Origin of the sequence: Streptococcus tangpeifui, assembly GCF_011038795.1 — a bacterium.
GTDB lineage: Bacteria > Bacillota > Bacilli > Lactobacillales > Streptococcaceae > Streptococcus > Streptococcus tangpeifui.
The window spans coordinates 1-57,671 of the sequence record NZ_JAAKDU010000002.1 but is presented as its reverse complement, the minus strand read 5'-3'; the positions used below and the strand labels follow the sequence as shown (position 1 = coordinate 57,671).

Sequence of the window (57,671 nt, the reverse complement as noted above, 5' to 3'; positions counted from 1 at the left end):
TCTCTTTGAAACTTTCCCGAATGGCCTCGAAGGTCGTCTTAAAACGCGATTTGACCTCATCATCCATATCGTTAATAGTTTCAAGCAAGAGGTTCTTGGCCTCTACCAAGTCGGAACGTTGGCTGTTGAGAAATTCCAGACGGCTATTGACCTCATCATACTGCTCAATAGCGTCCAGATTGATTGGACCCAAGGCCTTAATCTGTCGATTAAGCTGAGTCAAGTTCTGGCGAGCAGCCGGTAAATCTTCTACCGCTTGAGCCTGCTCCTTAGCTTGTTCAAAGCTCATCTGATAATCTTCGGTTAACTGGCGGGCAAATCCACGCAGCTTATCTGACAGGTTTCCAATTTCAGCTTCCAGATGAGCTTGCCGACGAATTAATTCTTCATTGCGTTTACCAGCCGCCTGAACTTGTTCTTCAATATCTTCCAGCTGGCCATCACAGTCCTCTATTTCAAAACGAAGGCGAATGAGGCTAGTTTCCAAGTCAGACTTCTTGGCTTCTGCTTCTTCCAGCTGCTGAGCCAACTTAGGCAGTTCCTCTTGTGAGAGATCGCCAGTTTGGCTGGAGAGCAGCTGAGTCAGATTAGAAATTTCCCTTTCCAAGTCAGCCAATTCCAAATTGAGACGATTGCACTCATTTTTGGTAAAGCGTTCTTCACCAGACAGGTCACGCTCGCTCAAGCGGGCTTGAGATAGATCTTCATTAAGCTTAGCCACTTGAGCCGTGATAGTATCTTTATCATCCTTGATTTGGTCCAGCTGTTCTTGAATATGAGTCTTTTGATTTTGAATATCAAGAAGGCCAGACTCAACCTTAGCCTTCTCTTCCAACAAGGATGTGTCGGTATCCTCTGTATCGGTTGCTGAAAAACCAGCAAGCAATTGATTCAAATCGGCCAGATGACTGGCTTGACTTTGGTAGGCCAGTTCTGCCTTCTGCTCAGCCAAACGGGCCGTTTCACCCGCTTCCTTAAGACCGGTCAGTTCTTCTTCCCCGTGGGTCTTAGCTCTTTTGAGATTGGCTACAGCAGCTTCTTGTTGAGTCAGCTTTTCCTTCAAGTCTGAAATTTCAGCCGTTAAGCTATCCAATTCCGGCTTAATAAAAGTCGTGTTACGGCTACGATTAGCTCCACCTGAAAAGGAACCGCCCGGACGCAATTCTGTGCCGTCCAAGGTCACCATGCGGACCTGATAGCGGACTTCGCGAGCTGCTTGATTGGCATGATCAATGCTATCAAAAATGGCTGTCACACCCAGTAGGTTTTGAAAAATATTAACCAACTTAGGATCGTAGCTTACCAAATCGCTGGCTAGACCTAGGAAACCAGGAGCCGCTTCAATCTTAGTCAGATTGTGGGCGGCTATCTGACGCGGTTTAATCGTTGTTAAGGGTAGGAAAGTCGCTCTACCTGAACGATTCTGCCGCAGGAAGGCAATCCCTCGCTTGGCTGCCGCTTCATCTTCTACGATAATATTTTGACTGCTGCCGCCTAAGGCAATTTCCAGAGCCGTCTGGTAATCCTGCTCAAAGGTCAGATGCTCAGAGACTGCTCCAATTATCCCACCCAAACGAGCAGCTTCTTGGAGGACGGCCTTGACCCCAGCAAAGAAATTAGAGTGGTTCTTCTGAATAGCTTCTAGGCTACGCTGGCGGGCCTCCTTTTCCTTGATCTGATCCAAAAGAGCGAACATTTGGGTCTGTTCCTGACGATAGCTACTGTCAGTTTGACTCAATGCCTTAGCCTGGGCTTGATAGGCTTCCAAAAGCTCCTTGACCCTGTCCTTCGCTGTTTGGAATTCTGCTAGGGCTGTCTGAGCCACCTCCTTAGCCTGCGCTAAGTCTTTCTCAGCCTGTTGGCGTTCTGCAGACTGTTCGGCTTGAGCTGCTTTTTCTTGCTCAATATCAGCTTGAAGAACCGTCAAACGGTTAGAGAGGTCGGCTTCTTTTTGCATGAGACCGACAAATTCTTCTCGCAAGTCCTCAATAATTTGATCAGGATTGGTCGAAAAGCGGGACTGCTCCTTTTCCAACTTAGCAATTTCTTGTCTTAAATCCGCTAACTTTTCAGCGAGCTGAGTCTGCTGGGCCTGCTTATCTGCCAGAGTCTGTTCCAGAGCCTGTTTTTGGCTTTCCAAATCCGCTAATCGTCCTTGGGCATCAGCTTTCTTCTCAGCTTTCTGACTGGATTCAAGAGAAATGACTTCGATTTTCCGCTGGTGATCTGCAATCAAACGAGTCACTTCTAGCAATTCTGACTGCTGAGCATCCATGGTTTGCGATAGATTTTGGCGGCGTTCCTTAAGCCTTTGATTCTCCATCTCCAAGCGATTACGCTGGCTATAGTAATCCTTTAAATCATTCTTAGCCGCTGCAATCTGCTGATTGCGCTCATCCAAGTCAGACCGATAAGTCTTAATATCTTCAATCAGGATGTTAAGATTGAGGGACTTGCGCTCTTCGTCCAAAACCAAGAATTGCTTGGCTGTTGCCGCTTGTTTTTCCAGAGGCTTAATTTGGCTTTCCAATTCGTAGATAATGTCTTCCAAACGATCGAGGTTATCCTGAGTCTTATCCAGTTTACTCTGGGTCTCTTTCTTACGCGTCTTATACTTGAGGACACCGGCAGCCTCTTCAAAAATCGCCCGTCTGTCCTCAGGTCTGCTATTAAAGATAGCTTCAACACGCCCTTGGGAAATAATGGAGAAAGAATCCCGCCCCAAGCCAGTATCCATAAAGAGGTCGTGGATATCCCGCAGACGGACCTTCTTACCATCAATCAGATAGTCGCTGTCTCCATTGCGGTAGATATGCCGTTCAACACGAATCTCATCGCCGCTGTCCTTGATAAAATGATCAGCATTGTCCAGAACCACAGTCACCTGAGCAAAATTTAAGGGACTGCGATCCTGAGTTCCAGCAAAGATAACATCGGGCATCTTGCCGCCGCGCAAACTCTTCGCTGAGGACTCCCCCAAAGCCCAGCGTAAACTCTCAGTAATATTCGATTTTCCTGAACCGTTGGGACCAACAACTGCTGTTACGCCAGAGTCAAATTCGATCCGCGTCTTATCCGCAAATGACTTGAATCCCTGCATTTCAATTTCTTTTAGAAACATATTAACCTCGTCTTAGCTGGTCAAGAGCGGTCTTAGCAGCTGCTTGCTCGGCCAACTTTTTGGACTTTCCTTGCCCTTGACTGAGGTCCTGACCATCAGCAGATACAACCACTTCAAATTTCTTATTGTGGGCCGGTCCCGTTTCATTGATGACCCTGTAACTAATTTGGACAGGGCCATTAACCTGCAACTTCTCTTGGAGAGCTGTCTTATAGTCCTTAACTCGCTCATAGTCGCCAGCTTCCACCTTAGGAATCATAACTTGGTTGAGAAATTTTTCAACAGCGCTAATCCCTTGGTCTAAATCCAAGGCTCCCAAAAAGGCTTCAAAAAGATCACCTAGAATGGTTTCACGGTCACGACCGCCAGATTTTTCCTCACCCTTGCCTAATTTGATAAAGGATTCAAAACCGCAGTCCTTAGAAAAGCCAGCTAAACTTTCCTCACGCACAATCATCGAACGCATCTTGGACAGGTCGCCTTCTGGCTTCTTAGGAAATTTCGCAAATAGGTAGCGCGAAATCAAAAGTTGCAGAACGGCGTCTCCTAAAAACTCCAGACGTTCATTATGTGAAATGTTTAGGAGGCGATGCTCATTGGCATAAGAGGTGTGGGTAAAGGCAGTTTCCAAGAGGGAACTATCTTTAAAAACAATCCCAAAGTCTGCCTGTAATTTTTTTTCTAACGCTTGCATTATTCAATCATCAGCCTTTCGTAACATATTAAGTTCTTTTCCGCAGGACTGGGCATAAACGAATCTGGAGATTGGCCATGTCCACCTAAACTTTGAAACTGAGAAAGGAAATCATTTTGAATGAGTGTCCCCATCTCCATCTCTCATCGGAAAATTATTCATTGCATTTTGCCTGTTGACACAGACCTTTTTATTATATCAAAAAGGGAGTGGGAAAGGACCAAAAAATTGAAAATTTTGGCTCTCACCACGTCCTGATTTTAAGGTAGTGATCTGAAACGATCGCTCCCCAGACCATTTTGACACTTGCTTTGCAAGCTTCATTTCCCGACTAACAAGGTTTCCCAGACCTTGTCAACTCACTTCCGGACAGCTCAAAGGGGCTGGGGACCTTTGAAAGTTGAAAATAAGATGAACGATGGTCATCACATTCGTTTAGGTTTTTTGCTTTGGCCTTGTGGCAAAGGGAAGACCAGCCAGCAGTGGCTTATTGAGGCTGGGAGAAAAGTATTCCAGCCTTCCATCTTTTGCCGTAATAACAGTTTGACCCAGTGTTGATTGGAGGTCCTTATCTTGGGGTGCAGTCCCATTTTCAGGCATCCCCTTAAACAGTCCACTGGACTGTTTAACTGTCACGCAAGTGATAGCTCCAACAGTTTGGGGAACTGTTGGAGGATATTCAATTCTATGAACGTTAGTTCATGTCAATCCCCAATCAACTTGTGCGGAGGTGGAACGACGAAGTCAATTGACTTCTGTCCCACTCTCTAATGAACTGTGAGGGGTAAGACTTCTTGCTCCCAACCACTGCGCCAAGAACTTATTCCAAAACAAGAAATCTGGACAGATTTTGCCCAGACTCTTAGATATTTTTCTATTTTTCTTCTACTCTCAGACTCTTTTAAGCCTGTACACGCTTGGTTCGTTTAATATAATCCCGATAAGTCTCGGTATGCATGAGTTCCTTAGCATTTTGTACCCTCTCCTTGGTTGGTGGTTTAACCCCTTCCAAAGTATAAGGAATACCCAATTCGTGCCATTTAAATTCACCCAAAGTATGATAAGGTAGGATTTCAAATTTATCTACGTTATCCAAGGTTTCAACGAATTTTCCTAAGTCAATCAAATCCTGATCAAAATCAGTCAGACCAGGTACCAAGACATGGCGAATCCAAACGGGTACCTGTTTATCAGACAAGTATTGGGCAAAGAGCAGGATATTCTTATTGGGCTGGCGGGTTACAACAATGTGCTGCTTAGGGTCAATCTCTTTAATATCGAGAAGCACTAAGTCCGTCACGGCCAAAAGCTTATCCACGATTTTATGATACTCAGGCGTTGGCCGATAGGCAAAACCACAGGTATCAAGGGTACAGTGGATACCTAATTTTTGAGCTTCGGTGAAAAGGGCCGTCACAAAGTCAATCTGCAACATGGCTTCACCGCCAGATACTGTAATACCGCCGTTGTTACCCCAATAGCCTTTATAACGGAGAGCCTCATTAAGGACATCATCCACTGTCCGTACGGTAGAGCGATTGGTCTCCATCTCCCAAGTATCAGGATTGTGACAGTATTGACAACGCATCTTACAGCCCTGCATAAAAACAACAAAACGCACGCCGGGACCATCAACGGTCCCAAAACTCTCAGTCGAGTGAATCATGCCGGTCACTTGCCGGTAATCTATTTCATCTGCCATAATAAGCTCTTTTCTATCAGAAAGGACCAGAGAAAGTCCTTTAATGAAAACATTTGTAACCGTTTTTACGGTAATTTTATTATAGCGTTTTTCCCTTTAAAAATCTAGCATTGTGTCCATAAAAGCACCCCAATCCAACAGGACTAAGGTGCTTGAGAAAAAGTTCAGAGCAGGTTTAATTTTTTCAATTCCTGATCAACCATATCGAAGACAGTCTGCAAATCTTCTGGATTTTTGACAAAGTCCAGCTTGTCACCATCGATGCGAATCTTGGGAGAAACGCTGTAATTTTCATACCAGTCTGGGTATTCTCCATGGACCTGCTGATAGTATTCATAGAGTTCAGGATTGTCAGCAATCTGTTCGAAGCTGCGCCCCCGTTTGCTAATCCGTTCCAACATCTTGTCAAAGGAAACATCAATGTAGACCAGTAAATCAGGACTCTTCTTAGGCATGCCTTCCAATTCTTCCAGCATATTAGCCAAGAGCTCTTTGTAAATATCCAGCTCGGTCTTAGTGACATTACCGTTTTTGTAATTGAGGGTCAAGAAAAGTTCATCCTCAAAAATCGAGCGGTCGAGGATATTATTATCAGCCTTGTAGGCTTCCTTGATCGACTGGAAACGTTTATTCAAAAAGAATATTTGCAATAAAAAAGCGTACTTCTTAGGGTCTTGATAATAGAGATCCAAAACAGGATTATTATCAACTGCTTCATAGAACACCTGTGTCCCCAAGTGTTCCCCCAAAGATGCCGCCAACGAACTCTTACCAGCACCAATTGTGCCCGCTAAAACTATCAACATTATGCTCCTAAAAATAAAATACAAAGGGCGTTATAAAAGCCGTATGAAAATAGGGAAGGGACAGAAAATCCTGATTTTAAGACCTTCATCTTTTTCACTAGGCTTTTAGCCCGTGTTCAATTACAAAAATACTAAACCGTTAAACACTGCACAGAAAATTAGAATCCTGACCAAGGTGACTAAACATTTGAGAAGGATTGCCTAATTTTAAAGGGGTGTAGGCGTTGTTCAATTAAACAGTTTCACTAAGCATTAAAAATGCTTGTTCAACTACGAACTTTTCCTTGGAAAATTCTAATTCACTGGCTAGTTTATGGAGGTGGGTATCATCGACCAACCTACATAAGCATCACAACTACAAGGATGTGATAGAGCAAAGCCACCTAGTTACTAATGTAACTGGGGCCTAACAGTAATTACTTAGCCCTCTCACTCATTCAAACTAGCTAGTAAAATCGACTGTCTAGTTTCCAGTCGCCAAGGATAAAGTCACTCTATGGCTTTCTATTAGAGCGACTGCAAGGCTGATCCGTCGCAAGGCAAGGCCCCTTCCTCACCCATAAATATAGTAATCTCTCAAGATTAGCTGTAAAAGGAGCCTAGTCACTCACTAACTCCGCTAAAGCACTGTCAGTAACCATCCTGTCTTCACGCCCTACCAGCTAATACTCAAAAATAGACAAGGCAGCAAAGTCCAGACAACTCTTTTTGGCTATTTTATTCTATCTGATTTGCGGAGGTAATTCAAGCACCAAAACCATGAAAATGATTTTCATTAGTTGAGAGTGAGACTCAATCAGTAAATCGTGATCAAATCACAATTTTGATTTACCTTGTTTTTCTATTTTAGCGTTCTGATATCTGCCACTTTCCTGTTTTCAGGTGGCAGGCTATTCCCAAACTGTCAAAGTTCACGGAGTATTTCAATCCCACCTCCGTACAGTTCAAAAAAGCTAGGAGATCTTTTGAAGTTGGAAATAGGATGAACGCCGTTCATCACATTCGTTTAGATTTTCCGATTGGTCTTGTGACAAACGGCGAACCAGCCAGCAGTGGAGCTCTGGTGCTAAAGCACCTAATAAGACTTGTTGGCTAAGCCAACAAGTCTTGCTCTCATCACCTGCGCCAAGCGTTTATTTCAAAACAGGAAGCTGGATGAGTTTTTGCCAACCTCATCTTATTATTTCTAAAAAACTCGCAGCCAGTAGCTACGAGTCTTACTTTATTCTTTCACGTCATCTGCTTCTTCAAGCGGACTGACCAGCACCTTAACCTTGGTGACTCGGCCTTCCTTGACCTTATCATTGATGATTTCTAGGTGACGTTGACCGCTGTCCACATGGAAGCTTTCTTTTTCTTCTTGTGATGGAATATTGCCGACACCAGTCAGATAGTAGCCGGCAATAGTATCCACATCATCACTTTCCAATTCGGTTTCAAAGTATTCGTTGAAATCATTGAGAGTCATGGTACCGAGGACAATATAGGTATCAGGGGCAATCTCACGAACCTCAACCTCAGCTTGGTCGGTTTCATCATCAATTTCTCCGACAATCTCTTCCAAGAGATCTTCCAATGTCACCAGACCAGCTACACCGCCGTATTCATCCAGCAGAATCGCCATCTGATTTTGCGTCCGACGCAATTCTTTAAGCAGATCGTCCACAAAGATAGTCTCCGGTACAAAGAGGGGTTCCTGTAAAATACGGCGCAGATTAATGGTCTCAAATCCGTTATTAAAGCCCACTTCCAGCAGTTTCTTGGTATGAATCAAACCGAGAACCTTATCCTTGTCATCATCATAAACAGGAATTCGTGAATAGCTTTTCTTTAGGATTTCCTTGATAATTTCCTGAGGATCATCGTTGATATCAACCATGAAGGCATCGGTCCGGTGAACCATAACCTCACGCGCCATCAGTTCATCCAGCGAGAAGACCCCTTGCAGCATTTCGATTTCTTCCTGATCAAGAGTCTCCTCACTATTGGTCAGCATGTACTCAATCTCGTCACGCGTCATCTTCTCATCCGCATCATCAAAAGTCATCGGTGTGATTCGACTGAGCAGATTAGTCGAAGCTGACAAGAACCAGACGAAAGGACTGACAACCTTCCCCAAACCTACAATAACAGGGGCAGAATAGATGGCCAGATTATCCTTAAGATTCATGGCAATACGCTTGGGATAGAGCTCCCCTAAAACGATCGCGATATAGGTCAAGAAAATCAGCGAAATAATACTGCCAGCTGTCTGGGCAGCTGCAGAATTGCCAAACCAGCCTGCAATCACCTTACCCAGAGCAGCTGATAAACTAGCCCCTTGCAAGAGTGAGATAAAGGTGATACCTACCTGAATGGTTGATAGAAAATTATTGGGTTTGTCCAGTACCTTGACCAGACGGATATATTTTTTATCGCCCTCTTCTGCCTTTTGTTCCACACGCGCCCGATTGAGTGATACCATGGACATTTCGGATGCTGCAAAAAAGGCATTCAACGATGTGAGGACAACAAGTAAAAGCAATTGAAAAAGCAAATGCTGACTGCTCGGGTCTTCCATTAAATTCTTTCTCCTAAAATGTAGATTGCCTTCATTATAGCATAATTTCAAAAAGCATGTTGAAAAGTCGCCCAAGCCCTTAATTTTTCAGACAAAGCATGCTATAATGTAGCTAATTTTTATAGGCGGAGGTAACGTATGGCTATCATTTCCATGAAAAATGTCAGCTTACGTAAGCAAGGGAAAAATCTTCTGACAGGTATCAACTGGACTGTCGAGAAAGGTCAGACGTGGGCTATTCTGGGACTTAATGGGGCTGGTAAAACAACCCTGCTCAAGCTGATTATGGCTGAGCATTACCCTACCGATGGCCAAACGGAGATCTTAGACGTTCCATTTGGCCAAGGAGACATCTCTGAAATCCGCAAGCGCATTGGTATTGTCTCGGGCTTTATCAGCGACCGCCTCTCCCTGCAGATGGTGGCTGAACAGGCCGTTTTAACCGGTAAGTACAAGTCTTCCATACTCTACAAGGAATATGGAGAGAAAGAGCTAGGGGAAGCTAGAGACATGCTGACACGTTTAGATGGCGAAAAGCTCATCGGACGCCGACTTCACACCTTATCCCAGGGGGAGCGCCAACTCATCATGATTGCCCGCTGTCTCATGGAAGAGCCGGATATCATCATCCTTGATGAAGCTACTGTAGGGCTGGATCTCTTTGCCAGAGAGAAACTACTCAAGCAAATCGATCGGATCACCGACCTGCCGCAGGCACCGACGGTTCTCTACGTCACCCATCACGCCGAAGAAATCACCCAAAAGATGGACCATGTCCTGCTGCTGAAACAAGGGAGAATCATTGCTCAAGGCAAGAAAGAAGACATCATTACTGTACCAACTCTGACCCAATTCTTCGATAATCAGGTTTCTATCATTCCCATTGATGACCATCGCTTTTTTATCAAGCCGGAGTTATAAAAATAGCCATTGCTTATTTGCAATGGTTATTTTAGTCAGCAGTAATATTATAACTAGATTTTTTCCCATTTAATTTTTATTGTCCAAACAAATCGTTCCCGAAGAATTCACTCATGGGTTTCCAATACTCTCTATTATTGGTATCTTCCTCCCAAGTAGTATTATTGAACAATAAACCAGTAACATCACCTAAATTATTTTTAATAGGACGAACAAAGGCAAACTTAGCTCCATTTGGATTGGTCTTCTTATTTTCTGCCCATTCTCGAATAGCCTTGAATTTTGCTTCTGAGTAAGCATCAATATTTTGACCATTGCCACCTTTGGTTTCGACGATATAAGTGATACCATCCGTTCCTAGGAAAATATAGTCTGGGAAGAACCCCTCTTTTTTCTGACCATAGGCAACAGAAAAATATTTATCTCCTCGATCTTTGCTGCGATACCACCATTTCACTTGCTCAGTATTTTCAAGCCATTTCTCAAAAGCTTTTTCTGGTTTTTTGGTACTTACCCAGTTATGTTCTCCATAACCTTTATAGATATTTTTAGTAAAGATTTGACCTTGCGTATCTTTCAACTTTTGATACATTTCATTTCGGGGAATATCAAAAGGAACCAAATCTAATTCGTCGTGACTCAAACCATAGTCTAAAGATAGCTGTTTATCAAATAATCCTTGTGCATCTGCATTCTTAGCTGTATCTCGGAGTAATCGGTAATTATTGATAACAAAAGCCATGAATTCTGAAGGCTTGAGACTCAAAAAGCGCTTATTAGGTTCTTCACTGCGATTTGAAAATAATTCCAACAGAATATGATTCACATCACTGGGATTATCACGATAGAGATATTTTTGTATAGCCTGCTCCGCATTCAACAAGTCTAAACGATTGTCACGAGGATTAACTGGCATTTTAACATCATACGATATGAGCTGATTACTGATAATATCTCGCTCTAATTTATCAGACTTGGCTAACTTTTGCAGGATTGTCGTTCCAAAGATAAACCCTTGACTCTCCAATTTTTCCTTATTTTGACTACCGTTTTGCTCGATAAGCCCATAGTCATTCTTAAATTGTTTTCTGAGAGCAGCAACAACTTCGCTGTTCGTTAGCCCTGCTCGGGCATTGGGTTTTACAGAAATAAGCTGAAAATCTGGGGCATTCTCTTTTAACTCATAGGTAGCAATATAGGAGCCTTCTCCTTGTTGGAGAACTTCTGCAATGTACTTTTGGTCATTAGAATAGATGAAGGCATTGTCCAGTAAAGGATTATCATAGTGCTTTTGTTCTGGCATTCTGCGAATCCGACCAACCGTTTGCAGGGTGAAATTTGGCTCAGTATTAAGACGGAGCTTGACTAAAATTTTAGCACGAGGAGCATCCCAACCCGTTGATACAGCCTGTTTCATCAAGAGATAATTGACAGGACTGTCTGCCTTTTCAATATCTGCAACATTGATTTTCTCATTGGCCAACCAAGTGGCTACTTGACTATCTTCCTGACCAATTTCAGAAAGGTAGGTTCTGACTTGCTTGATTAGGCTATTACGCTCTTCTTTATTCGCTTTCTTTTCATCAGGAAATTGAACGAGTACCAAAGGATTGATAGACAGACCCAACTTTTCGTATTCCGACTTGATTTGGCGCCGTTTATCATCCGCAGAATCTAGGAAATACTGCACCATATTATCCACGACATCACCATCAACACCATCTGGGTTGAGCTCAACATTTCGTACAATCAGTCCCTGTGCAATCACGTCTTCATCATTCACCTGCACATTGTCATAGCTAGGAGAAGATGATTTCGGCGTTGCTGAGGCACGGATAATCTTATCCGCCTCAAACTTATCAATAATTTTCTGAGCTTTCTCAGTCTGATCCCGATGTTCTTCATCAATTATCAAGACGAAATGAAGTCCCTTGTTCCTAGCATCTTTGATAATATCATCAAGGTTCTTGGTTTCTCCTTCACGCAAAGCGATAGCCTTATCGTTTTTGACACGTTCCCAATTTAAAAAGGTCGCCATGCCAGACCGAAATCCAGCAGTCAAAGCCTCGTCAAGATTGATAGATTTGACAAATTTTCCATAATTTTTGGACTTATTCCAAGACTGTTCTTCTAGTTCTCCATTTCCTGGTGTCAGCCAAATAAAGACATAGTCATAAGGATTGGAATTATACTCCAAAATTCTGTCCATCAGACTAATGAGCATGATTGTTTTCCCTGCACCAGTCGGAGCATAGAAAACCGTCGTTTGTTTTTGAGAATAGAAAAATTTATCCTGCAGAGTCTGAACAGCCTGCTCTTGAAAAGGGAATAATTTCATTATAATCCTGCCTCTCTCATTTCTTTAGCAAAGTAATATTCTGGGACATCAACCAAATTAATATCTTGATAACGCATACGGTCTTCTTTTTCCATTAGGACATGGGAATGCTGACGGACATAGACTGTTTTTATACCTGTCAAGTCAAGATTTCTGATTTCTGACAGACTAAAGGCTACCGCCTTATCACTCTCTTCTAGGTCAATGCCATGTTCCAATTCGATTAAAGTTTTAACGTTGTTCAAAAGGGTATATTCTAAATCGTCATCATCTTTTTCAATAAATTGTGTTTTAAAATATTTGAGATTATGGGGTAGCTCCTTTTGGATATTGGCCAAACGCTTGTAGGTTACTTCCTCGCAGATATTATTCTCATTATTGGTGCAAAGAATGTATTTACGATTACCACCGTCTTCTTTATTAAGCTGAGCCACTGCATGACCTGTTGTACCTGAGCCAGCGAAAAAGTCAAGGATGGTGGAATTATTAGTAAACAAAGATATAATTTGTTTAATTAATAGGATAGGTTTTGAATAATCAAATTTTCTTCCTAATTTTAATGCATCAATATTCTTTTTTGCATTATCATTTGAATAAGAATTATCTACATAATCTAATGTTGTAGGAGGAATTGTTCTGTCAATATTCTTTATAGTGTACCTCCCGTTATCCCTTATAATACTTACTTTAAAATATGTTTTCGTATATAAGCGAATACCATTACGTGATTTCTTCGCGACAACAAAGTCATTTTTTAACCCATATTCCAATTTTTCAGAACTCCATCTCCATCGATATCCGTCTTGAGGATTATTAGCCTTTCTATCTAGGTATTCCTGCTTTGATACTGAACCAGGATAATAAGTATTTTCACCAATAGTGATGGGATAGTCTAAGCTTCTAACATAGCCCAGAGTAGCGTAATCAAGGGTTTGATTAAGCTTGTACCCTCCTCTTTCATCAAAATGTTTATCTTTTAAAGGGTAGTTATCCCCACCTACTTCCTTTTTAATAAATTTTACCTTAGATTTATTCTTTGCATAACAAATAATATAGTCATGATTCCCTGCATATGTCGCTTGTTGATTTTTCCCAGCTTTTTTAGTAAGCCTTGGTAATGTTGCAATGAAATTATCTTTCCCAAATATCTGATCACACAACAACTTCAACTGCGCCTGTTCATTATCATCAATGGAGATAAAAATAACACCTGTTTCGCTTAATAGTTTTTGGGCAATCTCAAGACGCTTGCTCATAAAACTCAGCCATTTGGAATGTGAGTAACCATCAGTCTTATCCACAATTTTATCATTGTAGACAAAATCCTTATTTCCTGTATTGTAAGGCGGATCAATGTAAATCACATCAATCATTCCTTTATGCGTTTTTTCAAGGAGGTGAAGACTGTGCAGGTTATCTCCCTCAAGCAAAAAATTATAATCAGTTGAATCGGGATTTCCATGAATTTTTCTGGTCTCGTCCTCAATGAAAACAGGAAACTTTGTTTCCATTTCTTCCTCAACCAGCTCAGCATGCTCTTCCCAGACCAAACCATAGCGCTTTGAATCAATGAGTTCTACTAGTTTTTCTAGTTTTGGTAGATCTTCATGATTAGATTCTTTTCTCGCTTGCTCCATCAAATGTCTGACATAGGCAAGCGCCTCTGCCTTTTCATTCTGATGAGGGCGTTCATTGAAATCTGAAGGCATTAGAAAACACCCCCAATCTCAGTGATTGAAAGTGTTTTGGTGTATACTGAAAGAGAGCAGTACTTAACTACTGCTTGCTTGCTTGCTTGCTTGCTTGCTTGCTTGCTTGCTTGCTTGCTTGCTTGCTTGCTTGCTTGCTTGCTTGCTTGCTTGCTTGCTTGCTTGCTTGCTAATGGATTGTAGCATTTTTCATTTCCTCGTCAACAGTTTTTCTTCTAGTTTATCTCAATTTTCCTATGATTTCAACTTCTCTACCATAATCTGAATATGAGTATCTATACCTCAATACATACAGATGGCTCATTTATAAACTAATAAATTGAAAAAGCATACTAAAAGATATTGAGTTAACTATTTAGGTCTATAGCCTTAAACACTGCTACTAGTATAGCAGATAAGCATTTATTAAATTATTGAATGGCCTGTCGCAATAGTTTTTCTTCATAAGTTATCATATTATTACTTATTCTTATAATATTATTTTTCAAATACTGCATAATTTGTGAGTCTTCAACCAATCCATCTGGTAGGTTTCTGATTTTCTTAACTGCTGAACTTGGTACACCATAATCAATTAAAAATTGTAGTCTTTCATCAACTTGTTCATTCTCTAAAAGGGAAGCAAATGTTGTGTAATCCCCAGTTTTCATATTAGCTTTATTGAAAACATACTCTTGTATAGAATCTACAACAGCCAATATTTTAGGAATTTCAAAATTAGCTTCATTTCTTTGGAACTTTAGTACCCAATCAATTGCTTTGTTTAAAGAGTCCTTCTTACCTTGACTTTCAAAGAAATTGAATTGCTCGATAATAGTCTTTTTTAGTGGCTGATTTACAAATTTTAATGCTGTGACTGCCTTGTTCTGGGCAAAACCCTCTTTTTCGTTTCCTTTCAAAAATTTATAGCCCAAATATAATGTTTTCCAAAGTTCATCATAAGAAGGCACCCCATCCCATTTTAAGTAAGTAAGATTTTCCCTATTCTCTTCGATATATTTATATAGCGACTTCTGGCCTTTAATAGAAATTAGATTATCCCTAATAATATCTTGAATTTCACTATCTAAATCTTCTTCTAGTTCACGCTTTCTTTTAATTTCCTTCGCTTCATCATCTGGAATATTGATTAAAATCTCATCAGATACCGGAGTTTGATCAACACTCGGAACATCTATTATAAATTCCTCCCCTTCTATTTTATCTATAAATAGATACACATTTCCCGTGAAATGCTGGTTCATTCGTCCTGCACGTCCACGAATGTTTGCAAAATCAAAAAAATCGATTTTATTATTTCCTTTGTTTTGACTATAAATAAACATATTCTTAGCTACAGTATTTACTCCCTCAATTAATGAAACTGTAGCAAAAAGGACTTTCAATTTTCTTTCATTGAAAAGTTCAATTTCTGAAGTGACCACATGTCTCGGTAATGCTCCATTATGTGCACCAATTCCGTACTTTAATAACTTTTTTAACTGCCACTCTGGAGATATGTTAGTATCAATCCATTCAAATATTTCTAAATTATCGTTCTTAACTTCATAATTCAATTCGTCCAAATAATCTATATATTCTCCAGCTAATTTGTAAGCTTCATTAGGGGATTTGACATACACAATACTAGAATCATCTTGTTCAGATAACATCTTAAATAATTTATTCTTTTTAGAATTTCCCGTTAAAGGATTGTTATTTCTGTTTCTTACTTCAGCAACATTTGTATTTACCAATGCATAGTCCGTTTTAAAAAAGTTAATTTGATATTTTTCCCTAAATGCTTCAGATAATGAGTCAACCGTTGGAGTTAGAAACATAGCTTGAGGTTGATGATTCATAATTTTAAGCAAAACAACGTTCAAAGCATCAATTCTACTGTCATTTAAACGATTGCTAATCTTATAAAATTCATCAATTACAAAAAAGTCAATATGAGGTAAATCTGGAAATTCCAATACACGTTCAGCTGTAAGGATAAAAATATTTTTCGTGTCTACTTTTTGTCGTGTATTAATGATTAAATTATAGAAATCTTTATACTTTGATAACTTCTTTCTTGTTTCATCAATTAAAGCAAGAGTTGGTTGAATAATTAAAATATTGTCAAATTGTCGTCTAGCAACAATCTCTTCAATCAATAAGCTTTTTCCAAAACTTGTTGGGGCACTGACAGCAACATTCTCACCATTTGATAGTGCCTGTTCAATTTCTTTTTGCTGCTCATGAAAATAAACATTCGGAAGATAATCAGATTTAAAAAATTCTGTTTTTATTCGTGTTTGAGTAGATAAACTAATCATTTCCTGAGAATTGACCTTATCCATAAAATAAGGATAGAAGCCAGCTCGACCAATTAAATCAATCCAAATTTCTTTTGCATCTTTGTTTACATTATCCCAAATATCTAAGACATGAATAATAATTTTTCGAGCTTCTGGCTCATCAATTTTACTGGAAACATACTTGATTAAAGAAAAATTTTCATCAAAATTTCTTAACTCAGAACATTTTAAAAAATCATCAATATCTATCATCCTTGCTGAGCTCCTTTCAGTTTCAAGTGTAAATCTTTCACAAATTCACGTTTACTCTCAAGAGGGAATAAAAATAAGAAAATATTTAAGTAGTTATTCCACGAATGATTCTCAACTTTTTTATTTGCTCTTTCTCTTAATAAGTTAATTTCATTTTCTAAATTTTCTTTGAAGATGTGATCATCACTATAATTTTGAAGTGACTTACTATCAAAACCTGCGAAAAGAGCAATATTAATATTGGCTAACCTATTCAATACTTTTGTTTGTGGATCTATCAATGTTTTCATGAAATCATCAAGCTCAATACCACTATCATGGACTCGATTATCAATAATAGCAAATTCAGAATCAAAAAAGTTTGAATTAAAATGTTCCTCTAAATCTTTCATCAAAGCATCAATCGCTGAATTAGCTGCTGTATATAATTTTGATTCCCCTATCCACAAAATACGATTTTCGGAATCAACATGAACGGCATCAAAACCGTGAGCAGGTAACCCCATACTATCTTTAAAATAAATCTTTGAAATCAAGGCATCAGCATTAAAATATTCATGCAACAGATGGTATAAGAGGAGTTCTCCAAATTCGCCACGTTTCAAATATTTATCCTCTATATCGTCAGACTCAAGATAGTATTTACTTGCCTCTTGGAGTTCTGGAATGTTATACATCTTTCTAAGTGCTTCTCTTTGTACCTTGGAGATGTCTTGAGTTGTTCTTATTTTTGACATCACATTTTTTGTTCCAAATGCAAAGGCAGTAATATCATCAAATAACTCATCATAGAATTTGGATTTTACTTGTGATATATTTCCAGAATCATCCAAATCAAATCCTATATAAAACGTATGGACATTTTCCTTATTTTTTATATGCTCTGAGTGGTTATGGCTCATTGACTATCCCCTTACTGTTTCTTCAATCTCCCTAATTATACCCCAATCAGAAAAAAAAGACATCAAATTGGACGCTCTTATACTTTGAGTTGTTATGAGGATGTATACTAAATATTAATAATCCGTCGTACTAATGATATCTGAGTTTTATAGATCTAAATAGTCTAAATAGGTGTTTATAAACTAATTTAAACTAACACTACAAATAATGCTTCTGCTTTAACATCACTCCCTCGTCCACCCCTACGAAAACCATTGGACTTTGTAACCTCGACCTTTGACTACAGAGCTCGTGATATTCAGAAAATCGGGCAGCTAGCTGGATACTTGGGCTTTTCAAAAGGTAGTGCCATTCTGCACCTATATTTTTGAAGAGAGATAATTCCTCTTAACGCTGCATCATAAAAGCTGCCAGAGTCATTGCTCTGGCAGCTTTTGGGGCTATCAAATCTAATAAAACGGAGAATCATTTATCTCCGACTTCAATGCCTTGATGCCATCATTGGAGGATGGCTTTCCCTGCTCCAAAGCATCTAAGGTGGCTATAATCTCATCGAGAAATTCGTCAACTTCTTCCTTATTGTAGCCTCTAAATTCTGTAGAGAACTTTTTATCCAAGATTTCCTGCTTGGTGATCATTTGGGCTCCTCCTTAATAATGCCTTTGTTTATCTTCTGATAGGCTTCCTTTAAAGCTCTATTAACCTAGCTAGGAAACACTTTTTCACTAGGACAGAGCAGGCCTGTCGTTAATGGCAAGAGTAAACATACCCGCTAATAAATATCTCTATGATGACCAACCGCAAACACTTCTATAATGATTTCATCTTCAAGAATATTGGCTAGTATTCGATAATCACCTACACGATAACGCCACTCCCCAGATCGATTGGCAGTCAGTCCTTTCCCATGTTGCCTTGGACTATGCGTTCCTTGAAGATTTTTATCTACCCAAAGCAGGATAGATGAACGTGTAAAAACGTCTAATTTTTTAGCTGTTTCAAAACCTTTTTAGTGTAGGTAACTTTATAGCTCATAATCCAAATTCTTTCATGATGTCTTCATGAGATAGTCGCTTTCCATCATCTTCTGCTATTGCTTGACGTAAAACCTGTAAATCGTAGTCATCTTCTATTCTTTCTAGCATAGCTTGCCTTGCAAATTCAGAAATAGTGAGACCGTGCAGGTGAATATAATTTTTGATCAAATCACTATCTTGTTCATTGATCCTTAAAGTCATTGTAGCCATCAATATCGCCTCCTTGGATACATTGTATTTCAATTATAAATGAGCTTACGCTAAATTTCCAAGCTTCAATAGCCTGACAAAAGAAAATCAAGAATAGATAAGGCATCACAGTGCTTTGGTAAGCTGAAGCCAACGGCCTATCGTTTTGCTTTTCAAAGAGGGATTGCTTTATTTCAACTTCTCCACCATGACTAAAAAAGGCGGGGTATTGACCTGATTAAGAGGCTGATAGAGCATGGCTGTGAAGCGGTGCTGATCCAGCTGACGGACATAGTCTAAGACAGCGTCCTTTTCCTGATCGCCGCCATCGTGACCATAGTAAATCATGATGGATAAGCGGCCGCCAACTTCTAGGCGCTCTAAAATCTTTCCAATAGCACTCAAGGTTGTATCAGGTTTGGTGATAACTGATTTGTCCGCACTAGGCAGATATCCCAGATTGAAAATAGCTGCGCGGATAGGCTCAGATACATAAGTATCCACTTTTTCATGGCCATCTAGGATCAGCTGGGCATTGGTCAGGTTTTGGTGCGCCAAGCGTTCCCGCGTCTTCTCAAGGGCCTGTTCCTGAATATCAAAAGCGTAAACCTTTTTAGACAGATTAGCCAAAAAGGCGGTGTCATTACCATTTCCCATGGTCGCATCGACCGCGATACTGTCCTTGTCTAACACCTCTAGCAAAAAATCATGGGAGAGCTGAATAGGGCGTTTGATCATAAAAGTTTCCTTACCTGTTCGTTCTTGGTATGTTTTTCTAAAAATTATCCTTCAAGTTTCTCAATCTTGTAAATTCTTGGACATCCTTGGCCATGAGAAAAAGATTGATCTGTTTTTCTACTCCTATAGTAGATGGCAGGCTTGGAAGGCCTTGCTCGACAAGAGCTTTCGTCTTGTCATAATAGTTTTTGACAAAAGCGTCTGTCGTTTGTGTCAGGGCAAATTGTAAATTGGTCAGGGTGTATTCATGGCCTGCATAAACCTTAACATCATCCGCTAAATTTCTGAAGAAGACCATGGACTTGTACTGAGCCTCATAGTCTCCTGTAAAGACTCTGCCGCATCCCGCTGAGAAAAGCGCGTCACCAGACAGGAGGTGCTGCTTATCTACAAGATAAGAAATGTGGTCTTCCGTATGGCCTCCCGTTAAAAAGACCTCTATTTGAGACCCATAGAGTTCAATGGTGTCGCCGTCTTTCAGGACAGTGTCTACCAAATGACTGACTTCTTTGGGCCCATAAGTTTTGGCGTTAGGATATTGGGCTACAATCTCACCCATGCCATCGACATGGTCAGCATGAACATGAGTGATTAAGATAGCACCTGCTTTGAGATTGTTTTCTTCTAAATAATCCAAGACTGGCTTGGCCTCTCCGGGGTCAACGATAATAGCTTCGTCCCCCTGAGACCATACCCAAATGTAATTATCGGCTAAGGCTGGTATTGCATTGAGTTTCATAAATTTCTCCTAATTTGTTCTTACTTTTGGCATAGTTTATGGTTCACATTCTGCGGTTAACCTCATAAGCACGGTTCCTTATCAGGTGCAAAAGGGGAATAGACAAACCATTTCCCTTATTTAAGATTTAACGATAGTATAATTGCACTAAGGCACTCACGAAATAAATAACAAAGTAGAAATAATGAAGGGGTAAATTCCATTTGAGATAATTCTGTCTCATATCAGTTGATATTGGCTTACCGCTATTGATGGCCTCTTCACTTTTTGCAAAGCCTGTCACATGATGGCAAACCAGTAATACCATTAGAGGAATAATCCCCAATACACGAACGGTTACTAAAGGGCTGCTTACTAAAAGAGACATTAACCCTAAGAAAAACTGCAAGCTGACAAATATACGATAGAGGCTGGCAACTGCAGTATTCCGTCTAAATTGGCTGTAAAAATGTGAAAAACCTTGATCTAGCTCTTGGTGCAATAAATAATTAAAATAAGCACCCAATGTGACCGAATAGGACAGCATAAACCCAGCAATCACAGCCGTCAGCAACAGTGTTAAATCGTAGAACATAAGCCTTCCCCACATCTTATCCTTTGCAGTACTAATCTCATAAAATAAGTTCGTTCTAGGCTCTTACCTCTGCCCTACACCCCTGTACACTCCCCCGTCGTTCCATTTCTTGGTCGATAGCATTGAGGACTTCCCACTTATTAAGGCTCCACATGGGGCCGATGAGCATATCGCGCGGGGCATCGCCTGTGATGCGGTGAATGATGATATCCTTAGGGATAATCTCCAGCTGGTCGCAAATGATAGAGACATACTCCTCTTGACTGAGGAGTTTGAGGCGTCCTTCATGGTAGTCGCGCTGCATGCGGGTATTGGTCATGAGGTGGAGGAGATGGAGCTTGACTCCATTGATATCATTATCCCGCACCAGACGGCGGACATTCTCCACCATCATCTCATGCGTTTCTCCGGGCAGACCATTGATGAGGTGGGAGACGATTTCTACCTTGGGAGCTAGCTCCCGCACGCGCTTGACAATATCGATATAGAGCTGGTAGCTGTGAGCACGGTTGATCAGCTCGGAAGTTTTCTCGTAAGTCGTTTGCAGTCCTAGCTCAAGCGTGACGTGCATACGCTCTGAGAGCTCAGCTAGGTAGAGAATGGTTTCATCTGGCAGACAGTCAGGGCGCGTCCCAATATTGACACCAACGACACCCGGCTCATTGATAGCCTGCTCATAGCGCTCACGAATGACTTCGACCTTGTCATGCGTGTTGGTATAATTTTGAAAATAAACGAGGTATTTATTAACATCTGGCCACTTGCGGTGCATGAAGTCGATTTCCTTATAAAACTGCTCGCGAATGGGTGCTTCTGGTGCCACAATGGCATCCCCTGAACCCGATACGGTGCAAAAAGTACAGCCGCCATGAGCGACCGTACCATCCCGATTGGGACAGTCAAATCCTGCGTCAATCGGCAACTTAAAAATCTTTTCGCCAAACAACTGACGGTAATAGTCATTGACAGTATTGTAACGTTTTTTCATACCTCTTATTATAGCACTTTCATCTTTGAGACAAAAATCTATTAACAAGCCTCATTCCTTTTCAAAAGAATTGCGCAAACAGTCTGCTTAAACAGCACTTGAATTCAGTTCGTTGCTGCAAGGGACTAAAAAGAGAGGCAGGACAGAAAAATGCCCCGCCTCCTCTGTTTTTAAAGTTTGATAGCATAGATGACAAATACTAAATATCCAGCCTCTCACATGCCATCAGGCATTGATATGTACCCAATTAAATCTGCTCTATTTTTCAGTATTAACCCAACTAATGATTGGCCAAAGCTTTCCTCATTCGAGCTTCATGGATCATGATGTAGATCAGTAAAAATACCGCTAAGATGCAGGCACCGTAAAGGACAGTATCACTGGCTACCCAGCCAAATTTCGCAACTAAAATACCAATCAGGGCGGTTGCTAAGGTTTCACCAAATATATATTGGAAAAAGCCCATGAAGCCTGTCGAGGAACCGACGGCAAATTTAGGCACGACTTCATTGACCATCAGCCCTACCAATGTTAGGGGAGCATAAATTAGAGTCCCCATAATAAAGAGAACAACAACAATCAAGGTAGCATTTTTACTATAGAAATAAGTCGTTAAACAAATCAGTAATCCTATAACACTCGCTAAACAGACCAAGGCACGGCGATTTTTTAGAGAATCAGAAATTGCTCCTAGGAGAATCACACCAGGTACAGAGGCTAACTCAAAAATACCAACCAACCATTTGGAAAAGCTAGGCTCAAAGCCCTTTGACTGAACCAAATAACTAGGAATCCAAGACATGACGCCGTAGCGAACAATATAGAGGGACATTGAGGTTAATGTTACAGCCCAGACCATAGGATTTTTTAAAATATATTGGACAAAAATTTTCCAAAGCTGAAGGTCTGTTAAGTCATCCGCAGCTGCTTCTCCGCTCTCTAAAACAACCGCATCACCTGTATATTCAGCAATAGAAGGAAGTCCCACCGCAGCAGGTCTTTCCGAACCAGCCCAAAGCACAAAAGCTGCTATTAAGAAAGAAACAACTGAGGCTGTGTAAAAGACGGCTGTGATAGAGCCTGAAAAAAGGAAACTGGCGATCTGGACGACTGCAACACAGCAAAAAGCACCCGCATTATGAGCCGAGGACCAGATGGAAAAAATGGTTCCACGCCAGCGCCTGCCCCACCAAAGTTGGATGGTTCGCTGACAGGCCGCTGCTCCCATGCCCTGAGCGATTGACATCACCAGCATGAGCACCATCATGACATAAAAATTGCGCGTTGACCCCAGACCTAGATTAAGAAGAGCCGAAATGATCAATCCAGTTGCTAAATAGCGGATGGTATTACTTTTATCACTGAGGGCTCCCATAAAAAGCTTTGAAATGCCATAGCCTACGCCAAAACAAGACAAAACAAGACCAATCTGAGCGGTTGTATAACCGTAGACCTTCATAATATCATTTTGCTCGGTGGTGAAGATCAAACGAATAATATAATAGCCAATATAGCCTAAGCACAGTGCGGCTAAAACGCCAATCTGGTGCCAGCGATAGCTGCGGGCTATTTTTTCAGCAGGAACTTTTTCTGTAGCATCAGGTGACGGTTGCAAAAATGAAAACATAAGCTGCCTCCTATAAGATAACTAGGGGCCGATTCGCTTTAGCGAAAATGTTCGACAGGAAAATGAGGGAACGGCGCCATGTGCTGGCACACAAGGAGTGTTCTCTGTTCCTCGAGGAAATTAGGCCCGTGTCCGTTTCATCACGCGAAAGTGTCAGTCCTTATCCCCTAATCAGGGATAATCAGAGTTTTAGGATTTCACCCTCTAGGATGTATGCGCATTCATTATAGTGCTTACTAATTCGTTTTTCAACAAAGCATGAGCAAAAATTACACAAACGAAAACATTCTATTTTTTCTAAAAAGGGAGTGGCATCAACCTAAAAATTGAAAATTTCGGTCCTCACCACGTCCTGATTTTAAGGTGGCGACCTGAAATGATCTAAAACGATCCCCAGACCGTTTTTGACACTTGCTCTGCAAACTTCATTTCCCGATTAAAAGGTCTCTCAGACCTTTTTACCCCACTCCCGAGCAGTTAGCTAGTTTTTCCGCTTTGGCCTTGTGGCAAAGGGGAAATCAGCCAACCACTGCGCCAAAATTTTATTACAAAACAACAAGACTGGACGAGTTTTTTGCCCATCTTCACAAGATAAGCCAATGTTACAGGGTGTTCTGTTCCTCGAGATATTGTTTAACCATCACCTGTTCTGCGTTAAACTGTTCTATCTAAAATAGTTAACACGAAACAGAACATTCATCCTAGTCTCTTCTCACCTTTTCTTATCTATTTCAGTTAAAAATTCTCTAGCAATTGTTTGGCTTTCCAGTCTCAATAAATTCATATCGTTTTTAAAATTGTCAGCTAATGGCGAAAGACTGCCATACCATACGATATTTTCATCAATGACTAACAAATTCGTTGAAAATTTTTCGTCTATTAGACTTACTCTTACCATTTTTTGTTCGAAGCCTTTTAACCATAAAGCTAGGCGGTGTTCCTTAGGAATTTGGAATTCTAGCTTTTTCCCCGATAAAAGTCGCAGTAAGTCATATACCTTACGAGAGGTAAAAGAATTTATTCTTAGTAAAATACTTGACTGCAACTCTTGTAAGTCTTCTTTAAATACTTTTTCATAGGAAGATGCATCGAATAGACTTTGTTCCCTCTTATCTCCTTCTAGTTGATAAGCCATCTTTTTATAAGCAACTTGCCGCTTTTGATACATTTTTTCAAGGTAAGGGATGTAAATATCAAGATAATCAAAAATCTTTACTTTATCTTTCCCTTTATATGGACGATGCAATCTTCCAGCATATTGGATAAGATTATTTTTCCAAGATAAAGGAGCCCCTAAAATAAGAGTATCCAATTTTGGTAAATCAAATCCTTCACCAATAAATTTGCCAGTTGATAAAAGGACAAATGCTTGATTGTCGTCTAAACCGTTAATTTTTTCCAAATTTTTTTGCACATCTTTTCTCTTTGTTCTACCACTCAAATAAAAAACATGCATCAACTGTTTTTGCTGAAGTAATTCTCTTAAATGTTCGATATGTTCGACACGATTGACAAGTACCAGAATTTTTCTTCCCTCTTGATAGGACCGATAGATGTCTTGAGCAATCATTTTATTCCGGGTGACATCTTCAGCAATCCATCGGTTGAGTTCTGAAAAATTCGTATTTTTAGATTTTTCAATATCTAGTTTCCCAAAAGACGTTAAATGAAGCGTAAGGTACTTCTCAAAATTACTGTCTTCTTTATCTGCAATATGTAAGATATCACCGATTCTCTGAAAAACAATAGGTTCATGCCCATTCTTGCGTTCCGGTGTTGCTGTTAAGCCGTAAAGGTACTGGCCTGAAAACTGAGCAACGACTTTCTCAAACTGGCGAGCAGTTACGTGATGACATTCATCTACAATCATCATCCCATAGGAGCTAAGAAATTTATCAATATTATCATGCTTAAAAAGCAATTGAATCATAACAACATCAACAAGTCCGCTTGTCCATTTTTTAGCAGCTTGGTATTGTCCGATATGACCGATCCGCTCTTCCCGTCCAGATGGTGTATAGCGCACAGCTTCATCTTCTTCAAAATAGAGGAAAGTAGAAAGTCTATCTAGCCATTGCTCTAATAGTTGACGATTATGAACCAAAATAATCGCTCTCTTTTGGAGGCGGGCAATCAAAGCCGCTCCTAAAACAGTTTTTCCAAATCCTGTTTCTGCGCATAGAAGACCGTTCTCCTTGTTCACCATGTCAGCTAAAGCTACCTCTTGTTCAAGCCGCAATTGACCTGTAAAGGATACCCGTATGGTCTCCTGACGCAGGCGCTCATCAGATACATTGACTTGTTCAAATTCTTGTTTTATCCGTGTCAGTAATCCTCTCGGAAGCCTCAGCTCCTTATCGTTTTCCTCAAAAAGATAAATGCGTTCTGGTGTTTGGTAGGTTGGTTGCCTAGTTGCTTGCTTTAGATAAAACTCTGGATTAGGAAACGATGCTAAGTTTTTAAGAAAGTAAGCAGTTTTAGTTGACAATGTTGATTTATCAATTTTCAAAACATTTGATAAGCTAAGAGACAGTTCTTTGCTATCCTTTTTTGATTCATTTTCTATAGTTAGCACGTTTTCCAACTGTTTTGAACTTATCCTATTAACATCTTGTAAGTACTTCCACTGATTTTCATAAGGTTTAAAATCACGATCAACGAATACAGTCCGCCCTTCCTTATAACTGTCTCCTTGCAAAGGTAAAGCAATCAAGTTTCCAAAACCACCTTTAGGAAGAAGATCCTGATTAGGAAACATACGATCAAAAGAAGAAAATGAAATAGATTTAGACTCCTGCATGGCTAGTTTTATTATGGTCTTTCCAAAATCTCGAGCTTGTTTACAAGGAATGTCATTGTCAAAGAAAAACCAGACATGGGCACCATTTCCTGAACGAGAAATTTCTACATAAGCTTCTACGCCTTGCTGATCAGCCGCTTGTCTTACAGCCGTTACTGCATCACGCCAATCTTTCTTATCAAAATCAATAGCTAAAAAAGAGCAGGTGTACGATTGGCTGATAGGGAAGAGGCCGATTCTGTTATTGCCGCGCAAATGATTTTTCAGTACCTCATCTGTTAAAGGAGCATAGGTCCTTTTTTCAGGAGGAAGATTGCGCCAACCATAGTGATAAGAAGGATAATACTGAATGTTCCCCTCTTGGTTAATATAGGATTTAGCATAGACATCTCTGCGCCCCTTGAAAAGAGAAAAATATAATTGCAGTTTTTGATGAGTCGTAAGCTGTGAATACTGGAGTGCAAAGTCGGCTTGTAGCTGGTTATCGTTAATAAGAAATCTTTCCTTGTTATCTTGATATTCCAACACATTCAGCTGCTCATCGCTCTTATAATATGGAAAACGGGCAAGCTGTTTAACCTGCCTGCCCGTGGATTTTTCGTAATATACAGCCGTCATTAACATCTCCTCCTCATCACTCTTCAATCACTCTAATACCATACCTGTGATACCAATCTCGTGCAATCTTGACATCGTCTTGCTCTTGAAAAGCTTACCACGTTTCTTCTAAATCAAAGGAATACAAGCAGCTCTCTGAAGCACCTAAAAGCACCACGCCCTTGTACTGCTTTTGTTAAGGATTCTTGAGCTTTCCCTGATGGCAACTGTTCAATAAAATCCGCCATCATTTTATAGTCGTCAATATCAAATTGGCTTGGCAAAGGAATATACTCATTAATTGTTCCTTTAACTCTATTGTCATTAATCCGTAAAAGGCTATCAGACTGCCTATTAAATAGTACTGAAACTCCCAATCAGCCATATAAAAACACTCTTTAACATCTGATAACTTAAGAGGCATTACCACTAGGCTTCATCAAGATACGAGACTACTCAAAGAGTCCAATGAACTATTCAAGGTGGTCAATAAGGTTTGCGGACAATGATCATTGAAAGGCCTAAGGGAAGTTGCTCAATGAAACTTCATAAACAGTCAATTTTCTCTTTTAGCCCTTGCTGCTTTCTTATTTTTAGGCAACAAGCTGCACTAGCCTATCTCCAAGCTGCTAGACTCCATAGGAGCATAGAGTACCCCCATTAAAACCCAGCCTGACGTAGTTCTTCTAACAGGGCACGCTTACGAGGATAAGTCTCCTTCCAATTATGGACTATTTTACTGCCGATCACTTGACCATCAGGGTAGGTGGCTATCTTTTTTAAGTAGTCAGCCAAAAGTCTATAGGTCTTCCGATCAGAGGCTGACATTATCATTTTCGACACCTCTTTAACGTAAGCATCCCTGACTGGGATTGGAAATAAATTTTTTAACGTTTGTTCATACTGATCAAGGTAATAGTGTCGCTGAAAAGGTATAGATAGAATGGCATCCAGCAGCTGACGATATAAGCCTTCTTTGTCTAACAGCGCTAAACGTCCCCTTATGCTCATCTGAGACAGTAAACGCGAACGATAGTCTAGCCATTCGTCGTGACTGGAGACCTCTTTTAGTTCTCCAATCTTATCTAAGTTATCTTCATCATATTCCAAGACATATTTAACCAGCTCATCCTTATAATCTTTACCAGCCCCTTGCTTCTGATAAATAGCCATTAAAAGCTCGCTGTGACGAAGCACCAGCCCCTTATAATGATTATCCAAGATTTTACTCTCTTTAAGGATGGCAACAGCACGATCTAATCGCTGTTCAGACAAGGCTTTATGAGCCGCTGCCATACGAACCTGTGGGATAAACCAATAGTCTTTTTGGTAAGATTCAATGGCTTCTTGACTATAACCAAGATCCTCCATCAGTGTCAAGCGTTTTACCACGAAATCCTCAAATTGATAAGAAGGATACCGTGAGTCATTATCAACTTGTCGTTCCTCCAGATGAGCAATAGCTTGATCCAGAGCCACTAGTTTTTCTTCCAGATACTCTGATGTCTGAAAGTGTTTCTCCAAAAAGTCTTGAATCCATTCTTGTGCAAAGCCACCGTCCAAATGATTAAGCTGATACTGATTAAACCAGATGAACATCTCCTGTCTGAAATCGCTGTCAGCCTGATGATAGATCTGCTCCCAAAGCTGGGAACAATAGTTGAAGAGTTCTCCTATAATCCCACCATTTTCAATTTGCTGTTTGTCAATTTCTACAAATACTAAGCAAAGCAATTCGAATGCTTCTCTATTAAACTGCTTTTGAATTAAATTTAAAATTTTCTGGTTGAGAAAGTTAACAACATCATGTTTATAGCTTTTTCCTTTAGGCCAATCAATATAACCATACCGGTCGCTGTATTTATTAGCCAAGAACGTAAATTCGGCCTTTAAATGGGCAATCTGCTTTTGACCAATCTTGTTACTGTAGCGCGTCACAAGTAACATTTCAAGTGATTGATCTGTTTGACATAAATAAGACAGAGCATCTCGTAACTCTTCTTCCGTCAGCTGCGCAATTAGTTCAGATGTAGCATTAGTCTCTTCTACGTCTAAACTCTTGATTTCAGTATCATCGCCGATAGCGTATAAAACCGCAGCCATGTGTTTGCAATTATGCCCTTCTAAGGCATAAGGACAGTCGCACCACATTTGCCCCAGAGTATCATTATCAATTTCTAGAATAACTTCGTAATCTTCATTCCCAGACACAGAGGCGCGATACCCCCTTGAAGTTTTGATCAAACCACAAACACAGCCAGCTTGATAATAATCAAATCCCTTATCCAATATCTTATTTGAAAATTGGTCAAACCACATTGTGTCATTCGTCATAAAACTCCTACTCATCTTTATCGTATTCAGGGTATTATTCAAGCTTGCTTACCCTGCATCATCCGTGCTTTCCTTCCATTTTTTGCCATCATTATAGCAAAAAATACGGCTAAACACCGTATTTTTCTGTTAAGGATCTGGTGGAACATAGACTGGTTTTTGAGGTAGGGGGACAACGAAGCCGTACACTTGTAAATGATCCCGCCACCAAATTTCAATCTAGGCACCCGTATGGGGTGCGACTACCCAACTCAAAAAGGTTATCTCTTAATTTCAATTTCAATCCACGCACCCGTGTGTGGAGCGCGACAAAATTCTTCAATAACGCTTTGAGCCTTGCTATGGATTTCAATCCACGCACCCGTGTGGAGTGCGACTAAATCTAACGTAACAAAAACATCCCTCAAACTCTATTTCAATCCACGCACCCGTATGGGGTGCGACTGCAGAAGCTCCCATAGACCTGATGTCTTATTATATTTCAATCCACGCACCCGTATGAGGTGCGACCTTTTAAAAGCGCCTGCTCATAATCTTTTTGATAATTTCAATCCACGCACCCGTATGGGGTGCGACATTAGTTCCTACAGCTGTCCAGCCAAACGCTTTATTTCAATCCACGCACCCGTGTGGGGTGCGACAGCTATAAAATCGTCATAATCTTTCACAAATTTTTATTTCAATCCACGCACCCGTGGGGTGCGACCGAGAGGTTGTGCCACATATTCAACCCAAAGACTTCATTTCAATCCACGCACCCGTATGGGGTGCGACAGACCAAACAAAAAAGCAAAGGAAGCAAAAAAATATTTCAATCCACGCACCCGTGTGGGGTGCGACAGTATAGCCAATCAATAATTATAAATAAAAAAGAATTTCAATCCACGCACCCGTGTGGGGTGCGACAGTTCAGCGCCTAGTGAGCTACTACACAACTCCAATTTCAATCCACGCACCCGTGTGGGGTGCGACCTAAAGCAGAAGATAGGGTAGTACACTGGTTGAATTTCAATCCACGCACCCGTGTGGGGTGCGACGGATAATTATCGAGAATTAAAATCTGGCGCCCTAATTTCAATCCACGCACCCGTGTGGGGTGCGACGGCGCGTAGTTGCACCGTTTGGGGCTAAATGTTATTAGTCACTGATGGTATTTTATCAGTAAAAAACACTTTTTGCCACTCAGTTCTGTATTTTTGTGCGCGAGTGTCCTAGGTTTTGATGTGCAACCTAGGTTCGCACTCAAGTTTTTATAAAAGTAATATCCCCGCATCAGGGTCATAACTGTCGTTTCGACCAAGAGTTTCTACACGATTTTGCCAATTTTTGCCAAGAAGATAAAATCGTATACTATCTGATTCTTGGTCAATGATTGTCAACAGTTTATTTTTTATTTCGACAAATTCAGCCGGTGTCACAGAACATTCAAAGACTGAATGCTGCACGCGCTGACCATAATCGACACAGAGCTTCGCAACGTGACGGAGACGTTTCCTGCCTGCAGCAGTCTCTGTATTCACATCATAAGTCACTAAAACCATCATAAACTGACTCCTAAATTAAGAATGGCGGATAGGATTCCAATTCCCCACGAATTGCTTTAGTCAATAGCTGAGCTTGAACATAAGGCAAGAGCATTAACTTGACTTTTTCCTTAGTGAAAGGATGTTCAACTTCTGTATGCTTACGCTTCTGCCATGCTTCAATAAAAATAGCACGTCCTTTTTCTGTTAGAATAACACTGCCATTTTCTTTGATGTCCAAATGCTTTTTATTTAATTGCCCTTTGTTTATCAGCGAAAAAACAAATCTATCAACAATATAAGAACGAAATTCTTCCACCAAGTCCAGAGCTAGACTGGCACGACCCGGCCTATCTGTATGGTAAAATCCAACATAACTATCCAATCCAACCGCTTCTAAAGCCGATTGGCATTCGTAAGTCAGCAAACTATATCCAAATGACATCAGAGCATTGACGCAATCCTGTGGTGGCCTTCGTGTCCGACCGTTAAATTTAAAAGTTTCTTTATCCGTTAGAATTAATTCATTGAATGCCCTGAAGTACTGATTGGCTGCCTGGCCTTCAATTCCCAACAAAGTTTCCTTGTCGGGTGCAGATTGAATTTGCTCCAAAGCCCAAGTCAATTCTGTATTGATATCTTCAAATAATTGAGTGTCAATCTTATCACGATGATCACGCTTAAAACGAAGTAAATATTTTCTGGAATTAGATACCTTTGCCAAGATGAAGCGCTTAGCGTATTCCGTCGAAAGATCATGATCCGCTAAGCGATAATGCTCACGCCTGAGCAAAACATTGCCATTGGTCGGACCTACAAAACGACCGCAAAAACGACCTTGAGGAGTATGAAAAGAAAGGTTAATTTGATTTTTTGCACAAAGTTCAATCAAAGATGGTGAGGCGCCTAGGTATGAAAAACAAACAATACCGTCAATAATCCGATAAGGAAAACGACTAACAACCTTTCCCTCCTGTTTGACAACAATATTATCCCGCTCACGCGTTAAATAAAAGTTATCCTGTGTGAGATATAAAGTATTTAGCAATTTTTTCATAAACTATCCTCACTTGCTAAAGACTGTTTAATGTAATTGTCCACATTGCGAGACTTCTTACTTAGACGTGGTTTACAAATATCCACTAAAGAACACAAAGGGCAATTTTTAAAATACTCTGCCTTATCTATGATTTTATTATCATAATAATAATGCATTTGTTCAGCTAAATCAAAAACTTTTTGGCGCAATTCTTCAGTGATTTCAATTATCTTCTTTTGATTCACGCTATGGTAATAAAGACAGCCAGTCTCAATCTGACACCCAAAAGTTTCCTCAAGGCAAATAGTCTGCGCTACCAGCTGGACAATATCGCGAGTATCTCTTTTAGGTTTCCCTCGTTTATATTCAACAACACAGGGTAGCCACTTTCCTCGTTTGCCATTCAGAACAACACCATTGTCATTTTTATGAAATTCCACAACATCAAGAATGCCATAAAGACCAAGCATTTTTGATGAGACATGCATAGCTCGTGAAGTGATAACATCTTTTCGTTTTTCCTTAATATAGGGATTGTCTGCCTTTTGGTGCAAAATCTGCCCATGGGCTGTTGCTTCATTATCAGCCCATTGCTGCTCAATATGGATCAATCCCCATTGCCTTTTACAAAATTGGAAGTGCTGAATTCCCGATAACATCAGATAATCATTTTCTGAATAGACCATATTAAAGTCCTTCTAAGATATCAACTTTCAATCCTTTAGCTTCATAGTCTGCCAATTTTTCTTGGTTGAGATGGATACCATAGTCTTCATAACTATCTTTGTCCTGTTTTTCTTTATCGAATTCTAACAAGTCAAAGACACGCGCACTAGATACATTCCCCAGCTTACTGCTATGCGTAAACCAAAAAACATCACGCACACGCATTGACCCTTCAGGACGAGCCGATGACGCATCGTTTTCAAAAAGGCTAATAAGAGCTTGTTTAATTACTTCAGCATCTTCATCAGAAAATCCGGTTTTTTCAGCAAAATTAGGGTTAATAGACCCCTTGATGACATAGACACCGTATTCGACAAAGTGCTTGGTTCCCATGGTATCAGATGAACGGCCGTTTTCGTTTTTAGCTTCCATACCATTGGTACTGCGAGTGATTTGCAGACTGGAGATTACGATCGGCTCTAAGGTTTTCGCCATGCTGATGGAAACTGGCCCCCTTACACCGATTGATTTTTTCAAGTAAGTGAAGACTTGGCCAAAAGAACGAACATCTAACCATAATTGGTTAGCCCTTTCCTCAACTTCACTGTCAGGAGTTTTAGACGTAAACTGATTTGAAAAGCGTTTTTCTAAAGATTTGAATTCATCTTCGATACGGTCTCCTGCCTGTACAAATATAGACTGTCCCATATCTTGCATACGATTTCTGATTTTGCGCTTAATTGAAACATCACTCATCAAGCCATGACCTTTAGCATCTGTTCTTGGCATATTCCCTGATAAGGGATCTCCATTTGCATTAGCTTCTCTCACTTCAACGGTCACCATAAAATCAATTTTGTGTTCTAGCATATCTTATTCCTCGTTTTCTTTAGTTTGTTTAGTGTAATAAAATTGCTTTTCAGCATAGTAGCCAAAGATAAATTTATAGTCCAAAGGCTGTGTAAACTCTTTATAAGCATACATTGGTGTCAATAGTTGAATAATTTCTTTTCTTTCCTTATCCAATTTATGCCAAATACCAGGTTTATTCAACTTCAAAACTTCCTCATAAGGCTTAATTTTATTTTCTAAATGATTCATCATCTTGGCTGGTTGACCTGTATAGGCATTCCAATAACGCTCAGCATTCGTGATGCGTTCCTGGCTGCCACCATCTAAAGCATAGCGTTGCGCCTCGAACAGTTCATAAATGGCAAGCAAGCGTCCAAATAAATAAGAACGATCTGTTTCTTGGTGGTCTAACATTGGTGTAAATTCCTTTCCATATTGTTTATGTAAAATTCCAAGACTAACTTGTTGGACTTGGTACCAGTGTTTAGGATATCTTTGACGTTGTTTAATATTAGTCTCGAATTTTTTGACAATTGTATTTGGTAAAGGGCGTCCATCAATCAGAGCTGTTACTAATTGTTGATATTGATCGCTTTGAAAACTGTCATTATCCAATTCCAAATAACGTTCTCTGTCAACACCATAGGCAGCACTGATTATTTCATTAAAGGTAGGTACTTTTTTTCCTGAGTTAGTTCTTACTACCCAAGAATAATTTTCTTGCCACGTTTCCAAATTTTTCAACAACTGAGAAACTTTAAGTTGGCGGAAATATTTTAAAGCAATACGACCATTACTTGTTTTATTCAATATTGCAACATAGTAGGTTGCATCATTACCAAATAATTTTTGCCCCCTAATGAACGAAGAACCTATTTGTTTATTTTCTTCATTCGGTTTAATGGAAACCAGACTGTCTTCTTCGTCCTCATCATCTTCAAAAAAATCATTAAATACTGGCTTCACAATATCCAGTTGACTCTTGTTTGCTAAATCATCACTAAACCAATTTATGAGATACTGTGACGAACCTAGCCAAGTACTGCTGTTTTTATTTTCCAAGAGATACTTGATCATTAAATGAATTTTTTCAGAAGTTTCATAGCCAACGCTAAAAACATCTTCTCGCTCCTTAAAGCGCCCTTTATAGGCTTCTATTTTATTACTAACTGAAATAATTTTAGCATTCCCCATTAGTCCCCGATGTTTATTGGTAATCTGTTCTGTGCGTCCACTAATATTACAAGTTCCTAAATTATCTTGGTTGGCAGTTATAAACGAAATAAACGACTGATGTAGTGCCTTGTAGCTGGTCACTGATTCGTCTTTGAGGCTGTGAAATTGTACAATTGAAAATTCTAGGAAATAGGCTGATAAATCAATGGTTTTATCTTTTCCACTAGAATCAGGATAGGTAATTTTCAGGCCTTCTCTTCGATAATGCTCCCCAAATAAAGAATGAAGAATATTACTTAAAAAATCCGATTGAAGGATAAAATGCTGGACTTCCATTAAAAATTCTTTAACCTTACCTTCCTCACAATAATCAATCCAAGCAGTCAATTGCTTATGAAAATCATCATACTGTGACTGATTCACCTCTGAAACATAATAAGAAAGCTTATCAACAAGAGGATGGGGAGCAGGTTTGTTGCCTGATCTCGCGACAGAATCCGCAGTCACAGGAAAAATAATCATTTGGTTATTAGCCATGAATTCAGCCTTATAGAAGCTACCGTTCTGATCCAATTTGACTGTAATAATATTTTTCCCATTTGACTTTAAACTGGTATGATAAATCGGAAGCAAAACGGCCTCATTATCGCCCGTTTGTTGGTCAACTAAGCCTATTTCTTCTGCTTTTTCATAAGCATTTAAGAGAGAAGTAAAAAAATCCATTAATTTTCCCCTTTCTCCATGTCTTCATATTCATTGTATTCATCATCAGCTGACTTAATCTGGCCAGGCGCTTTAAAGGCATAACTAGACAGGGTATTTTCAATCTCACACTCAGACTGAGGCTTAAACTTAACCACTCCATTCTCCATCACTGTTTTGGTGAAATAAGATTTCAACGGCCTTGTTTTATCTATTGGATAGGCAAAAGAATGAAACATGATACCTAAATCAATAGTAATGCCATCGTAGTAAGAAGGGATAGTTTCATACTCTTCCTGACTAATTTCATCGACCAAACCCAAGCACTCCCTTGTGCCGAGAAAAATATCTCGTCGTCCTCCTTTTCGAATGGAGCGTTCCATAATAGCTTCGTGCTTATTAGGCAGCCTATCCTGAATTAAATCTTCACGATTTTCATTCCAAATAAAATGAAATTTTACAAGATACTCAACATCACTCAAATATGAAACATAGCTCAAATCTGCGCTGTAATCATGTAACAAAGCACGGACGCCATGCAACTCTGTCTGAATTTGATTGACAACCTTAACTTCCGTAACAACATTTGTGAATGTTGGCTTATGATAGATGTTATCAATTATTCCTTGCAAAGCTTGTCGCGTAGGTACAGAATACGATGATCTTTCTGAGCCTCCTTTAGTGGCCGGGTTTGTAAAGAGTCCCCGATCGCCACGAATTCTGACATAAAAATTTCTTGATCTGTACAAAGTTAAAACCTCCTTCTGTGATTTTATAAACCTATCTTAGCACTTGGAATTTCAAAAGTCAAAATTTTTATTCTATATTTAGTGTTTATGAAAAAAACAATTGATTTAAATAAATATTTTTATTATAATTTAAATTATCATAGTGTACCTATGTGGATTGAAATTATATTTAGTGATTATTTATATTGAATATCAGGTCAACGGAGTTCTCTACTAACTTTCGTTGGCCTGTTTTCATCTAAAACTGGAAACTGCCTGTTTCCAGTGTGATACCCTTTCTTTCATTATAATAACCCTCAGATAAAATATAAATTTGTTCATGAAGATAAGATTTTGTTGCTTCAAGTATTTGATCGTGCTCACGAACATTTACCGTATAAGGCTGCAATTCCTTTAGAAGGCCTTTTATAGCTTGATAGTCTTCAACAGATGGATAATCGGAGCCACATAACTCTTCCAAAACCAATAATTTTTCAATTGCATCGCCATAAGGAACTAATACACTTATAGTGTCATTATTTATCAAATTCATTTTTGAACCCGCAGTTTTAAAAGCTTGCTTTAACTTACCTTTAAACCTTGGCCTATTTTGATATTCGTTAATACTCAGATAATCATAAACAGATTCACTATCATGTTCCAAAGGATAGTCCATTGAATCTTGATTATTAGCATAATAATATTCAAAGAAATCACGATTTAAAAGAGAAGTATCAATGGGCGATGAAATCTTATGTAAAATATATTCTGTTGCGTCTTTCTTAGCTTTTATTTCTTTGAGTGATGAGATATTCTCCTCTTCATTTGTTAGATTAACTAAGGTAACTTGGCCCGTGTTACGCTTACCTTCACGATTACAACGTCCACTAGCTTGCACAATGGAATCAATTCCTGCGTAAGAGCGAATGACACGATTAAAATCGACATCAACACCTGCTTCAATTAGCTGTGTACTGATACAAATAATAGGTAGGTCATCTTTTAATTGCTGCTTCATTTCCGAAATGATATCTAATCTGTGCTGTGCACACATATTAGTTGACAGTTGATAAATTGGCCTCTCTGTCAGCTCTTCAAGTAGAGTATAAAATTTATCAACTGTCTTTTTAGTATTGAAAACTGCAAGGGTTGATTCATTATTCTCCAAAACAAAATCTACTAAATCTGATAGCTTTGAGTTTTGATCATTTTCATCAAATTTTCTAAGCTCCGTCCTTGAAAAGACTTCTTTTTCGTCACGTGTTAAATCAACAATATCAGTAGATTCATCATTTTTACCTCCATAAACAATTCTATGATTAATGGCGGCAGAATCATAGGCTGGCTGTGTAGCTGTACATAGAACAATGGTTGTATTCATCACTTTATTTAAAAAATTCATAGTGAGATTAAATAAAGTGGTCACTTCGATAGGCAAGGATTGCACCTCATCTAAAATCAAAACACTGTCAATAAGACTTGAGAAACGTCTGATATTAGATGACTTTGTTTTAAACAAGGTTTGAAAAAATTGCACCATTGATGTCAAGACAACCTGGCTATCCCAACTATCAATCAAATAGTCAGACATTAATGTTTCTTTTTCGTCATTATCATTAACCTGCCTAATAACATTAGAATGATGTTCTAATACACCTGCGTCACCAATTACTTTCCTAATTTCAGCGGCATTTTGCTCTAAAACAGATAAAAATGGTGTAATGTAGAAAAATTTAGTCTTATTTTGATTAACCATTTGGTGAAAGGCATATCTCATACTGAGATTCGTTTTACCCGCACCGGTCGGTAAATCTAAGCGATAGATACCTGTCGAATCGCTTTCTCCTCTATTTTTAACACGGTCCGCAATCTGTGTACGAATGACATTTAGTTTAGTCGTTGGGTGACTAAAACTGCGATATTTTTCCTCAATAGATTTTAGATAGGATTCATTTAGTTTTATTTTCTCACTTCGTTTTAAAGGATTAATGAGTAAACCATAAGCATTGATTGTGTCTAGAATATCAGCATTCTTTAATAATGATAGATATAGCCGTACAAAACATGATTGATAATAAGCTTCCTCACTGCTATCCCGACAGTCCAACTTTGACGTAGCTTCTTGATAATTTTCAAAGGCTTTTAAAATCAAATCATCTAAATCTTGATAGCCATAATCTTTCAATTTTAATTCTAAAAAGGTAGCATAATTTTTTACATCACTATCAAAATGATAATCTGACATCTGCTTAGTAATGCGATTTCTAAGTTTATTATAATTATATTGATTCGCTTCTTCATCATAGTAGTAAATATCAAACATACCATGATGGGCAGAAATGGCATAAGCAATAATATCGTTGAATTGTAAACGCGCTGCCTTGTCAACCCCCTTTGCAGAGAGACCTATTTTGATTTTTTCAAACAAATACTTAGCGCCAGCATAGGAATGGTCAACATGCATAGCGGGATTCTTGGTTAATTTATCTTGGAATTTTTGATCGGCTTTTCCTAGATCATGATAAAGGCCTAGCAAAAAAAGCAAATCTCCCTGCCCAATAGAGTCAGCATCTTCTCTTGCTTTGTTAGCTACATTAAAAGAATGTTCCTCTAATGACTGTTTCTTACCTGTTTCATCTTCATAATGTGCTAAAATCATTCATCCACCTCACAAACTACTTATATAAACAAATCGACACTTTAAATAAACAATATCGAAATGATTCGTATAGGCCTATATCCTTTCAACATCTAAAGTATATCAGAAAAATACATTAAATAAACATGTTTTTCGGCATCTTAGTTTAAATTACGTATTCTATATAACTTTTCCCTTAAAAATACAAATAGAAGCACATAAAATATGTACTTCTACTTGAATCTCAAAAAATATTTTCTGTATTAATCATAGTTATTTTTTATGCTTTTTATATCCAGAAATATAAAATCTCCATCAAAACGTTGAATATATTTCTGAAAGCCAAATAAACTCAGGGTTTCTATCTCATAGACAATACCATTTTCCAACTCATTAATGATTTTCAATTTTGGAATATCCGCTTCTAATACATCCCTAAATTTACCCGTATACTTAAACTGAATCTTCACCCATTTCTGATCAGAAAACATTGAGAAAGTCTGGTATCGAACTTGTTCATCCTTAATAAGACGTTTTTGCTCTTCTTCAGTTAGTGAAAAGGCAGAATTTACAGTAGACTTATGAATAGTTTTAAATCTATCCACCCGAAAATACCTTAATTCCTGCAGTTTATATTGACTCTTAAAATTCTCATCTAATTTGTAAGAAATGCAGTAAAAATAATGACTATCAAAAATAACAGAAATCGGCAAAACAATGTACTCTTCAATCTTGCTAGAGGGCTTTGCATAGCTAAAAGCTAGTGGACGCTGATCAACAATCGCATCAAAAATAGCGGAAATAATCGGCAAAATAGACTTATTAGATTCTCGATAAAACTTTAATTCCTGATAGCTATTGAGCTCAAACTGAGTTAATTTTTTAATTCTTGTACGTTCTTTATCATCAACTGCGCGTTCCACAAAAATATTAATGATTTCAGAGACTTCATCTTTTCGTAAGGCTCGGCTCTCCAATAAGATTTTTGAGAGAATGACTGCTTGATTATACTTTAAATTTCCATACCCTTGTTCATAGTCTGCATAATAGCATGCATATTTTCGTGAAAATTTGATATGCATGTTAGGACGCAATTCTTTTAAATTGGCTTTCAGTTCACTGATATCTTCCTTCATTGTTCGATCACTAATCTTGAACTTAGACAGATACGCATCCTTATTGATCTGATTTCCCTTTTCTAACTCAGACATAAAATAAAGTAATCGTTTCGTCTTTGACTCAGCCATATCATTTAACCTCGCTATTTCTTTTATACAAATTATTCTATTACCAACGGCCTAATTCATATCATAGTGTTATTGCTCTACTCCAACCCTTCATACTCTAGGATAAAGTCGCTTAGGCGGGGTAGCGTCAGGGAAATATAGCCATATTCTGACGTATCAATTAGACCTTTGCGTTTGAGGCGTTCACGATATACAGATAGAAGACTTGGGGTAAAATTGAGACTTTCTCTGAGATCCTTAACACGAGTCTTTGACTGCCTAGACAAGGCTTTCAAGACTTTTTTATCTTGACCTGAGAGTTCTGACCAGATCTTTTGATAAACATAACTCTGTAAGGCTTCATCGTAAGCTTCAAGCAAGGCTTTACGATTATCTAAATAGTTTCTATTTTTCCAGCAGAGATAACCTAAAGTTTGGAAAGCAAAGGAATAGCCAGCAGTCAGATTGGCCATATTGATTGCTTTTTCGTCGGTAAGATTAAAGATTTTACGATAACGCTTCTTGATAGAAATCTTATCCAGTGGAGCTAGATCCAGTCTAGGCGAACGGTAAAGAAAGGTAAGTGTGGCATCATTCTGCAACTCATAGATATTCTCATAAAGCCCCGTCATAAGTAGAAAAATAGGATAATCCTCACGTATCAAGAGCTGAAAGCTACTGGTGAAAATTTTAATATTTTCAGTCTTCGTTACTTCATCTATAGTGACAAGAACTTTCTTATCTAATAGTTTTACTTGAGCCAGCATCTTCTCCAACGCCACTTCAATATCATTGATCGGAGGCACATTCTCAATAGCAGCACCAATACCAAATAAAGTAAGATTAAACTTAGCTTTGATAAATAACTGATGGAGTTCGGGAATGTCATAAAGTTTGGCAACTAAACTTTTAAGTAAGTCGCGATTAGGATTAAGATTGATAACAATCCAGTCACCGGACTCCTTTAAACTATTAGCAATAGCCGTCATGGTTACTGTCTTACCCGATCCGCGTACACCGGTTATAAGATAGGATTGGGAGGCGGAATTCTCTTCATTAAAGTCATTTATAACCGATTGAATCTCAGATGTTCGAGAAATGAAGGTATGAGGGCGTTTTCCAAAGCCCAATGTAAAAGGATTAGCTGCCATCTAAATTCTCCTTATATTAAGATATTAAGCGACCCAAAGAAATTTAGGACGCCTACGGATCAAGCGAAATAGAAAAATCTTCCCTTTTTGCACAATTCGCTACTGATATTTAATTATATAACTTTTTATTTCGTATATAACTTTATATAACTTTCACTTTATTATATAACTTTATATAACTTTTTCCAAATTAAAATGATTATTCATGGATCAAAAACCCCATGCTCATTTTGAACATGGGGTTGATGGGTGATAAGCAAATCTTATTTTTCAAGCTTCTCCATCTCTTTAATCCGCTCGACTGTTGCATCGTATTTGGCTTGGTAGTCGGTTTGTTTGTCGCGTTCTTTTTGAACGATTTCTGGTTTGGCGTTGGCGACGAATTTTTCGTTGCTGAGTTTCTTGGCGACCATATCCAGTTCTTTCTGCCATTTGGCTAACTCTTTGTTGAGGCGAGCCAGTTCTTCGTCTACATTGAGTAGGTCTGCCAATGGCAGGAAGATTTCAGCACCTGTGATGACGGCTGACATGGCAAGTTCAGGTGTGTCAAGGGTTGAGCTGATTTCAAGCTTTTCAGGATTGGTGAAACGCTTGATGTAGTTGACATTGCTATTAAAGAAGCTTTCCAAGTCGCTGTCACTGGTTTTGACAAGGATGGTGATTGGCTTGCTTGGTGCCACGTTGACTTCGGCTCTGCTATTTCGCACTGAACGGATCAGATCTTTGAGACTTTCCACACCTTTATGCGCAGCTTCATTTTCAAAAGCAGGGTTAACGGTTGGGTAAGTTGCTGTCACGATTGAGCCATCTGCATATTGTCCAAAGATTTCTTCCGTCACAAACGGCATGATTGGATGCAGCAGACGCAGGATCTTGTCCAGTGTGTAGAGGAGGACTGAGCGCGTGATGATTTTTTCGTCTTCATTGTCACTGTAGAGGACTTCCTTGGTCAACTCCACGTACCAGTCGGCGAATTCATCCCAGATGAAGTTATAGAGGATGTGACCGGCCACACCAAACTCGAACTTGTCAAAGTTTTCCGTAACCTTGCTAATCGTTTCATTGAGGTTGTGGAGAATCCAGCGGTCTGTCACGTTGCCTGCCGTTCCCGCAGCGACCTTATCGACATTGGCTGTCGCTTGATCCAAAGTCAAGCCTTCATTGTTCATGAGAATATAGCGGGAAATATTCCAGATTTTGTTAATGAAGTTCCAAGCAGCATCCATCTTTTCGTAAGAGAAGCGGACATCTTGCCCCGGCGCAGAACCGTTTGAAAGGAACCAGCGCAGGGCATCTGCACCGTATTTATCAACGACATCCATAGGGTCGATTCCGTTTCCGAGCGACTTGGACATCTTGCGTCCTTGCTCATCGCGGATAAGACCGTGGATGAGGACATTCTTGAACGGTTGGCGGCCTGTGAATTCCAGAGATTGGAAGATCATGCGAGACACCCAGAAGAAAATGATGTCGTAACCTGTCACAAGGGTTGAGGTTGGGAAGTAACGCTTGAAGTCTTCGCTATCCGTATCAGGCCAGCCCATAGTTGAGAAGGGCCAGAGGGCAGAGCTGAACCACGTATCAAGGACATCTTCGTCTTGTGTCCAGCCATCGCCTTCCGGTGCTTCCTCACCGACATACATTTCACCGTCTGCATTATACCAAGCAGGGATTTGATGACCCCACCAAAGCTGGCGGGAGATTACCCAGTCGTGGACGTTTTCCATCCATTGCAGGAAGGTGTCGTTGAAACGCGGCGGATAGAAGTCCACTTTATCATCAGTCTCTTGGTTGGCAATGGCATTTTTAGCCAGCTGATCCATCTTGACGAACCATTGGGTGGACAGGCGGGGTTCCACCATGACACCGGTACGTTCTGAGTGACCGACCGAGTGGGTCATCTTTTCGACCTTGACAAGGGCGCCGATTTCCTCTAATTTTGCAACCGTCGCCTTGCGGGCTTGGAAGCGATCCATGCCGGCAAATTCACCAGCCAGTTCATTCATGGTTCCATCGTCGTTCATGACATTGACCTGCGGCAGGTTATGGCGCTGACCGACCAAGAAGTCGTTAGGGTCATGGGCAGGTGTGATTTTAACGACACCTGTACCAAACTCTGGATCAGCGTGTTCGTCGGCCACGATTGGGATTGGTTTGTTAACGATTGGCAGGATAACATTTTTGCCAATTAAGTCCTTGTAGCGTGGGTCTTCTGGATTAACAGCGACAGCCGTATCCCCAAACATAGTTTCCGGACGGGTCGTTGCAACCTCAAGGGCGCGTGAACCATCTTCCAGCATGTAGTTCATGTGGTAGAAAGCACCTTCCACATCCTTGTGGATGACTTCGATGTCAGACAGGGCTGTCCGAGCCTTAGGATCCCAGTTGATGATGAATTCACCGCGGTAGATCCAGCCTTTTTTATAAAGCTCAACAAAGACCTTACGAACAGCCTTTGACAGTCCTTCATCAAGGGTGAAGCGCTCACGTGAGTAATCGACAGAAATTCCCATCTTCCCCCACTGTTCCTTGATGGTTGCGGCATATTCGTCCTTCCATTCCCAGACCTTATCCAAGAATTTCTCACGACCGAGGTCGTAACGAGAAATGCCATCTTCAGCCAAGCGGGCTTCGACCTTGGCCTGCGTGGCGATACCCGCATGGTCCATACCGGGCAGCCACAGGGTATCAAAGCCTTGCATGCGTTTTTGGCGGATAATAATATCTTGAAGTGTCGTGTCCCAAGCGTGTCCCAAGTGCAATTTACCTGTGACATTTGGTGGTGGAATCACAATAGAATACGGGTGGGCTTTCTTATCGCCAGATGGCTTGAAAACATCTTGGTCTAACCAAGTTTGATAACGCCCAGCCTCAACCTCGGCTGGATTGTATTTTGGTGAAAGTTGTTTCATGTTAGTTCTCCTCTAATTGTCAAACGAATACATTGCAGCTATTCCTAGGGAACCTACTATTAAGAATGAAGTTAAAATAGGATCCCAAAAAATCAGCCAAAAAATAACGATAAATAAAATATACCATAATACTCCTACATACTTCCTTTGTTTTAAGGAGTATAGAATCAATCCTAACAAGAAAAATATCCAAATTATTCCAAAAATCAAATGAAAATAATAACCATTTAATTGAATTATTTTAAAAGATTTTGAAATTGTATTTAGACTCTCATCACTAGTTATATTTTTAACCAACTGGCTATTCTTAAAAGACCAAGTCCAAAAACTGATACCTATTTCAATTAATGTAGTAAAACCAAGTAACCATATATTTGATATATATTTTTCAATATCCTTTATATTCATAACAAATCACCTCATTTCTTTGAAATAAATATCCCTAATATAAATGCTATAATTGTCCATATTAAGGTTAGTTTTGCTGGTTCAACAGTACTGTTTGTATCTAGTAGCCAATCATACATCCGCTTATATAAATATAATAATAATTCAATTATAATATAAATAATATTAAAGCATAGATAAATTAACAATATGGACAATGAATTACCCACACTAATTTTATTATGTTCTGTATTATTTAAATAAATAATCGTGTAGATTCCAAATACCACTAAAATCATTGACAGACTTACTATAGAGACTTTGAATCTTTTTTTAATTTTTGGAAGTTTTAAAAAAGCTATAATTAGTAGAACCGGTGCTACAATTATAGTACTTAACTCAACACTATTGAATGGTAAAGTAAATATAAGTGTTTTCATGTGATTTAAATTTAGTTTTCTTAGTAATACAGATAATTCTAGGCTGAGTCCTCCTCCTAATGAAATACTAAATAACAAAGTTAAAATATTATTTCTTAATCCATTTAAAAAATTTATGGACCAACTAAGCATAGTATTAAAGCAATTTTTAATCATTCTTTTATGGTTTTTTAAAGTATTCATGTTATTTCTCTCCACTCACCTTTTAATAGTCCAAATCTCAACCATACTAATTTTGCATTTTTCCTACTTCACCCACTCAAAAGTTTTCTCCAATGCTTCCTGTCCATTGCCAAATTGACAGCGACCATAGGCTAGAATGATATTTTAGGCGCCCAATTTTCAGAGTTTGAAAGCTGGTTTTAGCTTCTTTTTATATCCTGTAAAAGTTAGGCGCAGGTCACGCCGTTGGGATAAGCATTGCCTACGATTTTATAAAGCAGCCGCTGGTGAGATTTCCTGTGTTTCAATATTTTCAATCACATCAGTCAAGATGAGCGTTTTGCTTGCCTTATGAAAAAGACAGCTTCCTGCATATAGCGGTTTCCCTTGAAAAGATGCTGTTCCAGATTAGCTGACCAAGCTACGGATGCTCGATCTGTTAATTCTTGTCCTGCTGACAGAGTAATTTTCTGAGATTGGGCACGATCGGCAATCCTCGGTGCCAGCCAGACCTCTGCCTTGGGATACGCCTTGTCCAAGCTTCGATATAGGCATAATAAATCTGTTTGGGCCAATCAGATAGCTGATTTCTCCCAGTTGTTCCAAAGCCTGAAAAAACTCTGCATGGGGATTGATGGGAGAATGGCACCAGAGCCTGCTGTCTGATAAGCGTACAACTGTCATACGAGTAGAAAAGGGAATCTTAGCTATCCTCGCGCTCATCTCCGCAATATCTTCATTTACAATCCAGATATTTTGCGCGACAGACTTCAAAGGATTTAGAGGATGGTATCATTTAATAGGGATTTTCTTTTTAATCCGGCTGCTGCCCATCATGGGCTTGCCACTGGCAGTCTAGCATTTGGAAGTCAGTGAAGATAGCTTTAAAGGAGGAGTCTTCTGGGCTACAGGCATAGAGACCGAAAGAAATTTCATCGGTCACTTTGTTTAGATGGGCCTGCACATCTGTTTGAAGGTCTCACCATCCAGTGAATTTTCGATACGGAAAACCATACCACGGCGGCTGAGGCGGTACCACATGCTGTTAGTCTCCACAGGGATTTCAACGGTTGACCAGTCCAAGTAACCGCTATTAGTCACGACACTGCTTAGGTGCTGAAAGTCTTCATTTTCATACTCAATGACCCCTTAATCCAATTTTTGCTGTCCAGATAAACCACCACATCACATTAATCAAAGCGGTGCTGACTGTCAAGACTGGTCTTGACGACAAAGGAGAAATACTACTCACCTGTTGTCAGCTGCAAGACCGGCGCATTATCATTTTTTTGAAAATGGTAATAAGTTCGCTGCCAGAGATCAGTATGAGGCAGGATTTCGATGACAATCTTATCCTCTGGAATTTCATAGGCTTTGAGCTGGCGTGTCTAGATCAGTTTCTTGGTATCAAATTTTTCCATATTCTCCTCCTTTTTATGGGGCACAGTTATGCGAGACTTTAACGCATCCCTTCCCACTCAGCATAAAATTGCTGGAGGTAGCTTTCCATAAACTCGTGGCGGTCTTGGGCTAGGCGTTTGCCTTCTTTTGTGTTCATGAGGTCTTTGAGTTTGAGGAGTTTTTCGTAGAAGTGCATGATGGCGGTGTCCTCGCCCTTGCGGTAGTCCTCTAGGCTAAGATTTTCCCTTGGCTTCATGTTAGGATCATGGATTAGGCGTCCTTTGTTGCCTGAATAGGCAAAAGTCCTCGCAATGCCGATAGCGCCGATGGCATCGAGGCGATCAGCATCTTGAACGATCTGACCTTCTAGGGAAAGCTGGGCGGTGTTGTGCCCGCCCTTATAGGAAATACCTGTCATGATACTGGTGATTTCAGTGATTTGGACTTGTGATAAACCTTGCTCAGTAAGAAAATTCTCAACCTCAGCCAGAGCCTTACCTTCATCAAAGAGCTTACTGTCAGCCATGTCATGCAGGAGAGCTCCCATCTCCACGGTGAAGAGGTCGGCATTCTCAGCCTGACCGATAGTCAGAGCAGTCTTAGTGACACGCGCAATATGCCACCAGTCGTGACCGCTGGCTTCACCAGCTAAAGTAGCTTTCACGAATTGGCGCGTGCTGGCAAGAATCTTTTCCTTATCCATGAGCTGACTCCCACTCACTTTTAAGCAGCCCATATCTTAAGTCATCACAGCGATTTCCTTGGACATCCTTACGATCTCGAATTCGTGCTTCTAAGGTAAATCCCAATTTCTCTACCACACGCTGACTTTGTTTATTCGTATCATAGCAATTTAATTCAAGCTTATGAAGGTTGAGGAGGGTAAAGCCCAGTTCAATCAGAGCTGCTGATGCCTCCGACACAATACCTTGTCCCCAATAATCCGGATGCAGGGTATAGCCGATTTCCAACACATCATCTGCATGACGATGGTTAAAGTCCACAGAGCCAATCATTTTATCCTCTCCTTTTAGCTTTATGCCATAGCCAGAAGGCAATTGCTGCTCTGCTTGACTTTTAGGCAGGACATGCTCCAAATAATAAACTTCATCCTCAATTTTTTCAATCGGCGGAAATCCCGCTGGGTAGGCTACTTCTGGCAAACTGGCATAAGTGAAGATATCTGCAGCATCTGCAATTGTCCGCTGACGCAAATTCAGACGTTCCGTTTCCACGTTGGGCAGAATCTTTCCATCAAATTCTTCTAAAATCTTTAGCATGGCAATTTTCTCTAATCCGGCTGCTGCCCATCATGAGCCTGCCATTGACAATCCATCAAAGCAAAATCGGTGAATGTGGCTTTAAAAGAGGAATCCTCTGGACTGCAGGCATAGATGCCAAAAGCAATCTCATCTGTTGCTTTAGCTAAATGGGCAATTCGCATCTGCTTAAAGGTCACACCGTCCAGCGAATTTTCAATCCGAAAATCCTGACCGCGGCGGCTGAGACGGTACCACATGCTGTTGGTTTCAGCAGGAATTTCCACTGTCGCCCAGTCTGAATAGCCTTGGTTAGTGACAACACTACCTAGATGCTGAAAGGTTTCATTTTCATACTCAATTGACCCCTTAATCCAGTTGTCACTGTCCAGATAAACCACCACACCACATTGGTCAAAGCGGTGCTGGCTGTCAAAGCTAGTCTTAACGACAAAGGAAAAATACTGCTCATCCGTAGACATCTGCAAAACCGGTGCATTATCATTGCAAAAATGATAGTAGGTTCTCTGCCAAAGGTCAGTATGAGGCAGGGTTTCAATGGTAATTTCCTTATCAGATATCTGATAAGATTTTGGCTGGCGTGTCCATTTGAATTGGTTTAGATCTAAGGACATCATTCTATCGTCTCCTTTCACAACAAAAAAGTCCCTATCTGGCATCATGCCAGACAGGGACGAATGTATAATCCGCGGTACCACCCATATTCAGAAATGGAGCTGAGCTCTATCTGCAACTTTGCTATGCTGTTTATGATATATCAGCAACCCGTAAAAGCTACCTGTGCGGATTTCTCAACCTCACCGCTCTCTGTGACAGATATCTGCTCTACTCCTCTGATATAGATGATGACTTCAAAACTTAGGCTTTGAAGCTGACCCCGTTTTCTTTCAAGCTAGTGATTGCTGCTGGACCGATACCCTTAACAGCCAAAACATCTTTTTCAGAAGCCTTTTCAAAATCGGCCAAAGTCTTAAAACCTGCTTCTTCAAGACTGGCTTGTTTAGCAGCACCGAGACCAGCAAAGATATCGACTTGGTCTACTTTAGGGGCTGGCTTAACTTCTGCTGTCGTTTGAGCTGGTTTCTTAGGAGCCGCTGGTTTAGCAGGGGCAGCTTCTTGAGCTGGTTGGCCTTTGAGCAGGCCTTGACGTTTCATTTTCAACTTCAATGCTTTTTTGCGATTTTTCTTTTGAGACATCTTATACTCCAAAAACTTTTTTTATTATTATAGCAGGTTCTTTTCAGAAAATAAACACCAAAAGGCCTAGAAATGGCAATTTCAGGCCATTCTTTACAAAATTGTAATCTAAAACCCAGACAAATACTTACATTTTTCTTAAATAACCTGCCAAAATAGCACTCCAATCAAATTTTTGACAAGATAGTGCGCTGTGTAGAGAATGATCACCATGGTTCAAGGGAGAAAGTTTTGTGGTTATTGATATGATAAAAACAGTTGCTTGGTGGTTATGATAATCGGAAACCTTGCTTATGGAGTGAGGTCTGATAGATTTTAGTACCACCTTCTACCTTATGAAAACTTCCGCTTTCTTTCTGACTGCCTAGGCTTTCAGGGTCAGAATCTTATTTATCATATATTTTGTCAAACTGAGTTAAAAACGAAAGAGAACAATACCCTAGAGTCAAGCACTGAACAAGCTCATCTTTTTAAGAATAGTTATCGCGCCTGCTTCATTCTATGCGACTTGGACTTAAACTCTTTTAGGCATTTATCGTAAAACAGCTATTTCAGCTGGCAACTATTATACTTTTTCAAAATCACAATACTATTTTGTTGACTTCACCTTGCTATCCTTCAATAACACAAACTAGGCCTATCTTATTTCCAAACTTAAGCTATCCACTGGGTAGTTTAAGCTGTCTCTGGCTCTTCTCCCAGTCTGACTTTGACTTCTTAAGTATTTGTAAACAGCTTTTGAACAAGCAATCACTACCAATCGTTTTTGGGAATAGATAAAAGACCTGAGCAGCGGTTTCTGCTGAGGTCTGTTGAATATTATCGTTTCGCTGATACGCACTAGGGCTTAATAGGTCCGTTTCCCCATCAAATTATCTGGCAGGTCGTGGAAGGACTTGCCTTGGTGGTAATTGGCAAATTTCCCTTGCAAATATCGGTAGGCATCTAGACGGCTCTCATAGCGGATGGCAGCTTCTTTAGCCCGCTCATCCCCATCTTCTTTCCAAACGTCCTGACTGGTTTTAACAGCTGTCTGATTCACTAGAATTTGGCTATTGAGCCAGTCTTCAAAGTCTTTTAAAAATTCTTGTTCGTAGGTCATCTGACGACTCCTTTTCTTTTGCCTTGGCTAATCACCATTATATCATATCCCTACCCCAGCAAGACCATTAAGATTGGAATGACAATTAAGGTCATGAGCGTTGTCTCTGTTACCATAATAGCTGCATAGTCTGCATCAGCACCGTAAAGTTTGGAAACAACGGGGGCATTCGTCATAACAGGCATGGCCGACTGGATGATAAAGACTTCCTTCATCAGATGAGGCATCTTGGCTGGCAGAACCATGAGGGTCATGAGCAGAGGAGCCACCACAAAGCGTCCCAGAAGAATCAGAAGATGGTCCTTCCCTAGGCGCAGGTGGCTGAGGCCCGCCTTGGAAATGGATAGGCCGATAAAAATCATAGACAGAGGGATAGTGATATTGCCCAAATAGGTCAGGTCTGACAAGAGAAAATCTGGCAGCTGGACTTTTAAGAGTACCAAGGCTACACCGGCCATAAAGCCAAGCAGGGGAGCGGAGAAGATCTTCTTCAAGCTATTTTGCCAGTTAAGCCCTGATTCTGTTTCACCATCTCGCTGAATCAGGTAGAGACCAATCGTCCAAAAGAAGGTCGTATTGCACATATAATAAACCAAAACATAGGGAATACTCTTGTCGCCAAAGAGAGCCTGATTGATCGGCAGACCAACAAAGACCGTGTTGGAGTTGAAGAACATAGAGGTAAAGAGACCGCGGTGAGACTTCTTGACCTGAAAGATCTGGGCGACAGCCATAGCAATCCCTAGGAGGATAACCATGGACAGGGCTGGATAACGCAGTTGAGGCAGCATAACTCTAAGATCATGGGCCGAAAATCGTCCAAAGATGGTTTCAATCATGTAGCAGGGCAGACCAATTTGAGTGACCAAGCGAGCCAGTATACTGGAAGATTTATCATCAAACCATCCCCGCTCAGCTAAAACATAACCAACCAACACCATAATCAGGATAGTAACAATACCTGAAATACTCTGCAGAAAGACGCTCAAATTTCCTCACCTCGCAAGTCCGCTTGTCTTTGGTTCAGGTAGGCCAACATAGCTTGACCAGCCTTACGAACGTCATCGCCATGAAAGCCATGACCAGCATTGGGCAAGACCAGCAGTTCAGCCTGAGCGTAGGTTTCTTCTGCCCGCTCAGAATAACTGAGGGGGACAATTTTGTCGCTGTCTCCGTGGACGATAAGCACAGGCTTTTGATAGGCCACCATCTCTTGATAGATGTCAAAAGAAGTCGCATCCTGATTGTAGATGGCTCCAATTTGAGTTCCCATGACAACACGAGATTCAGGTCCGAGACCGTATTTCGCGAGACGTTCCTTGGCATCATCTTGAAGTACAAAGGCAGGATAAAAGAGAATCAAACCTGCAAGCTGCTCAGAAAGTTGACCAGCCACATAGGCTGATACAAATCCGCCTTGGCTCTCACCCATAAGGTAAATTCGATTGGGATTAATTTCAGGCCGTTCCTGCAGTTGCTCAAAAACAGCCTGTAAGTCATCAGCCTGAGTCAGTACTGACATATCAAGGAAATTACCATCACTTTGCTTCTCTGAGCCATCCCCAGAGCCAGCAAAATCATAGGAATAAACGGCATAGCCAGCTTCATAAGCCTGCTGAGCATAAACTTGTGTTCCTAAATGATTTCCCCTAAAGCCATGGGACATGATAACTAGGGGAAGTTTCCCTTTTCTTTGATCGGGTAGATAAAATTTACCATAGAGATTGAACTGATCTCGTTTGAGCCATAAATCCTGGACAGTCATCTTGCACCTCCTCGTAAGATACTAAGCTGTTAAACAACTCAAAGGAAAATAGGAACCTTGCCGAAGATACACTAGCATCTAAAATGGTTATCTTTTTCCACAGAGTTGTAAGCCTGTTCAATTAAACAAAATCAATAGCAAGAGAAGGGCGTGAGACAAAAATCGGTATGGATACGGCAAAACCATCGATTTTGTCATCCCACCTCCCCATAGTTGATTTTAGCCTTCTCAAACTGTCTTCCAGCCTGTTTGCTCATCTTACTTGACAAGGGATGAGAACTTGACTTTACCGCCGCTGGCACATGATAGGCTAAAAACTAAAGCATCAAGCTCATCATCACAAACCAACCACTGCAGCTTGCTACTTACACTAAAAAATAAGGAGACTGGTAACTATTGTCCCAGTCTCCTCTCACTAGATCTGCCACCACCGAGAATCGAACTCGGAACGGAGCATTACCATTGCTCTATTATACCATTTAACTACAGCGGCTACCTATTTATAATACCATAGTCCCTATTTCCTGACAAGATATAAATTTGAAAAATTTTACAAGATTTTCAAGCTATCTTTTTCAAGTATTTACTTGGTCTTGCCATCCCAATTTTCAAAACCAGATTCAAGGACATAGACATTGGTAAAGCCAGCCTTTTTAAGAATTGGAACAGCCCGAGCAACTGCCTGACTGCGCATATTATCATAGAGCAAAACAGGCTTATCCTTGCGAAGAGCAGAGAGAGACTCCTTAAACTGTTGAATTTGGAAATTACGGGCTCCTAGGATATGCTTATCCTGAAAGGCCTTAGAACTCCGCAGATCAATAATTTGTCCTTGATGCATGAGCTGCTGAAATTCGCTGTTGTTAATAAATTTAGCCGCACGACGAATCCGCAAATACCGCCAAGCTGACCAGCCCAGAAAGGCAAGAACAATAACAGCAACTAAAATCCAGTTGATAAGCATTTGTGACCTCATGAAAAAATTCTCCTTTAATAAATTTAGGCTAGACAAATCCGCCAATAACACTAGCGGACCATTTTCAATCGATTAGGCAAATTGACGGGCTAGACTGGCAGCGCCAATGATACCAGCATCATTTCCCAGCTCAGCAATCTTAATCTTCGTTGACGTCTTAACAGCTGGGAAGGCGAATTGCAGGAAGTATTTTTCAACCCGACTGCGTAAGAATTCACCTGCTGCTGAAACACCGCCACCCAGAACGAGAGAATCCGGATTGAGGGTATTCCCAAGATTGGCTGCTGCCAACCCCAAGTAGAAGGCTACCTTTTCAACGACAGAATCGGCAAAGGCATCACCAGCTTGTGCAGCGACAAAGACGTCCTTACTGGTCACAGTTTCCCCGTTGTCAATAGCTTTCTTGATTAGTGAATCACCCTCGTATTCTTCTGCCAGCTGACGAGCCACACGCACGACACCCGTTGCGGAAGCAACAGTTTCCAAGCAACCCTTGTTACCGCAGGTACATTCGAATCCATCAAGGGGTTGGACATTGATATGACCGATTTCACCACCAGCACCGGCCACTCCATGAATGAGGTTGCCATCAGCAATGATACCACCGCCAACACCAGTCCCTAGCGTCACCAAAATAACGTCGGGATTGTTGCCTCCGGCACCGGTCCAAGCCTCTCCTAAAGCTGCAACATTAGCATCATTGTCAATAGCAAAAGGAATACCAATCTCCTTTTCGATGATCGAACCAACTGCTTGAGTCTTAGCCCAATTGAGGTTGAAGGCCCCAGTTACCGTCTTTTTCTCACGATCAACAGCACCAGGTGATCCCATACCAATACCAATGAAGTCCTCAGCTGTCAAGCCATAGAGGTTCAAACGGTGCTTGAGAGATTCTACAATATCAGGCACAATATGCTTGCCTTCTTCCAAAATATTGGTCTCAATTGCCCACTTTTCTTGGACTTCTCCTTCTGTTGTCAAAATACCAAATTTGATGGTTGTACCACCTAAGTCAATACCCAATAATTTTTTAGTCATGTGTTTTTCCTTCTTCTATTCTTTGCTTTTCCAAACGATGCTCCCGCCGTAAAATCAATTCGGCTGTCAGGTAATCCTGTTTTTCTATAAGGCCAGACTGATAGAGCCGCTCTAACTCGATTTTCATCATTTCGATATCATAGAGCCGCTTGCCCAGATAAACGATTATCCCGAAGCGTTTGAGTAGCTGCTGAACATCATACAAAGTTTTCATAAGCAAATTGTAACAAAAAAAGCTAACGCTTTCAAGTTGATTAGAAAGCGTTTTCTGAAATTTTCTGAGGAAAATCAAACCAAAAATTTTCACAAAAATAAAACGACCTAGAAAGGCCGTCCTATATCTATAAAACGCATCAAGCTTATTCCAGCCCTGGAGCTTGGCCAAGTTCGGCCTGAACCATCCAAAGAGTCTTTTCAGCATCAGCCTGAGCCGCTGTGAAGATATCGTTGGTTGGAGCATCTTCTTCTTCATCAGTAACATCCAAACCAACTTGATAGAGTTTATCCAAGTAGGTATAGACGTCAACGAGGCGACGCAGGTGATCCTCCATAGATTTATCCCATGTACCTTTTTCTTCAGTCAAGTTTGAATTTTGGTCAAATTCAGCCAAAGTAGAATAAGGAGAGCCACCCAGAGTAATCAGCCGTTCGCTGATTTCGTCAAGATTGGCATTGATGGCATCCATGTATTCGTCCATTTTGGGATGAAGATGAAGGAAGCCACGTCCTCGCATGTACCAATGAATTTGATGAACGATTGAATAGGCCTTAGACAAATCAGCAACAGCTTGGTTGAGGACGGCCTTGGTCTTTGGACGAGAACCAGATTGGCTATCAGCAGCTTGAGCTACTTGTTTTGCAATTGCATCTACAGAATATGACATGATATAACCTCCTATTTATTTAAGTTACTAAGCCGTTACGTTAAGCGCCTCAAGCGCCTAATGAACTTGCAGAAAAAGACTAAGTTGGCATAGACAACAAGTCTTGCTCCCAACCACTGCACCAAGAGTTTATTCCAAAATAGGAATATCGGACAAGTTTTTGCTCAGTCTCAAGTTATCTTGTCGGTAATTGAAGGGATTCTTATTTAGAATGATTCTTATTTACTGACATCTTTATTCTAATTCAAGCTTAGCAAATATGCAAATATTTGAATTATTTTCGGAATAATAAGTATGGAAACTCTTTTAATACTTTTTCTTGGGGCCAGTTTAGGCTCCTTTCTGGGGTTGGTGCTGGATCGCTTCCCAGAAAAATCTATTATCTGGCCTCCCAGTCATTGTGACAGCTGCGGCCGAGCTTTGGCCATCAGAGATTTGATTCCCATTCTTTCGGAGATAGGCAACGGTTTTGCCTGTCGTTTCTGTGGGACAAAATTGCCGATCAGCTATTGTCTCTTAGAAATTGCCTCTGCTCTGACCTTCTGGTTGGGCTGGATTGGCGGACTGAGCTGGAACCAGGTCTGTTTAATCCTGATCAGTCTTTTACTGAGTCTCTACGATTTGAAAAACCAGAACTACCCCTTGGTTATTATTTTACTAGCAGGCCTAGTTACCTGTTCTTTCTGCGGCAGTAATACCACAGCTTTGATTCTTCTTCTACTGGGAGTCTTGGCTCAAATTCTGCCCTTGGGAATCGGAGAGGGAGACCTCTATTATTTGGCCCTCTTGGCCCTGACTACGGACCTTCATTCCCTTCTCTGGCTAATTCAACTGGGGAGTCTGCTAGCCATCCTGTTCATCATTAGCCGCAAAGAAAAAAGGGCTGTTCCCTTCCTGCCCTTTTTGAGTCTTGCTTATTTGGTTGAATTGATTTTGCTGAGGATGTGGTAAAAGTTGGCAGCCTTTTTACGTCTCATCGCTCATCCTTTTCATCCACTTGGGAATTTCTTGACTGATGCTGGTTGGGAGGACGACGTAGGCTTCCTTGGCCAGATCCTCTGCAATGGCCGAATGAAGGTAGCTGGCTGCGCCGACACTCTGAAAGAGGTTATCTGTGAACTGCGCTACAAAACCTGTAATCATGCCGGCTAAGGTATCACCCATGCCACCAGTTGCCTGATAGGGGCCGCCAACTGTCAATTGACCGATATGGCCAGTCTGATCATAGATTTTTGTTTCGTGGGACTTAGCCACTAGAACCGTTTGACTGGGAAAGCGGACTAGAGCTGCTTGGGTATTTTCTTGGTCTTGTTGAGAAATTTCTATGCCTGACAGGCGCTCCCATTCTTTCTGGTGGGGCGTCAGGACAATTTTTTCCGTAGGCCAATCAATCTGCTCCTTTTGAGCCAGTAAATCCAAGGCTGATCCATCAATAATAAGGGTTTGTTCTGATTCAGCTTGGGTCAAGACTAGCTCTAAAGTTTTCTGAGCTAGAGGGGAATTTCCCAGACCTGGGCCAATCAGAATGACATTAGCCGCATGGATTTGTCTCTTTAAGAGTGACTGGTCTGCCAAATCAAAGGCCATAGCCTCCGGTAGGTGACTATGCAAGGCTGTGATATTAGCCCGGTCAGTAGCAGCTGTCACCAAACCTGCTCCGCTATTGACCGTAGCTAAGGCAGCCATAATAATAGCCCCACCATAAGGATAAATGCCACCGATAAGGAGGGTACGACCAAAAGTCCCCTTATGGCTTTTAAGGGGACGGGGTTGTATAAGGTCTGCGACTAATTTTTCATCAATAATCATAAGCTCACACTTCTTAAGGCTGCTTGGTAGGTCTGTTCCAGAAGCATGGTGATGGTCATAGGGCCGACACCACCCGGAACTGGAGTAATCAGGCTAGCAAGATCAGCCACCTCATCAAATTTAACATCACCAACCAGCTTGCCATTATCATCACGATTCATGCCAACGTCGACGACCACAGCTCCTTCCTTAACATAGTCCTTGGTCACAAAATTTTCCTGACCAATAGCCACAATTAAAACGTCTGCTCTTTTGCAGACTTCAGCCAGATGGCGAGTTCTGGAATGGGTCAAGGTGACTGTCGCATTTTTATCTAGGAGCAACTGAGCCATGGGTTTACCGACAATATTGGAACGACCGATGATAACAGCATTCTTACCTTCCAAATCAACCTGATACTCCTGCAGCATTTCCATGATGCCGGCTGGCGTGCAAGGAACCATAAGAGGACGACCAGACCAAAGGTGACCAGTATTCATAGGATGGAAACCATCAACATCTTTTTTAGGGTCAATGGCCAAAATCACCTTCTTGTCATTGATATGGTTAGGCAGGGGCAGCTGGACTAAAATCCCATGATAGTTGGAATCTTGGTTGTATTTTTCAATAATAGCCAGCAGCTCTTCCTGACTGATGCTGTCTGATAGACGGATAGTTTTACTGGTAAATCCTGCCGCTAAGGCAGACCGCTCCTTATTGCGAACATAAACTTGGCTAGCAGGATCATCCCCCACTAAAATGACCACCAGACCTGGTACAATACCATGCTTAGATTTTAGCTGAGCTACTTTTTCTGTTAACTGGCTCTGCATTTTCTTGGCCAAAGCCTTACCATCAATGATTTTCGCTGTCATTGTTACTCCCAATATTTTATATTATCGTGCATGCAGACTGCGCAAACTTTATGTGCTTGCCACGGCAAGCAGTACGCAGAATCTGCTGAATGGCCTTATTCTAGGCAAGAAAGTCTTTTTCTGTACTTGAAGTCAAATCTTCCAAAGCCTACCAGCTTGACCTTGTTTTTTTATTATACCAAAAAGGGAGTGGAATCACCCCAAAAATTGAAAATTTTGATTCTCACAACGTCCTGATTTTAGAGTGGTGACCTGAAACGGTCTCTCCCCAGACCGTTTCACTCCACCCCCACACAGCTCAAAAAGTCTGGGACAAAAGTCCAGACTCATTAGCATTGTTCGAGATTTACCAGATTGAGCAGTGGTTGATTGGCAGTCCTTATCTTGGGGTGTAGTCCCATCGTCAGGTACTCCCTGAAACAGTCCACTGGACCGTTTAACTACCACGCAAGAGATAGGTCAAACAGTCTGGGAGACTGTTTGAGAAAACCAATATCAGCTATGCGGAGGTGGGAAATAAGATGAACGCTGTTCATCACATTCGTTTAGGCTTTCCGCTTCGTTTTAGCCTTGCGACAAAAGTAAAACCAACCAGCAGTGTTTCATTGGTGCTAAAGAACCTAATGAACTGTGCAGGGGTAAGACTCTTGGCATAACTAACAATTCTTACTCCCAACTACTGCGTCAAAAATTTATTCCAAAGCAGAAAGCCTGGACAAATTTTTTATACGAAAACTACAAAGAATGCAAAAATTCCCTCCCTATGATATAATCAAAGCGAAAAAAATTATATTTAGACTACTAGCTCGTCCCTAGTAGTCTTTTTCTGTGCTAAAAATTCAGAATAAG

Annotated in this window: 48 protein-coding genes, 1 tRNA gene, 3 pseudogenes and 1 CRISPR repeat array (1 of these 53 running past the window's edge); of the genes and pseudogenes, 2 read left to right on the top strand and 50 right to left on the bottom strand. The window is 40.4% G+C overall.

Going from position 1 to position 57,671, the window contains the following annotated elements:
* From smc to G7Y32_RS01975, 6 genes are all read right to left on the bottom strand, one after another.
* Positions 1-3,121: the 5' portion of a chromosome segregation protein SMC gene (gene smc / locus G7Y32_RS02000; RefSeq protein ID WP_165209940.1), read on the bottom strand. Its footprint begins 422 nt before the window's first position; only the first 3,121 of its 3,543 coding nucleotides appear in the window; it begins with the start codon at positions 3,119-3,121; the stop codon falls past the left edge of the window.
* A 1-nt stretch (position 3,122) separates the two neighbouring features.
* Positions 3,123-3,818, bottom strand: a complete 696-nt coding sequence (gene rnc, locus G7Y32_RS01995) for a ribonuclease III (RefSeq protein WP_081478763.1) — start codon at positions 3,816-3,818, stop codon at positions 3,123-3,125.
* Between the two features lie 432 nt (positions 3,819-4,250).
* Positions 4,251-4,451 (bottom strand): hypothetical protein, encoded by a 201-nt coding sequence (locus G7Y32_RS01990; RefSeq protein ID WP_165209816.1) that lies wholly within the window; start codon positions 4,449-4,451, stop codon positions 4,251-4,253.
* 265 nt (positions 4,452-4,716) lie between these two features.
* Complete coding sequence (gene pflA / locus G7Y32_RS01985; protein WP_206221348.1) at positions 4,717-5,520, bottom strand: pyruvate formate-lyase-activating protein; 804 nt, start codon at positions 5,518-5,520, stop codon at positions 4,717-4,719.
* 161 nt (positions 5,521-5,681) lie between these two features.
* Complete coding sequence (locus tag G7Y32_RS01980; RefSeq protein WP_165209934.1) at positions 5,682-6,323, bottom strand: deoxynucleoside kinase; 642 nt, start codon at positions 6,321-6,323, stop codon at positions 5,682-5,684.
* A gap of 1,222 nt (positions 6,324-7,545) precedes the next feature.
* Positions 7,546-8,883 (bottom strand): hemolysin family protein, encoded by a 1,338-nt coding sequence (locus G7Y32_RS01975; RefSeq protein WP_165209931.1) that lies wholly within the window; start codon positions 8,881-8,883, stop codon positions 7,546-7,548.
* Positions 8,884-9,021: 138 nt separating this feature from the next.
* Here G7Y32_RS01975 and G7Y32_RS01970 point away from each other — a divergent pair, with 138 nt between their 5' ends.
* Positions 9,022-9,804 (top strand): ABC transporter ATP-binding protein, encoded by a 783-nt coding sequence (locus G7Y32_RS01970; protein WP_165209928.1) that lies wholly within the window; start codon positions 9,022-9,024, stop codon positions 9,802-9,804.
* A gap of 76 nt (positions 9,805-9,880) precedes the next feature.
* On the opposite strand, the gene G7Y32_RS01965 is transcribed toward G7Y32_RS01970, so the two are convergent.
* The 42 genes and pseudogenes from G7Y32_RS01965 to G7Y32_RS01770 form a co-directional block, all read right to left on the bottom strand.
* Positions 9,881-12,142, bottom strand: a complete 2,262-nt coding sequence (locus G7Y32_RS01965; protein WP_165209925.1) for a DEAD/DEAH box helicase — start codon at positions 12,140-12,142, stop codon at positions 9,881-9,883.
* Positions 12,142-13,851, bottom strand: coding sequence for a site-specific DNA-methyltransferase (locus G7Y32_RS01960; RefSeq protein WP_165209922.1), 1,710 nt, complete (start codon positions 13,849-13,851; stop codon positions 12,142-12,144). Before G7Y32_RS01960 ends, G7Y32_RS01965 begins: the two co-directional genes overlap by 1 nt.
* A 63-nt stretch (positions 13,852-13,914) precedes the next feature.
* Positions 13,915-14,037 carry a hypothetical protein gene (locus G7Y32_RS10445; protein ID WP_277423842.1) on the bottom strand — a complete coding sequence of 41 codons (123 nt, stop codon included), beginning with the start codon at positions 14,035-14,037 and terminating at the stop codon, positions 13,915-13,917.
* 224 nt (positions 14,038-14,261) lie between these two features.
* A complete protein-coding gene (locus G7Y32_RS01955; protein WP_165209919.1) occupies positions 14,262-16,388 on the bottom strand; it encodes a DEAD/DEAH box helicase in 2,127 nt (708 codons plus the stop codon).
* Positions 16,385-17,290, bottom strand: a complete 906-nt coding sequence (locus tag G7Y32_RS01950; protein WP_165209916.1) for a HamA C-terminal domain-containing protein — start codon at positions 17,288-17,290, stop codon at positions 16,385-16,387. Before G7Y32_RS01950 ends, G7Y32_RS01955 begins: the two co-directional genes overlap by 4 nt.
* A gap of 450 nt (positions 17,291-17,740) precedes the next feature.
* Positions 17,741-17,929, bottom strand: a complete 189-nt coding sequence (locus G7Y32_RS01945; protein ID WP_165209914.1) for a DivIVA domain-containing protein — start codon at positions 17,927-17,929, stop codon at positions 17,741-17,743.
* Between the two features lie 134 nt (positions 17,930-18,063).
* A pseudogene (locus G7Y32_RS01940) lies at positions 18,064-18,326 on the bottom strand (type II toxin-antitoxin system RelE family toxin).
* Positions 18,323-18,538 carry a type II toxin-antitoxin system RelB family antitoxin gene (gene relB / locus G7Y32_RS01935; RefSeq protein ID WP_165209911.1) on the bottom strand — a complete coding sequence of 72 codons (216 nt, stop codon included), beginning with the start codon at positions 18,536-18,538 and terminating at the stop codon, positions 18,323-18,325. The pseudogene G7Y32_RS01940 and the gene relB overlap by 4 nt, the downstream one beginning before the upstream one ends.
* A 168-nt stretch (positions 18,539-18,706) precedes the next feature.
* A complete protein-coding gene (gene mnmM / locus G7Y32_RS01930; RefSeq protein WP_165209908.1) occupies positions 18,707-19,255 on the bottom strand; it encodes a tRNA 5-(aminomethyl)-2-thiouridylate-methyltransferase MnmM in 549 nt (182 codons plus the stop codon).
* A 37-nt stretch (positions 19,256-19,292) separates the two neighbouring features.
* Positions 19,293-19,994, bottom strand: coding sequence for a hydroxyacylglutathione hydrolase (gloB, locus tag G7Y32_RS01925; RefSeq protein ID WP_165209906.1), 702 nt, complete (start codon positions 19,992-19,994; stop codon positions 19,293-19,295).
* Between the two features lie 127 nt (positions 19,995-20,121).
* Positions 20,122-20,568, bottom strand: a complete 447-nt coding sequence (locus G7Y32_RS01920) for a hypothetical protein (protein ID WP_165209903.1) — start codon at positions 20,566-20,568, stop codon at positions 20,122-20,124.
* Between the two features lie 55 nt (positions 20,569-20,623).
* Positions 20,624-21,556: a tRNA modification radical SAM protein MnmL/YtqA gene (gene mnmL / locus G7Y32_RS01915; protein WP_165209901.1), complete on the bottom strand. Its 933-nt coding sequence runs from the start codon at positions 21,554-21,556 to the stop codon at positions 20,624-20,626.
* Positions 21,557-21,836: 280 nt separating this feature from the next.
* Positions 21,837-23,183 (bottom strand): MFS transporter, encoded by a 1,347-nt coding sequence (locus tag G7Y32_RS01910; protein ID WP_165209898.1) that lies wholly within the window; start codon positions 23,181-23,183, stop codon positions 21,837-21,839.
* A gap of 712 nt (positions 23,184-23,895) precedes the next feature.
* The gene (locus G7Y32_RS01905; RefSeq protein WP_206221345.1) at positions 23,896-26,601 is read right to left on the bottom strand and encodes a TOTE conflict system archaeo-eukaryotic primase domain-containing protein; all 2,706 of its coding nucleotides are present in this window, start codon (positions 26,599-26,601) and stop codon (positions 23,896-23,898) included.
* A gap of 639 nt (positions 26,602-27,240) precedes the next feature.
* The gene (locus G7Y32_RS01900; protein ID WP_165209896.1) at positions 27,241-28,914 is read right to left on the bottom strand and encodes an SWIM zinc finger family protein; all 1,674 of its coding nucleotides are present in this window, start codon (positions 28,912-28,914) and stop codon (positions 27,241-27,243) included.
* 740 nt (positions 28,915-29,654) lie between these two features.
* Positions 29,655-30,017: a CRISPR direct-repeat array (repeat unit 33 nt; unit sequence AATTTCAATCCACGCACCCGTGTGGGGTGCGAC).
* Positions 30,018-30,164: 147 nt separating this feature from the next.
* Positions 30,165-30,458, bottom strand: a complete 294-nt coding sequence (gene cas2, locus G7Y32_RS01895; RefSeq protein ID WP_165209893.1) for a CRISPR-associated endonuclease Cas2 — start codon at positions 30,456-30,458, stop codon at positions 30,165-30,167.
* Positions 30,459-30,468: 10 nt separating this feature from the next.
* Positions 30,469-31,494: a type I-C CRISPR-associated endonuclease Cas1c gene (gene cas1c, locus G7Y32_RS01890; RefSeq protein WP_165209890.1), complete on the bottom strand. Its 1,026-nt coding sequence runs from the start codon at positions 31,492-31,494 to the stop codon at positions 30,469-30,471.
* Positions 31,491-32,162: a CRISPR-associated protein Cas4 gene (gene cas4, locus G7Y32_RS01885; RefSeq protein WP_165209887.1), complete on the bottom strand. Its 672-nt coding sequence runs from the start codon at positions 32,160-32,162 to the stop codon at positions 31,491-31,493. The genes cas1c and cas4 overlap by 4 nt, the downstream gene beginning before the upstream one ends.
* 1 nt (position 32,163) lies before the next feature.
* Entirely contained in the window at positions 32,164-33,012 is an 849-nt protein-coding gene (cas7c, locus tag G7Y32_RS01880) for a type I-C CRISPR-associated protein Cas7/Csd2 (protein WP_165209884.1), read from the bottom strand.
* A gap of 3 nt (positions 33,013-33,015) precedes the next feature.
* Positions 33,016-34,893, bottom strand: a complete 1,878-nt coding sequence (gene cas8c / locus G7Y32_RS01875; protein ID WP_165209882.1) for a type I-C CRISPR-associated protein Cas8c/Csd1 — start codon at positions 34,891-34,893, stop codon at positions 33,016-33,018.
* On the bottom strand, positions 34,893-35,621 hold the full coding sequence (cas5c, locus tag G7Y32_RS01870) for a type I-C CRISPR-associated protein Cas5c (RefSeq protein ID WP_165209879.1): 729 nt from the start codon (positions 35,619-35,621) through the stop codon (positions 34,893-34,895). The genes cas8c and cas5c overlap by 1 nt, the downstream gene beginning before the upstream one ends.
* A gap of 238 nt (positions 35,622-35,859) precedes the next feature.
* A complete protein-coding gene (cas3, locus tag G7Y32_RS01865; RefSeq protein WP_165209877.1) occupies positions 35,860-38,259 on the bottom strand; it encodes a CRISPR-associated helicase Cas3' in 2,400 nt (799 codons plus the stop codon).
* Between the two features lie 242 nt (positions 38,260-38,501).
* Positions 38,502-39,485, bottom strand: a complete 984-nt coding sequence (locus G7Y32_RS01860; protein ID WP_165209874.1) for a WYL domain-containing protein — start codon at positions 39,483-39,485, stop codon at positions 38,502-38,504.
* A 77-nt stretch (positions 39,486-39,562) separates the two neighbouring features.
* Entirely contained in the window at positions 39,563-40,615 is a 1,053-nt protein-coding gene (locus G7Y32_RS01855) for a DUF8462 domain-containing protein (protein ID WP_165209872.1), read from the bottom strand.
* A 263-nt stretch (positions 40,616-40,878) separates the two neighbouring features.
* Positions 40,879-43,527 (bottom strand): valine--tRNA ligase, encoded by a 2,649-nt coding sequence (locus G7Y32_RS01850; RefSeq protein ID WP_165209869.1) that lies wholly within the window; start codon positions 43,525-43,527, stop codon positions 40,879-40,881.
* Positions 43,528-43,539: 12 nt separating this feature from the next.
* Positions 43,540-43,935 (bottom strand): hypothetical protein, encoded by a 396-nt coding sequence (locus G7Y32_RS01845; RefSeq protein ID WP_165209866.1) that lies wholly within the window; start codon positions 43,933-43,935, stop codon positions 43,540-43,542.
* A gap of 11 nt (positions 43,936-43,946) precedes the next feature.
* On the bottom strand, positions 43,947-44,537 hold the full coding sequence (locus tag G7Y32_RS01840; RefSeq protein WP_165209863.1) for a hypothetical protein: 591 nt from the start codon (positions 44,535-44,537) through the stop codon (positions 43,947-43,949).
* Between the two features lie 305 nt (positions 44,538-44,842).
* Positions 44,843-45,055 carry a hypothetical protein gene (locus tag G7Y32_RS10345; protein WP_241154192.1) on the bottom strand — a complete coding sequence of 71 codons (213 nt, stop codon included), beginning with the start codon at positions 45,053-45,055 and terminating at the stop codon, positions 44,843-44,845.
* 40 nt (positions 45,056-45,095) lie between these two features.
* A pseudogene (locus tag G7Y32_RS10525) lies at positions 45,096-45,239 on the bottom strand (DUF4336 domain-containing protein); the annotation flags it as partial.
* Between the two features lie 91 nt (positions 45,240-45,330).
* A pseudogene (locus tag G7Y32_RS01830) lies at positions 45,331-45,880 on the bottom strand (DUF1349 domain-containing protein).
* 95 nt (positions 45,881-45,975) lie between these two features.
* Positions 45,976-46,620, bottom strand: coding sequence for an HD domain-containing protein (locus tag G7Y32_RS01825; RefSeq protein ID WP_165209857.1), 645 nt, complete (start codon positions 46,618-46,620; stop codon positions 45,976-45,978).
* A complete protein-coding gene (locus G7Y32_RS01820) occupies positions 46,613-47,197 on the bottom strand; it encodes a GNAT family N-acetyltransferase (protein WP_165209854.1) in 585 nt (194 codons plus the stop codon). The genes G7Y32_RS01825 and G7Y32_RS01820 overlap by 8 nt, the downstream gene beginning before the upstream one ends.
* Before the next feature lie 11 nt (positions 47,198-47,208).
* Complete coding sequence (locus tag G7Y32_RS01815; RefSeq protein ID WP_398601185.1) at positions 47,209-47,811, bottom strand: DUF1349 domain-containing protein; 603 nt, start codon at positions 47,809-47,811, stop codon at positions 47,209-47,211.
* 244 nt (positions 47,812-48,055) lie between these two features.
* Positions 48,056-48,394: a helix-hairpin-helix domain-containing protein gene (locus G7Y32_RS01810; protein ID WP_165209848.1), complete on the bottom strand. Its 339-nt coding sequence runs from the start codon at positions 48,392-48,394 to the stop codon at positions 48,056-48,058.
* Between the two features lie 847 nt (positions 48,395-49,241).
* Positions 49,242-49,496 carry a DUF1912 family protein gene (locus G7Y32_RS01805; protein ID WP_004225777.1) on the bottom strand — a complete coding sequence of 85 codons (255 nt, stop codon included), beginning with the start codon at positions 49,494-49,496 and terminating at the stop codon, positions 49,242-49,244.
* Positions 49,497-49,546: 50 nt separating this feature from the next.
* Positions 49,547-50,485 carry an AEC family transporter gene (locus G7Y32_RS01800; RefSeq protein WP_004227149.1) on the bottom strand — a complete coding sequence of 313 codons (939 nt, stop codon included), beginning with the start codon at positions 50,483-50,485 and terminating at the stop codon, positions 49,547-49,549.
* Positions 50,482-51,261, bottom strand: a complete 780-nt coding sequence (locus tag G7Y32_RS01795) for an alpha/beta hydrolase (protein WP_004227971.1) — start codon at positions 51,259-51,261, stop codon at positions 50,482-50,484. Before G7Y32_RS01795 ends, G7Y32_RS01800 begins: the two co-directional genes overlap by 4 nt.
* Before the next feature lie 422 nt (positions 51,262-51,683).
* Positions 51,684-51,754, bottom strand: a tRNA-Thr gene (locus G7Y32_RS01790).
* Between the two features lie 90 nt (positions 51,755-51,844).
* Positions 51,845-52,237 carry a rhodanese-like domain-containing protein gene (locus G7Y32_RS01785; RefSeq protein WP_165209845.1) on the bottom strand — a complete coding sequence of 131 codons (393 nt, stop codon included), beginning with the start codon at positions 52,235-52,237 and terminating at the stop codon, positions 51,845-51,847.
* 72 nt (positions 52,238-52,309) lie between these two features.
* Positions 52,310-53,275 (bottom strand): ROK family glucokinase, encoded by a 966-nt coding sequence (locus tag G7Y32_RS01780; protein ID WP_165209842.1) that lies wholly within the window; start codon positions 53,273-53,275, stop codon positions 52,310-52,312.
* Complete coding sequence (locus G7Y32_RS01775) at positions 53,268-53,489, bottom strand: YqgQ family protein (protein WP_165209839.1); 222 nt, start codon at positions 53,487-53,489, stop codon at positions 53,268-53,270. The genes G7Y32_RS01780 and G7Y32_RS01775 overlap by 8 nt, the downstream gene beginning before the upstream one ends.
* Positions 53,490-53,634: 145 nt before the next feature.
* Positions 53,635-54,159: a Dps family protein gene (locus G7Y32_RS01770; protein WP_165209836.1), complete on the bottom strand. Its 525-nt coding sequence runs from the start codon at positions 54,157-54,159 to the stop codon at positions 53,635-53,637.
* Between the two features lie 294 nt (positions 54,160-54,453).
* Between G7Y32_RS01770 and G7Y32_RS01765 the strand changes: the two genes are divergently transcribed.
* Positions 54,454-55,110 carry a prepilin peptidase gene (locus tag G7Y32_RS01765; protein WP_165209833.1) on the top strand — a complete coding sequence of 219 codons (657 nt, stop codon included), beginning with the start codon at positions 54,454-54,456 and terminating at the stop codon, positions 55,108-55,110.
* A gap of 15 nt (positions 55,111-55,125) precedes the next feature.
* Here the strand turns inward: G7Y32_RS01765 and G7Y32_RS01760 are convergent, their stop codons facing one another.
* Positions 55,126-55,968 carry an NAD(P)H-hydrate dehydratase gene (locus tag G7Y32_RS01760; RefSeq protein ID WP_165209830.1) on the bottom strand — a complete coding sequence of 281 codons (843 nt, stop codon included), beginning with the start codon at positions 55,966-55,968 and terminating at the stop codon, positions 55,126-55,128.
* The gene (locus tag G7Y32_RS01755; RefSeq protein WP_165209828.1) at positions 55,965-56,822 is read right to left on the bottom strand and encodes a bifunctional methylenetetrahydrofolate dehydrogenase/methenyltetrahydrofolate cyclohydrolase; all 858 of its coding nucleotides are present in this window, start codon (positions 56,820-56,822) and stop codon (positions 55,965-55,967) included. The genes G7Y32_RS01760 and G7Y32_RS01755 overlap by 4 nt, the downstream gene beginning before the upstream one ends.
* Between the last annotated feature and the right edge of the window lie 849 nt (positions 56,823-57,671).

Coding starts and splice junctions, on each gene's coding strand:
- G7Y32_RS01775 (WP_165209839.1), bottom strand. CDS start 53,489: ATGAAAACTTTGTATGATGTTCAGCAGCTACTCAAACGCTTCGGGATA.
- G7Y32_RS01825 (WP_165209857.1), bottom strand. CDS start 46,620: ATGGATAAGGAAAAGATTCTTGCCAGCACGCGCCAATTCGTGAAAGCT.
- G7Y32_RS01910 (WP_165209898.1), bottom strand. CDS start 23,183: ATGTTTTCATTTTTGCAACCGTCACCTGATGCTACAGAAAAAGTTCCT.
- G7Y32_RS01805 (WP_004225777.1), bottom strand. CDS start 49,496: ATGACCTACGAACAAGAATTTTTAAAAGACTTTGAAGACTGGCTCAAT.
- cas3 (WP_165209877.1), bottom strand. CDS start 38,259: ATGATTTTAGCACATTATGAAGATGAAACAGGTAAGAAACAGTCATTA.
- G7Y32_RS01950 (WP_165209916.1), bottom strand. CDS start 17,290: ATGAGCCATAACCACTCAGAGCATATAAAAAATAAGGAAAATGTCCAT.
- G7Y32_RS01960 (WP_165209922.1), bottom strand. CDS start 13,851: ATGCCTTCAGATTTCAATGAACGCCCTCATCAGAATGAAAAGGCAGAG.
- G7Y32_RS01975 (WP_165209931.1), bottom strand. CDS start 8,883: ATGGAAGACCCGAGCAGTCAGCATTTGCTTTTTCAATTGCTTTTACTT.
- G7Y32_RS01955 (WP_165209919.1), bottom strand. CDS start 16,388: ATGATAGATATTGATGATTTTTTAAAATGTTCTGAGTTAAGAAATTTT.
- G7Y32_RS01815 (WP_398601185.1), bottom strand. CDS start 47,811: ATGTCCTTAGATCTAAACCAATTCAAATGGACACGCCAGCCAAAATCT.
- G7Y32_RS10445 (WP_277423842.1), bottom strand. CDS start 14,037: ATGCTACAATCCATTAGCAAGCAAGCAAGCAAGCAAGCAAGCAAGCAA.
- G7Y32_RS01905 (WP_206221345.1), bottom strand. CDS start 26,601: ATGACGGCTGTATATTACGAAAAATCCACGGGCAGGCAGGTTAAACAG.
- mnmM (WP_165209908.1), bottom strand. CDS start 19,255: ATGATCAAACGCCCTATTCAGCTCTCCCATGATTTTTTGCTAGAGGTG.
- G7Y32_RS01760 (WP_165209830.1), bottom strand. CDS start 55,968: ATGATTATTGATGAAAAATTAGTCGCAGACCTTATACAACCCCGTCCC.
- G7Y32_RS01795 (WP_004227971.1), bottom strand. CDS start 51,261: ATGACTGTCCAGGATTTATGGCTCAAACGAGATCAGTTCAATCTCTAT.
- G7Y32_RS01855 (WP_165209872.1), bottom strand. CDS start 40,615: ATGGCAGCTAATCCTTTTACATTGGGCTTTGGAAAACGCCCTCATACC.
- G7Y32_RS01970 (WP_165209928.1), top strand. CDS start 9,022: ATGGCTATCATTTCCATGAAAAATGTCAGCTTACGTAAGCAAGGGAAA.
- G7Y32_RS01820 (WP_165209854.1), bottom strand. CDS start 47,197: ATGCTAAAGATTTTAGAAGAATTTGATGGAAAGATTCTGCCCAACGTG.
- cas7c (WP_165209884.1), bottom strand. CDS start 33,012: ATGCTAGAACACAAAATTGATTTTATGGTGACCGTTGAAGTGAGAGAA.
- G7Y32_RS01785 (WP_165209845.1), bottom strand. CDS start 52,237: ATGAGGTCACAAATGCTTATCAACTGGATTTTAGTTGCTGTTATTGTT.
- relB (WP_165209911.1), bottom strand. CDS start 18,538: ATGGCTACAATGACTTTAAGGATCAATGAACAAGATAGTGATTTGATC.
- G7Y32_RS01860 (WP_165209874.1), bottom strand. CDS start 39,485: ATGGCTGAGTCAAAGACGAAACGATTACTTTATTTTATGTCTGAGTTA.
- G7Y32_RS01770 (WP_165209836.1), bottom strand. CDS start 54,159: ATGTCATATTCTGTAGATGCAATTGCAAAACAAGTAGCTCAAGCTGCT.
- G7Y32_RS01945 (WP_165209914.1), bottom strand. CDS start 17,929: ATGATCACCAAGCAGGAAATCTTGGATAAAAAGTTCTCTACAGAATTT.
- G7Y32_RS01755 (WP_165209828.1), bottom strand. CDS start 56,822: ATGACAGCGAAAATCATTGATGGTAAGGCTTTGGCCAAGAAAATGCAG.
- cas2 (WP_165209893.1), bottom strand. CDS start 30,458: ATGATGGTTTTAGTGACTTATGATGTGAATACAGAGACTGCTGCAGGC.
- cas1c (WP_165209890.1), bottom strand. CDS start 31,494: ATGAAAAAATTGCTAAATACTTTATATCTCACACAGGATAACTTTTAT.
- G7Y32_RS01980 (WP_165209934.1), bottom strand. CDS start 6,323: ATGTTGATAGTTTTAGCGGGCACAATTGGTGCTGGTAAGAGTTCGTTG.
- G7Y32_RS01840 (WP_165209863.1), bottom strand. CDS start 44,537: ATGAATACTTTAAAAAACCATAAAAGAATGATTAAAAATTGCTTTAAT.
- G7Y32_RS01850 (WP_165209869.1), bottom strand. CDS start 43,527: ATGAAACAACTTTCACCAAAATACAATCCAGCCGAGGTTGAGGCTGGG.
- G7Y32_RS01845 (WP_165209866.1), bottom strand. CDS start 43,935: ATGAATATAAAGGATATTGAAAAATATATATCAAATATATGGTTACTT.
- gloB (WP_165209906.1), bottom strand. CDS start 19,994: ATGAAACTCAATGCAATACCAGCCTTAGCCGATAATTACATTTGGGTA.
- G7Y32_RS01810 (WP_165209848.1), bottom strand. CDS start 48,394: ATGTCTCAAAAGAAAAATCGCAAAAAAGCATTGAAGTTGAAAATGAAA.
- G7Y32_RS01900 (WP_165209896.1), bottom strand. CDS start 28,914: ATGACGAATGACACAATGTGGTTTGACCAATTTTCAAATAAGATATTG.
- G7Y32_RS01920 (WP_165209903.1), bottom strand. CDS start 20,568: ATGTTCTACGATTTAACACTGTTGCTGACGGCTGTGATTGCTGGGTTT.
- mnmL (WP_165209901.1), bottom strand. CDS start 21,556: ATGAAAAAACGTTACAATACTGTCAATGACTATTACCGTCAGTTGTTT.
- G7Y32_RS01765 (WP_165209833.1), top strand. CDS start 54,454: ATGGAAACTCTTTTAATACTTTTTCTTGGGGCCAGTTTAGGCTCCTTT.
- G7Y32_RS01780 (WP_165209842.1), bottom strand. CDS start 53,275: ATGACTAAAAAATTATTGGGTATTGACTTAGGTGGTACAACCATCAAA.
- cas4 (WP_165209887.1), bottom strand. CDS start 32,162: ATGGTCTATTCAGAAAATGATTATCTGATGTTATCGGGAATTCAGCAC.
- cas8c (WP_165209882.1), bottom strand. CDS start 34,893: ATGGATTTTTTTACTTCTCTCTTAAATGCTTATGAAAAAGCAGAAGAA.
- G7Y32_RS01965 (WP_165209925.1), bottom strand. CDS start 12,142: ATGAAATTATTCCCTTTTCAAGAGCAGGCTGTTCAGACTCTGCAGGAT.